Source organism: Allostella sp. (assembly GCF_041913585.1).
Classification (GTDB): Bacteria; Pseudomonadota; Alphaproteobacteria; order ATCC43930; family Allostellaceae; genus Allostella.
In genome coordinates this window covers 1-49,801 of the sequence record NZ_JAYSFE010000019.1, presented here as the reverse complement: position 1 = coordinate 49,801, position 49,801 = coordinate 1, and the positions used below count along the sequence as shown (strand labels likewise).

Sequence of the window (49,801 nt, the reverse complement as noted above, 5' to 3'; positions counted from 1 at the left end):
TGCACCATCTCGTCGGCGTGCGGGTGGTACATGAAGGTGCCGGGGCGGCGGGCGATGAATTCGTAGACGAAGGTCTTGCCCGGCGGGATCTGCGGCTGGTTGAGGCCGCCCACCCCGTCCATGCCGTTGGGCAGGCGCTGGCCGTGCCAGTGGATGGTGGTGTGCTCGGGCAGGCGGTTGGTGACGAAGATGCGCACGCGGTCGCCTTCCACCACCTCGATCGTCGGCCCCGGCGACTGGCCGTTGTAGCCCCACAGCCGCGCCACCATGCCGGGCGCGATCTCGCGCTCGACCGGCTCGGCGACGAGGTGGAACTCCTTCCAGCCGTCGCGCATCCGCCACGGCAGCGTCCAGCCGTTGAGGGTGGCGACCGGCTGGTAGGGACGGCCGTTCGGCGGCTGGAGCGGTGCCTGGGTGTCGGCCGAGGGTTGGATCACCGGGTCGGGCAGGGTGGCGACCGCGCCGCGGGGCAGGGCAGTGGCGGCGGCGACGGCGGCGGCACCGCCGGCGAGGAGGCTGCGGCGAGGGATCATGGGTTCGGCCTCGGGGTCAGTGGGCGCCGCCGGGGCGGCGTGCGGCCAGGGCGGGGGTGGATTCGCGGCCGCCGGCCACGGCACCGCCGAGGAGGGCCGCGTCGAGTGCCGCCTCGGCCTCCCACCAGTCGCGCTCGGCCTCGATCGTGGCGACCACGGCGGCGATCTGGTCGCGTGCATCGGCCAGCAATTCGAAGACCCCGACCAGCATCCCGTTGTAGCGCAGCAACTGCTCGTCCGAGATCGCCTTGCGGCCGGGAACGACGGTGCGGCGGTAGTGCTGCACGAGGTCCCAGGCGAGGCGGTACTCCTCGTAGCGCTCGCGCACCTCTGACCGCGCGGCGACCGCCGTCCCGGCGAGGTGGTGGACCGCCGCCATGTAGGTGTGCTCGGCCTGGGCGACCCGGGTGGTGCCGAAGTCGAAGATCGGCACCGTGACGGCGATCTCGTAGCCGCGCGCGATCGGCGACCCGGTCTCCCGCTTGTCCTGCCAGCCGGTTTCCAGCACGTTGACGAAGCGGGTCGCCTGGGTGAGGCCGTAGCTGCGGGCCAGGCCCTCGGCTTCCAGCCGGGCGATGCGGACGTCGATCCGCCCGGCCATGGCCTTCGCCTCCAGATCGCTGCGCTCCGGCAGCTTCGCCGGCGGCTCGGGCAGGCGGTCGGGCAGGCGGATCTCCGGGGCCGAGCCCCAGAGGCCGAGCGCGCGCGCGAGGCGCTCGCGGGCGGCGGTCCGCGCCCGCCGGGCGCGCGCGTACTGGACCAGCAGTTCGGCCCGGAAGACCTGCTCGCGCGCCTGCTGCAGCCGGCCGTAGGTGCCGGCGAGGCCGAGCCGCCGCGCCATCTCGGCGCTCGCCTCGGCGGATTCCTTCGCCTGCTCCATGTAGGCCAGGATCTGCTCGGCGGCGACCGCGCCGACGAAGGCGAGGCGGGCCTCGTTCGCCGTCCGCAGCACCGCGTCCAGCGCCTCCAGCTTCGCCTGCTCCCAGCGCCGGTCCTCGATCGCGGCGGCGATCGGCAGCGTCAGGAGCCCGAGGACATCGAGCGTCACCGCCCGCTCCAGTTCCAGGACCCCGCCGCCCCGGAGGCGCCCGAAGGAGAAGCCGGGGTTGGGCGGCGTCAGCGCCGCGACCATCGCCGCGGCCGAGAGGCCGAGGCGGTGATAGTCGGCCTGGAGGCCGCGGTTGTTGAGGAGCGCGACGGCGACGGCGCCGTCGGCGGTCAGGGGTTCGGACAGGATCGCCTCGACCCGCGCGCGGGCCGCCTTGCGCTCGTCCTCGGTGCGGATCCATTGGACGTTCTGGGCGATCTCCGGGCCGATCGCCTCCTGCGCTTCGGCCCGGACCGCGGCGAAGCCGCGTTCCTCGACGAGCCCGGCGCAGGCCGACAGCAGCAGCGGCAGTGCCGCGACGGCGGCGCGCTTCACGGCCGTGCCTGCCGGCTGCCGCCCGTCCCGTCGCCGTCGGGCGCCGGGGGCTCGCGGAGATGGCCCGCCGCGCCGCCGAGCCGGCGGACGAGGTCGTTGGTTTCCCGCCACGGCCGCGGCTCGGCGACGGCGAAGGCGGGTTGGCCGGCGAACGGCGACCGATAGGCAGGCGTGGCCGCCCGATGCGTCGGATCGGCGGGGTCGTCGGCGGCGAAGGGGGCTGCGGGCGCACAGGCGGCGAGCATGGATGCGGCCGCCGCCGCACACAGTAGCCCCGATCGCAGAAGCGCCGCCCGCATGCCCTTGCCTCCGCCGGACCATCCGGCATCGGCGAAAGTGGCGCGACGGCGTTGCGCGCGCGTATCGCGAATGTAACGGAGTATTGCGGGACGCCTATGCCGGAGCCGGGGCGCCGGCGATCGCGGCCAGCCCCGACCAGCCGTGGAACCCGACATAGAGGCCGACCGCGATCATCAGCAGGGCCGAAAGGTATGGCGCGCGGCGCGCCAGCGTGCCGAACCAGGTCCAGCGCCGCGCCGCGCCGCGCACGCTGAGCGCGGCCGCCGCGCCGACCGCGACCAGCGTGAGCGCGAGCCCGATCGAGAAGCACAGCACGAGCGCGAACCCGACCGTCAGTTCCCGCAACTGGAGGCAGAGCACCAGCACGGTGATCGCGGCCGGGCACGGGATCAGGCCGCCCGTCAGCCCGAACAGGACGATCTGCCAGTTGGTCACGGCACGATCGGCGAAGCGGCGGCGGATGTCGTTGGCGTGGGCCAGTTCGTGCGCGTCCTGGTAGCCGTCCGTCGCAATCCGGAGCCCGCGGACTTCCTCGTGCAGGTGATCGTGGGCCGGGGAATCGGCCGCCACGAAGGAGAGATCGTAGTCGTGCGTGTGGTTGCCGTGGCCGAGGCTGATCCGTGCCATGAACTCGTGGGGCTCGGGGATTGGGTCGACCGATTCCAGGCAATCGCCCCGCGCGACGAGCGCAAAGGCCTGGCGGTCGGCGCTCGGGCGCTCGGTCACGATCGCCACGTCGTCGGCCGGCCACGGCCGGCCGCTCTCGCTGCGGATGCGCCACCGCGGGCGCCCGTCGTCCTCGAAGATCTCGACCGCGATCACGCCGTGGCCGGTGTCGATCCGGCGCGTCGCGGCTCCGTGGCCATGGTGGTCATGACCGTGCACCTGGTGCGCGTGGCCGTGGTGCGCGTGGCCGTCGGTCGTGCCATGGCCGTCGGGCGGGTCGGCCAGTTCCGCCCGCGCGCGGTCCTGCCACACCCGCCAGAACATCCAGAGGGCGATGGCGATGATGATCGCGGCCGAGGCGAGCTGGAAATAGGGCTCGAACGTCTCCGCCTGGACGTCCCGCCACAGGTAGAGACCGCCCAGCGCGATCACCCAGACGACCAGCGTGTGCGAGACCGTCGCGGCGATCCCGAGCATCGCCGCCTGTCGCACGGTGCCGCGGATGGCGACGATGAAGGCGGCCATCATGGTCTTGGAGTGGCCGGGCTCGAGCCCGTGCAGCGCCCCCAGAAGAATGGCGCTCGGGACGAACAGCCAGGCCTGCAGCGACCCCTGCCGGATCAGTTCGGCGAACCCGGACATCTCGGCCTCAGAGATACTTCGTGATTTCCTTGAACTCCTCGACCGACCGGCGCTGCTCGCGCGGCATCGCGCCGGAGACATGCTCCAGGCAATGGTCGAGGTGGTCCTGGATCAGCGTCCTCTTGGCCTGCCCGATCGCCTTCTCGACGGCGTGCAGTTGCTGCGCGACGTCGAGGCAGGGGCGCTGTGCGTCGATCATCCCGACGATCGCGCGGAGATGCCCTTCGGCGCGCTTCAGCCGCTTGACGATCTCCGGATGGCTCTGGTGGACGTGCGTGTCTGACATGCGCACATCCTATCCCCCCCCATAGGATATGGCAAGGGGCCACGGAGCGCGGCCGGCCGGTCGCCACCGGCCGCGCCCCGCCGGCCCGGATGGCGTCAGCCGCCGATCGGCTGGCCGAACGCGTCCCAGGTCTTGCCGTTGAAACGCATCAGCTGCATCTGCTCGATCGGATAGAAGTCGTCGGGCCCGGTGTTGATGGTGATGCCCGGCAGCAGCATCGGATGGCTGACGTTCTTCAGGTTGGCGGCCTGGCGCATGACGTTGTCGCGCGTCAGGTCGTCGCCGCACTGCTTCAGGACCTGCACCAGCGTCTGGGCGACGGTGTAGCCGTAGACGTTGAAGGTGTCGGTGAGGTTGGCGTCGGGATTGTACTTCTTCATCCATGCCAGCCAGTCGAGATAGCCCGGGTCCTTGACCCATTGCGGGTCGGTCGGGTCCTTGAGGTAGTAGGAGCTGACGAGGCCGACCGACTTCTCCAGTCCGGCCGGCGTCAGCACCGAGCCGACCGAGTTCGAGACGTTGTTGAGGAAGTGCAGCGGCTTCCAGTCGATGTCGTAGGCCTTGCGGATCGCCTGCGCCGCGAACTTCGGCGTGGTGATGTTGAAGAAGGTGTCGGCGCCGGACGCCTTCAGGGTCACCATCTGGGAGTCGACGGTCGGGTCGGTGACCTCGTAGGAGGCTTCGGCGACGATCATCGACGCCTTGGCGCCGAGCCCGTCCTTGAAGCCCTTGAGGTAATCCTTGCCGTAGTCGTCGTTCTGGTAGAGCACGGCGATCTTGGCGGCCGGCTTGTTCTCCAGGATATGGCGGGCGTAGATGCGGCCCTCGGTCTGGTAGTTGGGCTGCCAGCCCATCGTCCACGGATAGTGCTTGGGGTCGCCCCACTTGGTGGCGCCGGTGGCGACGAAGAGCTGCGGCACCTTCTTGGCGTTCATGTACTTGTGGATCGCCGTGTTCGACGGCGTGCCGAGCGGCTGGAAGACCAGAAGGACCTGGTCCTGCTCGACGAGACGGCGGGTCTGCTCGACCGCCTTGGGCGGGCTGTAGCCGTCGTCGAGCGTGATGTAGGTGATCTTGCGCCCGTTGATGCCGCCCTCGTCGTTGACCTTGGCGAAATAGGCGCCGATCGCCTTGCCGATCGCGCCATAGGCCGAGGCCGGGCCGCTGTAGGGGTTGACGTTGCCGACCTTGATCTCGGTGTCGGTGGCGCCGGGACTGTACTTCTTCTGGGCCGCCGCCGGATGGGCGGCGAGCGCCGTGGCGAGGGCCAGCGGCAGGGCGAGGGTCCGGATACGCATGGTACGTCTCCTCTCGGGCGCGGTCGTCGTTCAGGGGCCGGGCGGCGCCCTGCCGAGGCGGGCGGCTGCCGCGCGCAGCAGGCCCGCCACTCCGGTCGGCATCAGGTACATGCAGGCGATGAGGAAGAGGCCGTAGATGGCCCACGGCGCCGCCTTGGAGATCTGGTCGGCGACGTTGGGGATGAACTGGATGAAGAGGGCGCCCCAGATCGCGCCCGACAGCGAGGCGAGCCCGCCGACCACGATCCCGACCAGGAGGGTGATCGACAGGAAGAGGGTGAAGCTGTCGGGGGCGACGAACTGCACGACGATGGCGCCGAGGGCGCCGGCGACGCCGGTGAACATGGCGCTGACGCCGAAGGTCATCGACTTGCAGAAGGCGATGTCGACGCCCATCGCCTCGGCCGCCGTCGGATGCTCGCGGATGGCGACCAGCGCGCGCCCGATGCGGCCCGCCAGCAGGTTGCGGGCGAGCCAGAACATCGCCAGCGCCACCGCCAGGGTGAAGAAGTAGAGCCACTGGTCCTGGTCGAGCGGCAGGCCGAAGGGCGCGTCGGGCTTGAGGATGACGATGCCCTGGACGCCGCCCGTCCATTGCTCCAGATGCTTGGATTTTAGGAGCTGCGGCGTCGCCAGCGCCAGCGCGAAGGTGGCGAGCGCCAGGTAGAGCCCCTCCAGGCGGAGCGCCGGCAGGCCGAAGAGGAAGCCGGCGCCGAGGCAGACGAGGCCGGCCGCCGGGATCGTCGCCCAGTAGGGCACGTCCCAGCGGTCCATCAGGATGGCCGCGACATAGGCGCCGATGGCGTAGAAGGCACCGTGGCCGAGCGAGATCTGGCCGTTCCAGCCGGTCAGGATGTTGAGGCCGACGAGCGCGATCGCATAGGTCAGCGCCGAGGTGAGCTGGAAGATGCGGTAGCTGGAGACGAGGAACGGCAGCAGGCAGGCGAGGAGCAGCAGCAGCAGCGCCAGTCCGACGCGGCGGCCCTGCGGTCCGAGGAGGCGGTCCATCGCCCTAGACCCGGTGCACCAGGACCCGGCCGAAGAGGCCGGAGGGGCGGACCACGAGGACGCCGACGATCAGCACCAGGGCCACCGTCAGCTTGAGCTCGGTGCCGACGAGATAGGCGCCCGAGAGGTTCTCCAGCACCCCCACCGCGAAGCCGCCGGCGACGGCGCCGGCCGGGTTGTCGATGCCGCCGAGCAGCGCCCCGGCGAAGCCGTAGAGCAGGATGCCGGCCATCATGTTGGGGTCGAGGAAGACGATCGGCGCCACCATCATCCCGGCGACGGCGCCGATCGCGGCCGCGAGCCCCCAGCCGAGCGCCAGCATCCAGCCGACGCGGATGCCGACGAGCCGGCTCGAGACCGGGTTCTGGGCGGCCGCCCGCATGGCGAGGCCGAGCGGGGTGAAACGGAAGAAGAGGAAGAGCGCCAGCAGCACCCCCATCGTCACCGCCATGACGCCCAGCTCGTGGGCCGAGACGTAGCCGCCGAGGATGGTCCGCGCCGGGAACGGGCTGGGGAAGCTCTTGATCGTGTAGGTGTAGATCCAGCCGGCGACGCTGTTGAGGATCACCAGCAGGCCGATGAAGACGATGACGACCGCCAGCACCGGCGCCTTCTCCACCGGCCGGATGACGATGCGCTCGATGGCGATGCCGAGGACGAAGGAGAGGGCGACGGTGCCGCCGAAGGCGACCCAGTAGGGCAGGCCGGCGCCGATCATGGTCCAGGCGAGATAGGTCGAGAACATCGCCATCTCGCCCTGGGCGAAGTTCACGAGGTGCGTCGCCTGGTAGATCATCACCAGCGCCAGCGCGACGATGGCGTAGATGCCGCCCGTCGCCAGCCCGGACAGGACCTGATGCAGGAAGGCTTCCATCCGCGGGCCTCGCCTCTCTCAGTAGCCGAGATAGGAGCGGCGGACGGCGTCGTCGGCACGGAGCTCCTCGGCCGAGCCGCCGACGACGAGCCGCCCGGTCTCCAGGAGATAGGCGCGGCTCGCGAGTTCGAGCGCGAGGTTGGCGTTCTGCTCGACCAGCAGGATCGCCACCCCCTCCTCGCGGTTCACCATGCGCATGATGCGGAAGATCTCGCGCACGACGAGCGGCGCCAGGCCGAAGGACGGCTCGTCCATCAGCATCAGCTTCGGCCGCAGCATCAGCGCGCGGGAGATCGCCAGCATCTGCTGCTCGCCGCCGGACAGCGTGCCCGCCTGCTGCCGGCGGCGCTCGCGCAGCACGGGGAAGAGGTCGAAGACGCGGTCGAAGTCGCGCGCCACGCCGGCCGGGTCGCGCCGCGAATAGGCGCCGAGGCGGAGATTCTCCTCGACCGACAGGTGGACGAAGGTGCCGCGGCCGTCCGGGACGTGGGCGATGCCGCGCCGGGCGATGTCCTCGGCGGCCAGCCGGTCGATGCGCTCGCCGGCGAACCGCACCTCCCCCTGCGGCCGGATCAGGCCCGAGACGGCGCGCAGGGTGGTCGTCTTGCCGGCGCCGTTGGCCCCGAGGATGGTGGCGACGCCGCCCGCCGGCACCGCGAAGTCGAGCCCGTGCAGCACCGGGGAGGCGCCGTAGCCCGCCGTCAGGCCCGTCGCCTCCAGGATCGCCGTCACGCGGCGTGCTCGCCGAGATAGGCGCGGACGACGCCGGGGTCGGCGCGGACCATGGCCGGCGGGCCGTCGGCGATGATGCGGCCGAAGTTCAGCGCGACCACCTGGTCCGACACGGTCATCACCAGGTTCATGTGGTGCTCGACCAGCAGCACGGTGACGCCGAGCCGGTCGCGGATGTCGCGGATGCGGGTGCGGAGCTGGTCGACCTCCTCGTGGTTGAGGCCGCCCGCCGGCTCGTCGAGCAGCAGCAGCTTCGGCCGCGTCACCAGCGCGCGGGCGAGCTCGACCCGCTTCTGGGTGCCGAAGGGCAGGGCGGCGACCGGGTGGTGGGCGACCGGTCCCAGGTCCAGCAGGTCGATCAGGCGCTCCGCCTCCGCCCGCAGGTCGGCCTCCTCGCGCGCGACTGGCCGCAGGCCCAGCGCATGGGCGAGGAAGCCCGCCCGCATCCGGCAATGGCCGCCGACCCGGACGTTGTCGAGCACCGACATGGCGCGGAAGAGGGCGAGGTTCTGGAAGGTGCGGCCGATCCCGAGCTGGGCGATGCGGTGGCGCGGCACGTCCAGGAGCGGCCGTCCCTCGAAGGCAATGGTGCCGGAGCTCGGGCGGTAGAGCCGGCTCAGGCAGTTGAAGAGGGTGGTCTTGCCGGCCCCGTTCGGCCCGATCAGGCCGGTGATGGCACCGGCGCGCACGTCGAACCCGACGCCGTCGAGGGCGACGATGCCCCCGAAACGGATCGACAGGTCGCGCACGCTGAGAAGGGGTGTCCCCTCCGCCGCCATGTGCCGTTCCCCCCGCTCGCCCGCCGGTTGTCCCGGCGGTCCGGCCGCGATTCGTCGCGTGCCTTATGGGGCGATAGTGCCCGACCCGGCGGCGGCCGGCAACCGGCCTGCCGGCGCGGCGCTATTTCGCCAGCCGCGTCGCCACGACGGGCCGGCCCTCGAGGGTGCGATGCACCGGGCACTTGTCGGCGATCTCCAGGATCTTCGCCTCCAGGTCCGGGGCGATGCCGCCGTCGATCGCGATCACCCGCTCGATCCGGTCCACCATGCCCTGGCGGGCCTCGCATTCCGCGCAGTCGCGCGCATGGAGCTTCGCATGGTCGAGCGCCACCGAGATCCGGCCGAGCGACAGCCCCTTGCGCTCGGCATACATGCGCAGCGTCATGGCCGTGCAGGCGCCGAGCGCCGACAGCAGGAGGTCGTAGGGATTGGGCCCGGCATCCTCGCCGCCGACGGCGACGGGCTCGTCGGCCGTCAGCCGGTGGCGCCCCGCCCGGACCTCCTGCACGAACCGACCGGTGCCGCGCTCCGTGACCGTGACGCGGGCGGTCGCGGCCACGTCGGCGGCGGCCGGGGCGGGGTCGAGATAGCGCGTCGCCCATTCGGCGATCATCCGCCCGGCGAAGATGCCGTCCTCGCGCCGGGTCAGCAGGTGGTCGGCGCCGTCGAGGCCGAGGAAGCTCTTGGGATGGCGGGCGGCGACGAAGATGCGGGTCGCCTCGGCGATCCCGACCACCGCGTCGAGCGGCGCGTGGCAGACGAGGAGCGCGCGGTGCAGGCGGGCGATCCGCTCGCCGAGGTCGTGGCGCTCGAGGTCGGCCAGGAACGCCGCCGACAGCCGGAACGGCCGGTCGCCGACGACCACCTCGACCGTCCCGTCCGTCCCGGCCGACGGCCGACCCAGGCCCTCCCACAGATGGGCGGGCGAGAAGGGGGCGCCGATGGTGGCGACGGCACGCACCTCGGGGAGCAGTTCGGCCGCGGCGAGCACGGCGGTGCCGCCGAGGCTGTGGCCGACCAGCAGGGCGGGCGGCAGTCCGATGCCGCGGAGGTGCCGCGCGGCGGCCGCGATGTCCTCGACATTGCCGGCGAAGCCCGAGTTGGCGAAGTCGCCGTCGCTGCCGCCGAGGCCGGTGAAATCGAAGCGCAGGACGGCGAAGCCGCGCTCGGTCAGGCCGGCGGCGACGCGCGCGGCGGCCAGGGAATCCTTGGAGCAGGTGAAGCAGTGGGCGAAGAGCGCCGTCGCCCGCGGCGTCCCGACCGGCCGGTCGAGACGCGCGGCCAGCGCGGCGCCGCCCGATCCGGGAAAGGTGAAGCGTTCGCCCGCCATATCGCCCTCCGACCATCCTCGGTCCCGGCTCTCATGTGGCCCGGCTCTCATGTGGCCCGGCTCTGATGTGGCCCGGCGCGGCGGCCGGGGCAATGGCGAAGCCGCCGAAGCCGGCCCGGTGCGAAGATTGCATGCCGTACCGCAGGGGCGAGCGGGCCCCGGCTTCGGAGCCAGACCGTCCATGGACCTGCTGCCCGTCCTCCTGCACCTCTCGGCCATCCACATCCTGATGGCGATGATCCCGGGGCCGAACACGGTCGTCGTCAGCTACTGCTCGGCAGCGATGTCGCGGGGAGCCGGGCTGCGCGCGGCCGCGGGGATCGGCGTCGCCACCTTCGTCTGGGTCGGCCTCAGTCTCGCCGGGATCGGCCTCCTGCTGGCGGCGGCGGGCGACCTCTACCTTGCACTGCGGCTCGCCGGCGCCGCCTACCTCGTCCATGTCGGCTGGCGCATGCTGCGCGCGGCCCGGCGGGCCGCGCCGGACGCGACCGGGCCCCGTGCCGGGCGGGCGGTGCCGGGGGCGCGCTCGCCCTTCCTGGCCGGGCTTGCGACGACGCTGAGCAACCCCAAGTCTGCGGTGTTCTGGACCAGCGTCTTCGCCCTGCTGGTGCCGGCGGATGCGCCCGCCTGGTTCCTGGCGGCGGCCGTGGCGCTGGTCACGGTGCAGTCGCTCGTCTGGTACGCGGCGGTCGCGCTGGCGCTGTCGACCCCGCTCGCCCGCAGCCACTATCGCCGGCTCACGGCCTGGCTCGACCGGGTGGCGGGGGTGGTGATGATCGCACTGGGTCTTCGGTTGGCCGACGAGGTCCGGGTCGAACTGGTCGCGCGGATGCCGTAGCGCGGCGGCGCGGCAGCGTCCCGCGACCTGTTGCACGCGGGCCGCGGGTCGGCCTGCGATTCGGCGCGGGTGCTGGCGCGCCGGCGCCATGCGCTGTAAGAGGAACGGTTGGATCATTGCTGGAGAAATGGGCCGGCCGCCCGTGCGCGGGCGCCGACGGCCCGTCCCGAGGAAACGAACATGCCGCAGAAATGGACCCCGGACGGCTGGCGTTCGAAGCCGGCGAAGCACCTGCCCCAGTATCCCGACCAGGTCGCGCTCGCCCGGGTCGAGGACACGCTTCGCAGCTACCCGCCGCTGGTCTTCGCCGGCGAGGCGCGGCGGCTGAAGGCGGCGCTCGGCAAGGTCGCCGAGGGCAAGTCCTTCCTGCTGCAGGGCGGCGACTGCGCCGAGAGCTTCGCCGAGTTCCATCCGAACAACATCCGCGACACGTTCCGGGTCCTGCTGCAGATGGCGGTCGTGCTGACCTACGGCGCCGCCTGCCCGGTGGTGAAGGTCGGCCGCCTCGCCGGCCAGTTCGCCAAGCCGCGCTCGTCGCCGGTCGAGGAAATCGGCGGCGTGACGCTGCCGAGCTATCTCGGCGACAACATCAACGGCATCGAGTTCACGCCGGAGGCCCGGACCCCCGATCCGGAGCGCATGGTGCGCGCCTACAGCCAGTCGGCGGCGACCCTCAACCTGCTGCGGGCCTTCGCCCAGGGCGGCTATGCCGACCTGCACCAGGTGCATCGCTGGAACCTCGGCTTCGTCGACCGCAGCCCGCTCGGCGAGCGCTATCGCGAACTGGCCAACCGGCTGACCGAGACGCTGGAGTTCATGGCCGCCTGCGGCCTGACCTCGGAGACGACGCCGCAGATCCGCGAGACGGACTTCTTCACCTCGCACGAGGCGCTGCTGCTGCCCTACGAGCAGGCGATGACGCGGATCGATTCGACGACCGGTGACTGGTACGGCGTCTCGGCGCACATGCTGTGGGTCGGCGACCGCACCCGCCAGCCGGACGGCGCCCACATCGAGTTCCTGCGCGGGGTCAAGAACCCGATCGGCATGAAGGTCGGTCCGTCCATGGACACCGACGAACTGATCCGGCTCTGCGACATCCTCAACCCCGAGAACGAGGCGGGCCGCCTGACGCTCATCGTCCGCATGGGCCACGACAAGGTCGCGCAAAAGCTGCCCCCCATCCTGCGCGCGGTGAAGCGCGAGGGCCGCAAGGTGGTGTGGAGCTGTGACCCCATGCACGGCAACACCATCAAGTCCCCCACCGGCTTCAAGACCCGTCCCTTCGACCGCGTGCTGGCCGAGGTGCGGACCTTCTTCGCCGTCAACCAGGCCGAGGGCACCCATCCGGGCGGCGTCCATTTCGAGATGACCGGCCAGGACGTCACCGAATGCACGGGCGGCGCGCAGGCGATCAGCGACAGCGACCTGTCGGACCGCTACCACACCCATTGCGATCCCCGCCTCAACGCCAGCCAGGCCCTCGAACTCGCCTTCCTGCTCGCCGAGCAGCTCAAGGCCGAGCGGCTCGGGCTGGCCCGCCAGCCGGCGGCGGCCAGCGCCTGAGCCGGCGCGACTTCGAACGATGCCCGCAGACGGGGTCGGGGCCGCGCCGGCTGGCGCGGTCCCCTCGCCGGCCGCCGACCAGGTCGCGCGGCTGGCCGACAAGTACTTCCTCAAGACCAAGGAGACGGTGGGCCGCTTCGGCGACACGGCCGTGACCTACGCCGTCTTCATGCGGCGGCCGGTCATCTGCACGCCGCGGCTGGCGGTGCAGTGGCTGGAGGCGATGGCGGCCGCCCGTGGCGTCGCCTTCGACATCCGCCTGCCGCATGCCGAGGGCGCCTGGGTCGGCGCCGGCGAGCCGCTGATGATGCTGTCCGGGCCGCTCTACCATCTGGTCGACCTGGAGACGATCTACCTGCAGAAGCTGGGTCCGGCGTGCGTCGCCGCCTACAACGCCTACCAGATGTGCGTCGACCTGCCGAACGTCGCGTTCCTCGCCATGGATGCCCGGCACTGCGCCGGTTCGGAGATGGCGGACATGATGGCCTACGCCGCCAGCGTCGGCTCGTCGGCGGCCCGGCGCGACGCCGGCGCCCGCGGCTTCATCGGCAACGCCACCGACGCGACCGCCCACCATTTCGGCAACGAGCGTGGCATGGGGACGATGCCGCACGCGCTCATCGGCTATGCCGGATCGACGGTGCGCGCCGCGGAGATGTACCACGAGGCCTTCCCCGACGAGGCGATGACGGTGCTCGTCGACTATTTCGGGCAGGAGGTGACGGACGCGATCGCCGTCTGCCGCCGCTTCCCCGAGATCGCGGCGTCCGGCCGGCTCGCCTTCCGGCTCGACACCCATGGCGGGCGCTATGTCGAGGGGCTCGACCTCAACAGTTCCTACGCCGTGCTCGACCGCCATGCGCCGCGCGCCATCAAGGGCTACCGCACCGAGACCGAACTGCGCCACCTGGTCGGTACCGGTGTCTCGGCGGCGGCGATCTGGCACCTGCGCGAGCGGCTCGACGAGGCGGGCTTCCGCGAGGCGCGCATCGTCGCCAGTTCCGGCTTCACGCCGGCCAAGTGCAAGGCGATGGCGATCGCCGAGACGCCGGTCGACGTCATCGGTACCGGGTCCTACCTGCCCGAGACCTGGACCGAGACCTATGCCACCGCCGACATCGTCTCCTATGGCGGCAAGCCGAGCGTGAAGGTGGGCCGCGAGTTCCTGCTGCGCTATCTCGATCGCTGACGGGCGGCCGTCGGCCGCCGGGAGGAGGGGGCATGGGGCGAGCCGGATGGTTGGGACTGGCGGTGGCGCTGCTGACGGCGGCGGCGCCGCACCTGCGGGCGGCGGAACTGCCGATCGTCGACGCGCATCTCCACTACAGCGCCGATGCCTGGGAGTTCCTGCCCCCCGAGGACGCCATCCGCATCCTGCGCGAGGCCGGCATCCGCCGCGCGCTGGTGTCGAGTTCGAGCGACGACGGCACCCAGAAGCTCCATGCCGTCGCGCCCGACCTGATCGTCCCGGAACTGCGACCCTACCGGCGGCGCGGCGAGCTCTCGACCTGGATGCACGATCCCTCGATCATCGCGCATCTGGAGGACCGGCTCGCCCGCTTCCGCTATGTCGGCATTGGCGAGTTCCACGTCTACGGTGCCGATGCCGACCTGCCGGTGGTGCGCCGGGTGGTGGAACTGGCGCGCCAGCACGGCCTCTTCCTCCACGCCCATTCCGACGCGGCGGCGGTCGAGCGCCTGTTCCGCCACGATCCGGCGGCACGCATCCTCTGGGCGCATGCCGGATTCGACGCACCGGCCAACGTCCGAGCCATGCTGGAACGCCACCCGAACCTGTGGTGCGACCTCGCCTTCCGCAGCGACCATGCCCGGGATGGCCGCGTCGACCCCGAATGGCTGGCCGTCTTCGAGGCCTTCCCGGACCGGTTCATGGTCGGCACCGACACGTTCGCGCCGGAGCGCTGGCACTATGTCGGCCGCCACGCCGCGTGGTCGCGGCAATGGCTGGCGACCCTGCCGGCCGGCCTCGCCGAGCGCATCGCCTGGCGCAACGCCGATGCGCTCTTCGGCGCCTTCCCGGCCGGGCGGGGGCAGTGAGGCTGGCGGCGGCCGTGCTCCTGGCGCTCGCGCCGACCGCGGCCGCCGCCTGCGGCGACGCCCCGGAACGGGACGGGACGCGCCGCATCGCGGCCGCCGGCTATGCGCTGAGCTTCCGGATGGAACCGCCGACCCCGGTGCCGGGCCGGCCGTTCCGGATGCGGGTGGCGACCTGCGCCGCGGGCGGCGCGCCGGCGCCGGCGCTGGTCCGGGTCGGGGCCTGGATGCCCGAGCACGGGCACGGCATGAACTACGCCCCGAGCCTCGTGCGCGAGGCGGACGGTGCCTGGCGGGTCGAGGGCATGATGTTCCACATGGCGGGCCGCTGGCAGATCGCCTTCGACCTCGGCAGTCCCGTCCGGACCGAGCGGCTGACCGCGGAGGAGACGGTCGAGTGACGCGGCCGGGCCGGCGGGCGCGGCTCGTCCCATGGCTGGCCGTTCTCGTCCTGATCGTCGTGGCGGCGGTCCGGCCGGCGGCCGCGGACGGGCTGGCAGCCGACGAGACCGCCCGCATCCTGCGCCACGGCCCGTGGCCCGAGCCGTGGCGGCGCGATGGCGGCAACCGCCTGTCGGGCGATGCCGCCGCGGCGGAACTGGGTCGGGCACTCTTTTTCGACCCGCGCCTGTCGGCGGGCGGCGGCGTCGCCTGCGCCACCTGCCACCGGCCCGAGCGGGCCTGGGCCGACGGCCTCGCGCGCAGCGTCGGCATTGCCCGGATGGATCGCAACGCGCCGTCGCTGCTCGATGCCCGCGGGCGGCGCTGGTTCGGCTGGGACGGGGCCGCCGACAGCCTGTGGGCGGCGAGCCTGCGCCCGATCCTCGAACCCGGCGAGATGGGCGGCTCGGTTGCGGGCGTAGCGGCACTGCTGCGCGCCGACCCGCACCTCTCGGAACTCCACCGGCGGCTGCCCGCGCCGACGGGCCCGACCGACGACCTCGCGCTCGCGGTCGATGCCGCCAAGGCGCTGGCCGCCTTCCAGGAGACGCTGACCAGCGGCCGCACGCCCTTCGACCGCTTCCGCGACGGCCTCGCCGCCGGCGACGCCGCGGCCGTCGCCCGCTATCCGGCCGATGCCCTCCGCGGCCTCCGGACCTTCGTCGGCCGCGGCAACTGCAGCCTCTGCCACGCCGGTCCGGCCTTCAGCCACGGCGAGTTCGAGGATGTCGGCGTCGGCTATTTCCTGGAGCGCGGCCGTGTCGATCCCGGCCGGGCGGGGGGCGTCGAGCGGCTGCGCGCCAGCCCGTTCACCCGCCTCGGCCGCTGGAACGACGGCGGCGATGCGACGGCGACGCGGCACCTCGACCCGCAGCACCGCGACTTCGGGCTGTTCCGGGTGCCGTCGCTGCGCAACGTCGCGGCGACGGCGCCCTACATGCATGACGGCCGCCTCGCCACCCTGGCCGACGTCGTCCGGCACTATTCGGAGGTCGACGAGGAGCGCCTGCATGCCGACGGCAGCCGCCTCGTCCGGCCGCTGCGCCTCGGTCCGACGGAGCAGGCGGACCTCGTCGCCTTCCTGCGGACGTTGTCGCCGGAGTGACTATCCGAGAGACGGTCGGGCCGGGCGCCGCCGTCGCGGCTGGCCGCGCAGGATGCGGTAGCCGATCCAGGCCGCGGCGAGGCTGGCGGCGACGATGGCGGCGCCGAGCAGGACCCAGCCGGAATCGTGGATGGCGCTGAGGTCGCCCAGTCCCTTGGCGGCGGCCCAGCCGGGCGCCAGCATCGCCGGTACCCAGACGATGGCCGAGGTGATGTTGGCGAACTGGAACTTGCGGTTGCTCATCAGCATCGTCCCCGCCACCAGCGGGATCGTCGACCGGATCGGGCCGAGGAAGCGTCCGAAGAAGATCGACGCGGTGCCGTAGCGGCGGAAGAAGAGGCGGGCGCGGGCGACCGACTGGCGGTGCCGGCTGAGCGGCCAGCGCCGCATGATGCTGGGACCCATGATCCGGCCGGCGAAGTAGGACACGGCGTCGCCGACGACCGCACCCGCGATCGACCAGGGCAGCACGATCCAGGGGTCGAGGGTCCCGGTCGCGATCAGCCCGCCCGTGACCAGCATCAGCGCCGTCGCCGGCACCAGCAGCCCGACCACGGCGAGGGATTCGCCGAAGACGATGAGGCCCAGGATCGGGCCGGCCCAGTGCTGATTGGCCGAGATGAAATCGCCGATGCCGGCGATCAGGCTTTCCAAGGCAGGGGTCCTCTCCGCAGCCGAAATCGGGCCTCAGACATAGGCAGCGCGCGCCGTCGCGTCACCGGCGGCGGCGATGTGCGGCACTTCGCGCCTCCTTCGGCCCCCGGGCTCACGCCGGATCGGGGCCGGCGCGGACCACGAGCTTGCCGAAGTTCCGGCCCTCGAGCAGGCCGACGAAGGCCTCGGGCATGCGCTCGAAGCCCTCGACCACGTCCTCGCGGTAGCGGATCCGGCCTTCGCGCAGCCATTTCGGCATGTCGGCCTCGAACTCGGCCTCCCGCGCGGCATAGTCGCCGACGAGGAAGCCCTGCATCCGGGCGCGCTTGACGAGGAGGGTGCGCAGGTGACGGCGGCCGGTGTCGGGCTGCTCGAGGCGGTTGTAGCCGGAGATCGTGCCGCAGATGATGACCCGGCCGCGGAGGTTGAGGTTGTCCATCGCGGCGTCGTGAATCACCCCGCCGACATTGTCGAAATAGACGTCGACGCCGTCGGGGCAGGTCTCGGCGACGGCCGCGACCAGGGCCTCGGCGTCCTTGCCCTTGTAGTCGAAGGCGGCGTCGAAGCCGATCTCGCGGCACCACGCGACCTTGTCCGGCCCGCCGGCGATGCCGACGGCGCGGGCGCCCTTGATCCGGGCGATCTGGCCGACGAGCTGGCCGACCGCGCCCGAGGCGGCAGAGACCAGCACGGTCTCCCCGGCCTTCGGCTGGCCGATGTCGAGCAGCGCGAAATAGGCCGTCCGCCCCGGCATCCCGAGGACGCCGAGATAGTAGGAGAGGGGGAAGCCCGCCGGCACGATGCGGCGCGCCTGGGCGGCGGGGAGGACGCCGTGGGTCTGCCAGCCGAGATGGCCGCGGACGAGATCGCCCGGCGAGAAGCCCTCGGCGCGGGAGAGGATGACCTCACCCACCGCCTCGCCGACCATGGTCTCGCCGGGCTCGACCGAGCGGGCATAGGACTTCACGGCGCTGATCCGTCCGCGCATGTAGGGGTCGAGCGACAGGAAGACCGTGCGCACCAGCACCTCGCCCGCCTTCGGCTCGGGCAGCGGCCCTTCCTCGAGCCGGAAGTCGGTCGGGCGCGGGGCCCGCATCGCCGGGCGCTCGGCGAGGACGAAACGGCGGTGCGTCGGCATCGGTCAGGCTCCTGTCGGAAGGGAAGCGGCGGCGCTTGCGCCTGCGGCGAGCCGGTCGAGCGCCTCGCGGTCGATCCGGCAGCGGAAATCCTTCATCACCTGGAACCCCATCGCCTCGTAGAACCGGCGGGCCGGGTTCCAGTCGACGACGTGCAGTTCCAACCGCTCGATGCCCTGGCCGCGGGCGAAGGCGGCAGCGGCCGCCATCAGCCGCCGGCCGAGCCCGGCGCCGCGGATCGCCGCGTCGACATAGAGGTTGTTGACCACGAGCGTCGGCCGGCCGAGCCAGGCGGCATAGCCCTGGCAGAGCTGGACGTAGCCGACGGCGCGCCCCGTGGCGCGCTCCTCGGCGAGCCAGAACCAGATCAGCGGCCGCTCGCCGAAGCCGTCGCGGAGCACGTCGGCGACGGTCACCGACGCGGCACCGGGCTTGCCGTGGAAGGCGGCCAGCGCCGCGGTGAGCGCGACCAGCGTGGCCGCGTCGGCGGCGACGGCCGGGCGGACGAGATAGGGGTCGGAATCGGCCATGCGTCGGTTCTAGCCCAAGGGACCGGCCGCGGTCAGCCGTGCCGGCGGAACCGGGTTGGGTCGCCGGCGTTCCAGGCGCGTGACGGCGGCAGCGGCCGCTCCGCTCCGCTCCGGCATCGCTTCCAGGAAGGACATCCGATGAAGACCTCCCACCTCGCCATGGCTCTCGTGGTCGCCGGCCTGCTTGCCGCCCCGGTCGCGGGCTGCGCGGGCAGTTCGTCCAGCCAGAGCACGGGCGAGTATATCGACGACACGGCGATCAGCACCAAGGTCCGCGCGCAGCTCATCGACGACCGCGAGCTCAACCTCTTCAAGATCGACGTCACCACCGACGACGGCATCGTGCAGCTGAGCGGCACCGTCAACACGGCCGCCGCCAAGGCGAAGGCGACCCAGGTCGCGCGCTCGGTCTCCGGCGTCAAGGGCGTGCGCAACAACCTGATGATCCGCTGACGCGACGCCCCGCCCGGCCCGGCCATGACGGATCGTGGCCGGGCGCCGAATTGACAGCCGGGCGGCCCGGCACCTAGCTTCCGCCGGCCCTTCCCGGAAAGCTTCATGTCGGACCGCCTCGCCATCGCGCTCGCCCAGATCAACCCGACCGTCGGCGACGTCGCGGGCAATCTGCGCCGGGTGCGGCAGGCCCGCGCCGAAGCGGCGGCGGCCGGCGCCGATCTCGTCGTCTGTCCGGAGCTCGTCCTGGCAGGCTACCCGCCCGAGGACCTGGTGCTGAACCCGGCCTTCCAGGACCGGGTCCGCGCCGCGGCCGAGGCGCTGGCGGCGGAGACGGCGGACGGCGGTCCGGCGCTCCTGGTCGGCGCCCCCTGGCGCGTCGACGGCCGGCTCTACAACGCCGCCCTCCTGCTCGATGCCGGCCGTGTCGCGGCGGTCCGGCGCAAGCACGATCTGCCCAACCACGGCGTCTTCGACGAGAAGCGGGTCTTCGCGGCAGGCGCGGTGCCGGGGCCGATCATGTTCCGCGGCGTGCGCCTCGGGGTCATGGTCTGCGAGGACATGTGGACGCCCGACGTCGCCGAGACGCTCCAGGAGTCGGGCGCCGAAATCCTGATCGTCCCCAACGGCTCGCCCTATGAGAGCGACAAGGCGGACGAGCGGCTCGGGCTGGCGGTGGCGCGGGTGCGCGAAACCGGCCTGCCGCTCGTCTATGTCAACCAGGTGGGCGGGCAGGACGAACTGGTTTTCGACGGTGCCTCCTTCGCGCTCGATGCCGACTGCACGCTCCGGGCGCAGCTGCCGGCCTTCGCCGAGCAGGTCGCGACCGGCGTCTGGACCCGCGGCGCCGACGGCTGGAGCTGCGCCGCGGCCCCGCTGGCGGCGCCGGCCGAGGGCATGGCGGCGACCTACGGCGCGCTGGTGCTGGGCCTGCGCGACTATGTCGACAAGAACGGGTTCCCCGGCGTCGTGCTCGGCCTCTCGGGCGGCATCGACAGCGCGCTGGCGGCGGCCGTCGCCGTCGACGCGCTCGGGCCGGAGCGGGTGCGGGCGGTGATGATGCCGTCGCCCTTCACCTCGCAGGACAGCCTCGACGATGCCGCGGACTGCGCCCGTCGGCTCGGCATCCCGCTGCGGACGATCGCGATCGCGCCCGCGATGCGCGCCTTCGCCGACATGCTGGCGGATGCGTTCGGCGATCGCGAGGCGGATGCGAGCGAGGAGAACATCCAGGCCCGGGCCCGCGGCGTCACCCTGATGGCGCTGTCGAACAAGTTCGGCGACATGGTGCTCTCGACCGGCAACAAGTCCGAGATGTCGGTCGGCTACGCGACGCTCTATGGCGACCTCTGCGGCGGCTACGCCGTGCTGAAGGACGTCTACAAGACGACCGTCTACGCGCTCGCCCGCTGGCGCAACGCGGTGGCACCGGCGGGCGGCCGCGGCCCCGCCGGGCCGGTCGTGCCCGACCGCGTCCTGACCAAGGCGCCGACGGCCGAACTGCGTCCGAACCAGACCGACCAGGACGCGCTGCCGCCCTACGCCGTGCTCGATGCCATCCTGAAGGGGCTGGTCGAGGAGGAGCGGGCGGTCGACGATCTCGTCGCCCGCGGCCATGACCGGGAGACGGTGCAGCGCGTGCGGCGGATGCTGGATCGCGCCGAGTACAAGCGGCGGCAGGCGCCGCCGGGGGCGAAGATCACCCGCCGCGCCTTCGGGCGCGAGCGCCGCTATCCGATCACCAACGGCTTCTGCGGCTGAAGACCGCGCCCGCCTTGTCCGTCGCCGTCCGCTTCGCACCGAGCCCGACCGGGTTCCTCCATGTCGGCAACGCCCGCGCCGCCCTGGTCAACTGGCTCCTCGCCCGCAGCCGGGGCGGCAGCCTCCTGCTGCGCCTCGACGACACCGACACCGAGCGCTCCGAGGAGCGCTATGCCGCGGCGATCCTGGAGGACCTCGCCTGGCTCGGCCTCGACTGGGACCGCTTCGCGCGCCAGTCGGACCGGCTCCCGTCCTATCGTGCGGCCTTCGACCGGCTGAAGGCCCGGGACCTTGTCTATCCCTGCTACGAGACGCCCGACGAACTGGCGCTGAAGCGCAAGTCGCAGCTCGCGCGCCACCGGCCCCCGGTCTACGACCGCGCCGCCCTCGCCCTGACGCCCGCGGAGCGCCGGGCGCTGGAGGCGGCGGGTCGGCCGCCGCACTGGCGCTTCCGGCTGGCGGACGAGGCCGTCGCCTGGGACGATCTCGTCCACGGCCGGCTGTCGTTCGCGGGCGGCCATGTCAGCGATCCCGTCGTGCTGCGTGCCGACGGCCAGCCGATCTACACCTTCGCCTCCGTCGTCGACGACCTCGAGCTCGGCATCACCCATGTCGTGCGCGGCGACGACCACATCGCCAACACCCCGGTCCACATCCAGATCTGGCGGGCACTCGGCGGCGACCCGGCCGGCCCCGCCTTCGCCCACCTGCCGCTGCTCGCGGGCGGGCAGGGGGAAAAGCTGTCGAAGCGCCAGGGCAGCCTGTCCCTGCGCTCGCTGCGCGAGGAGGGGGTGGAGGCGATGGCGGTCGCGAGCCTGCTCGCCCGGCTCGGCACCGCCGACCCGGTCGAGCCGGCGGCCGGCCTCGCGACGCTCGTCGCCGGCTTCGATCTGGCGCGGTTCGGCCGCTCGCCGCCGCATTTCGAGGTCGAGGAACTGTGGCAGGTGAACGCCCGGGTCCTGCACCTGCTGCCCTACGAAGCGGTGGCGGACCGTCTGACGGCGCTCGGGCTCGCGGGTGCGGGGGCGGACTTCTGGGAGGCGGTGCGGCCCAATCTGGCGCGGCTCGGCGACGCGGCCGACTGGTGGCGGGTGTGCCGCGGGCCGCTGGCCCCGGTCATCGACGAGCCCGGGTTCGCGGCGGCGGCCGCGGCGCTGCTGCCGCCCGAGCCCTGGACGCCGGAGACCTGGAAGGGGTGGACCCAGGCCGTCGCCGCGGCGACCGGACGCAAGGGCAAGCTGCTGTTCCAGCCGCTGCGGCAGGCGCTGACGGGCCGCGACCATGGACCGGAGATGCGCAATCTGCTACCGCTCCTCGGCCGCGAGCGGGCGCTGAGGCGTCTCGCCGGCGAGACGGCGTAGCCGCGGCACCCGAAATCCGCGCCACCCCACAGCCCGACAGGACAAGGGTCCCGTGACCATCCGCCTCCACGACACGTTGACGAGGGCGCTCGAGCCCTTCACCCCCCGCGATCCAGACCGGGTGGGGATGTATGTGTGCGGACCGACCGTCTACGACCGCGCCCATGTCGGCAACGCCCGGCCCGTCGTCGTCTTCGACGTGCTGTTCCGGCTGCTGCGGCACGTCTACGGCGCCGACCATGTCGTCTATGTCCGCAACGTCACCGACGTCGACGACAAGATCAACGCCGCGGCCAAGGCCAACGGCGAGCCGATCCGGGCGCTGACCGACCGCACGCTGGCGCAGTACCACGCCGACATGGACGCGCTGGGCGCGCTGCGCCCGACCCACGAGCCGCGCGCGACCGAGAGCATCGACGGCATGATCCGGATCATCGAGCGGCTGATCCGGGCCGGGAACGCCTATGTCGCCGAGGGGCATGTGCTGTTCGCCGTGCCGTCCTTCCCGGGGTATGGCCAGCTGTCCCGGCGCAACCGCGACGAGATGATCGCCGGCGCCCGCGTCGACGTCGCGCCCTACAAGCGCGATCCGGCCGATTTCGTGCTCTGGAAGCCGTCGCCCGAGGACATCCCCGGCTGGGACAGCCCCTGGGGACGGGGCCGGCCGGGCTGGCACATCGAGTGCTCGGCGATGAGCGAGGCGACGCTGGGGCCCGTCTTCGACATCCATGGCGGCGGCATCGACCTCATCTTCCCGCACCACGAGAACGAGATCGCCCAGAGCGTGTGCGCCCATGGCGGCCTGCGCACCGAGACGCATTTCGCCCGCCACTGGGTCCACAACGGCTTCGTCATGGTGAACGGCGAGAAGATGTCGAAGTCGCTCGGCAACTTCTGGACCGTGCGCGACCTGCTCGACCGCGGGATTCCGGGCGAGGCGATCCGGCTGGCGCTTCTGAAGACGCACTACCGCCAGCCCCTCGACCTGACCGACGAGCGCATCGCCGAGGCGCGCGCCGACCTCGACCGCTTCTATGGCGCGCTCCGCCGCAACCCGGCCGAGGGCGAGGGCGTGATCGATCCGGAGTTCCTGGCCGCGCTCGAGGACGACCTCAACACGCCGGCGGCGATCGACCTCCACCTCAAGCGCCAGCTCGGGCTGGTCAACGACGGGCGGCCGGGGGCCTCGGCGGCGCTCGTCGCCATGGGCGGCCTGCTCGGCCTGCTGCAGCAGCCGCCGGAGGCGTGGCTGAAGGGCGGGGCGGCGGCCGACGGCGAGATCGATGCGCTGGTGGCGGCCCGCGTCGCCGCCCGCAAGGCGCGCGACTTCGCGGCGGCCGACCGCATCCGCAAGGAACTCGCCGACCAGGGGATCGTGCTCGAGGACACCGCCCAGGGCACGCTCTGGCGGCGGGCGGGGTAGGGCCATGGGCGACCGCGTCCATCTCTTCGACACCACGCTGCGCGACGGCGCCCAGACCCAGGGCGTCGATTTCGGCGTCGCCGACAAGGTGGCGATCGCCCGCGCGCTCGATGCCGCCGGCATCGACTATGTCGAGGGCGGCTGGCCGGGGGCGAACCCGACCGACGAGCAGTTCTTCGCCGCCCCGCCGGCGCTCGCCCGGGCGAAGCTCGTCGCCTTCGGCATGACCCGGCGGCCGGGCCGCAGCGTCGACAACGACCCGGGCCTGGCGGCGGTGCTGGCCGGCCGCTCGGACGCGGCCTGCCTCGTCGGCAAGGCCTGGGACTTCCATGTCGACGTGGCGCTGGGCATCCCGCGCGACGAGAACCTCCAGCTCATCGCCGACAGCATCCGCCATGCCGCCCAGCGCAAGGGCGAGGCGATGTACGACGCCGAGCATTTCTTCGACGGCTACAAGGCCAATCCCGACTACGCGATGGCCTGCCTGGAGGCGGCCCACGGTGCCGGCGCGCGCTGGATGGTGCTGTGCGACACCAACGGCGGCACGCTGCCCGACGAGATCGAGGCGATCGTCCGCGAGGTGGCGAAGCGCATCCCCGGCGATCGGCTCGGCATCCACTGCCACAACGACACCGAGAACGCGGTCGCCAACTCGCTGGCGGCGGTGCGGGCCGGCGCCCGCCAGGTGCAGGGAACCCTGAACGGGCTGGGCGAGCGCTGCGGCAACGCCAACCTGATCTCGCTGATCCCGTCGCTGGTGCTGAAGATGGGCATGGAGACGGGGATCGACCGCGACGGGCTGAAGCGCCTGACCGGCCTCTCGCGCCTGCTCGACGAGCGGCTCAACCGGGCGCCCAACCGCCATGCCGCCTATGTCGGCGACGCCGCCTTCGCCCACAAGGGCGGTCTGCACGTCTCGGCGGTCGAGAAGGACCCGCGAACTTACGAGCATGTCGAGCCGTCGCTGGTCGGCAACCGGCGGCACATCATCGTCTCCGACCAGGCCGGGCGCTCGAACGTGCTGGCCCGGCTGCGCGACGCCGGCATCGAGATCGGCGCCGAAGATCCCAAGCTCTCCACCCTGGTCGACACGGTGAAGCGGCGGGAGTTCGACGGCTACGCCTATGACGGGGCGGAGGCGAGCTTCGAACTGCTGGCGCGCCGGGCGCTCGGGACGGTGCCCGACTTCTTCCGCCTCGACGGCTTCCGGGTCATCGACGAGCGGCGCTGGAACGCCCGCGGCGACCTCGTCACCCTGTCCGAGGCGACGATCAAGGTGACCGTCGACGGCCAGCGCCACATGACCGTCGCCGAGGGCAACGGGCCGGTCAACGCGCTCGACACGGCCCTGCGCAAGGTGCTGGTCCCGGCCTTCCCGGCGCTCGAAGCGATGCGCCTCGTCGACTACAAGGTCCGTATCCTGACGCCGGAGGACGCGACCAAGGCGGTCACCCGGGTGATGATCGAGAGCGACCATCCGGCGCTCGAGCGCTGGGCGACGGTGGGCGTCTCGACCAACGTCATCGACGCGTCCTACAACGCCCTTCACGACGCCATCACCTACTGCCTGATGCGGCTCGCGGGCGGGGCGGCGGCCTGATGTCGGGCACCGACCTCGCGCGGGTCGCGGTGCCGGCGGACGAAGGGGAGGCGGGGCCGGTCGTCGTCCTGGTGCAGCCGCAGCTCGCCGAGAATGTCGGCAGCGCGGCGCGTGCCATGCTGAACTGCGGCCTGACCCGCATGCGCCTCGTCGCCCCGCGCGAGAGCCGGCTGTCGCCGCGCGCCGTCGCGGCCGCGTCGGGCGCCGACATGGTTCTGGAGGCGGCCCAGGTCTTCGCGACACTGGAGGAGGCGATCGCCGACTGCCGGCACGTCTACGCGACCTCGGCCCGCCCGCGCGAGATGGTGAAGCGGGTGGTGACGCCGCGCCGGGCGGCGGCCGAACTGCGCCAGGCGGCGGCCCGGGGCGAGCGGGTGGCGCTGCTCTTCGGGCCGGAGCGCACCGGCCTCGTCAACGATCATATCTCGCTCGCCGACACGATCCTGACGGTGCCGCTCAACCCCGGCTTCTCGTCGCTCAACCTCGCCCAGGCGGTGCTGCTCGTCTGCCACGAGTGGTTCCAGTCCGGCGACGAGACCCCGGCCGAGGAACTGCCCTACAACGGCACGCGGCCGGCGACCCGGGAGGAACTCCTCAACTTCTTCGAGCGGCTCGAAGCGGGGCTGGACGCGGGCGGCTTCTTCCAGGCGCCCGACATGCGTCCGCACATGATGCGCTCGATCCGCAACGCCTTCGAGCGCGCCGGCCTGACCGAGCAGGAGATCCGCACGCTGCACGGCGTCGTCTACGCCCTGCGCAAGGCGCCACCGCTGCCGGGGCGGCCGCGCAAGGCCGATCGCGACGATCGCGACGGCGGCGCCTCGGCGGCATGACCGGCGGCATGACCGGCGGCTTTTGCTTGACCTGAGGCCGGTTCCGGCTATTTTGCGGCCCTCCATTCCCGGGAACGTGGGTGTCTCACCCCGCCAGCAGCGGCCGACGTCGGTCGCCTGCCGGACTACCGGGACACGAAACGGAAAGGATGGCGCATGACCAAGCGCGCCGAATCGAAGCACAAGATCGACCGCCGCCTCGGCGTGAACCTCTGGGGCCGCGCCAAGAGCCCGGTCAACAAGCGCGAGTACGGGCCCGGCCAGCACGGCCAGCGGCGCAAGAAGCCGTCGGACTTCGGCACCCAGCTGATGGCCAAGCAGCGGCTCAAGGGCTACTACGGCAATATCGGCGAGCGCCAGTTCCGCCGCATCTACGAGGAGGCGGTGCGCCGCCGCGGCGACACCGGCGAGAACCTGATCGAGCTGCTGGAGCGCCGTCTCGATGCGGTCGTCTACCGCATGAAGTACGTGCCGACCGTGTTCGCCGCCCGCCAGTTCGTCAGCCACGGCCATGTGACGGTGAACGGCAAGCGCGTCAACATCCCGTCCTACATGGTGAAGGACGGCGACGTGGTCGCGGTCAAGGAGAAGTCGCGGCAGCTGACGGTCGTCCTCGAGGCGGCGCAGCTGGCCGAGCGCGACATCCCCGACTACGTCTCGGTCGACCAGGGCAAGTTCTCCGGTACGTTCGTGCGCGCGCCCAAGCTGGCCGACGTGCCGTACCCGGTGCAGATGGAGCCGAACCAGGTCGTCGAGTTCTATTCGCGCTGATCCCCTACGGATCCGCCTGACGGGCCAAGGCCCACCCCGCGGCAGTGGGGTGGGCCTTTCTCGTTGCGGGTCGGCCTGCCGGGGTCCGGAAACGAGAAGGGGGCCGTTTCCGGCCCCCTTCCGTTTTCACGCGACGGTCGACCGGATCAGTTGTCGTAGTCGACGACGAACGTGCCGGAATTGACGACGTTCTTGAGGTCGTCGGCGCTGTTCACGTTGTCGATCACCGCCACCAGGACCGCGTTGTCGGTGCTGGTCATGTTGGTGTCGAACCAGATCTCGCCGCGGCCCGAGGACGAGTTGTAGAAGACATAGAACCCGGGCTTGTCGGTATCCGCGGCGCCGGCCGTCAGGAACTGGTCGAACTCGCTGACGCCGGAATAGCCGTGGTCGACTGCGACCAGGATGTTGTCCTTCTCGGTGACGCTCAGCGGATTGGTCGTGATCTCGGCGTCGAGCTTCTCCATGACGGGGAAGTCGTAGAGGTCGATCTTGTCGACCGCCTCGAGGTCGGCGATCGTGTCGACGCCGTCGGTGTCGTCGCCGTCGAGCCCGAACGTGTCGCTGCCGCCGTCGCCGTAGAGCAGGTCGTTGTCCTCGCCACCCTCGACATAGTCGTTGCCGTCGCCACCGGAGACGACATCGTCGCCGTCCTCGCCATAGACGTCGTCGTCGCCCTCGTCGCCGTAGAGGGTGTCGTTGCCCCAGTCGCCGTCGAGATCGTCGTCGTCGGCGCCGCCATAGGCGAGATCGTTGCCGTTGCCGCCCGAGATCCAGTCTTCGCCCTGGCCGCCGTGCATCGTGTCGTTGCCGTTGCCGCCATGGATCTCGTCGTCGTCATCCTCGCCGAGGATGCTGTCGCTGCCGCCGTTGCCGACGAGGTAGTCGTCGCCCTGGCCGCCGAGCATTGTGTCGTAGCCGTAGGAGCCGTAGGCCTCGTCGCCGCCGACGCCGCCGTCGAGATAGTCGCCGACGGAGTCCCGGCTGGCATAGAGATCGTCGTCGCCGTCGTCGCCGTAGAGCGTGTCGCTCCACGACCCGAACAGCGAATCGTCGCCGCGACCGCCACGGCCGCCATAGACCACGTCGTTGCCGCCCCCGCCATGGACGACGTCGGCGCCGTCGTCGCCATAGACGAGATCGGTGCCGCCGTTGCCGCCGATGAGGTCGTTGCCGGCGCCGCCATAGATGAGGTCGTTGCCGAGCTCACCGTACATGGTGTCGAAATTGCCGCCGCCGAACAGCGTGTCGTCGTTGTCGCCGGCCTCGAAGTAATTGGCGCCGTCCTGGGTCTCGGCGCCCGGCGCGTAGCCGATCAGGAGGTCCGAGCCCTCGCCGCCGCGGATCACGTCGCCGCCGTTGCCGCCCTCGATCGTGTCGGCGCCATGGTTGCCGAACAGCCAGTCGTTGCCGTTGCCGCCATAGACGATGTCGCTGTTCTTGCCGGCATCGATCGAATCGTTGTCGTCCTCGCCGAACAGCAGGTCGTTGCCGTTGCCGCCCAGCATCGTGTCGTTGCCGTTGCCGCCGAACAGGGTGTCGAGCCCGTCGTCGCCCGACATGCGGTCGTTCTGATCGCCGCCGAAGAGCAGGTCGTTGTTCTGGCCGCCGAAGATCGTGTCGGCGCCGTTGTCGCCGGAGATCGTGTCGAGGCCCTTGCCGCCGAGGATGCTGTCGTTGCCATTGCCGCCGGACAGGCTGTCGTTGCCGTCCTTGCCGTCGATGACGTCGTTGCCGCTCGTCCCGCCGAGGTTGTCGTTGCCGCTCTTGCCGTTGATCGTCGCCATGGTCTGCCCCCGCCAAAGCCGTCAGTCCGCGCACTCGCAGTTGCGCGCAACGCTCACGGACTCCACCTCACTCGCGGCAACGTAGCGCGTCCGAGGGGCTGGAGACAATCCATGCCGAGACGATTGGGGGCGGCGGCTGGCCGCACGGCCGGGCAGGGACCGCCACCGCTCGCCGGGCCGGACTGCCGGCGAGGAGGAAGACTCCTCGCCGGCGCCGTCGCGGTCAGTTCTCGAAGTCGACGACGAACGTGCCGGAATTGACCACGTCCTTGAGGTCGCTCACGCTGTTCACGTTCTCGATCACCGCCACCAGGACCGCGTTGTCGGTGCTGGTCATGTTGGTGTCGAACCAGATCTCGCCGCGGCCCGAGGACGAGTTGTAGAAGACATAGAACCCGGGCTTGTCGGTATCCGCGGCGCCGGCCGTCAGGAACTGGTCGAACTCGCTGACGCCGGAATAGCCGTGGTCGACTGCGACCAGGATGTTGTCCTTCTCGGTGACGCTCAGCGGATTGGTCGTGATCTCGGCGTCGAGCTTCTCCATGACGGGGAAGTCGTAGAGGTCGATCTTGTCGACCGCCTCGAGGTCGGCGATCGTGTCGACGCCGTCGGTGTCGTCGCCGTCGAGCCCGAACGTGTCGCTGCCGCCGTCGCCGTAGAGCAGGTCGTTGTCCTCGCCACCCTCGACATAGTCGTTGCCGTCGCCGCCGGAGACGACATCGTCGCCGTCCTCGCCGTAGACGATGTCGTGACCGCCGTCGCCGTAGAGGGTGTCGTTGCCCTGTTCGCCGTCGAGGTCGTCGTCGTCGTCGCCGCCATAGCCGAGGTCGTTGCCGTAGCCGCCGTCGATCCAGTCCTCGCCCTGGCCGCCGTGCATCGTGTCGTTGCCGTTGCCGCCGTAGATGTTGTCGTTGTCATCCTCGCCGAGGATGCTGTCGCTGCCGTTGTCGCCGACCAGGTTGTCATAGCCCTGGCCACCGAGGATGGTGTCGTAGCCGTAACCGCCATAGACATGATCGTCGTCGTCGCCGCCGTCGAGATAGTCGCCGACGGTGTCGCGGCTGCCCTCGATCAGGTCGTCGCCGTGATCGCCGTAGACCGTGTCGCTGGCGGGGGCGAGGGAGTCGAACCAGTTGCTGGCGTAGCCGGCCCGGATCGAATCGTCGTCGCCGCCGCCATGGATGACGTCGGCGCCGTTGCCGCCATAGATCAGGTCGCGGCCGGCATTGCCGTTGATGAAGTCGTTCTCGCCGCCGCCATAGACGAGATCGTTGCCGAGTTCGCCGTACATCGTGTCGCGATAGTCGCCGCCGAACAGCGAATCGTCGTTGTCGCCGGCCTCGAAGTAGTTGGCGCCGTCCATCGACTCCGAGCCCGGAGAATAGCCGACGAGGTAGTCGCTGCCCTCGCCGCCACGGATGATGTCGTCGCCGTTGCCGCCGATGATCGTGTCGGCGCCATGATTGCCGAACAGCCAGTCGTTGCCGTCGCCGCCCCAGACGGAATCGCTGTTCTTGCCCGCGTCGACGGAATCGTCGCCAGCCTCGCCGGACACGAAGTCGTTGCCGTTGCCGCCCGCCATCGTGTCGTTGCCGTAGCCGCCATAGAGCAGATCGAGCCCGTCATCGCCCGAGAGGCGGTCGTTCTGCTCGTCGCCGAACAGCAGGTCGTTGTTCTGGCCGCCGAACACCGTGTCCAGGCCATTGCCGCCGAAGATGGTGTCGTTGCCCTTGCCGCCGAGGATGCTGTCGTTGTCGTCGCCACCGTCGATGCTGTCGTGGCCTTCCTTGCCGTCGATGCGGTCGTTGCCGCCGAAGCCGGAAATGACGTCGTCGCCGCTCTTGCCCGTCAGCGTGTTGGGATTGCCGTTGCCGTTGATGACCGCCATTTCCGCCCCCCGAAACGACAAGAGTAGATCTAGAATTAGATAAGAAGCTGCGCCCACCGCAACTTTATAGTTTCAGAATACGGCAGAAAACCCCCATCGGCAATATTGCCCATGGGCATCTGCCGATGGCCGACGACGGTTGGTCAGCGCGGCCGGGCCGGCAGGTTTGCCAGGAGGATCGCGGCCCAGATCGCGGCGAAGGTGAGCCCGCGCTCCCAGCCGAACGGCTCGCCGTAGACGAGCACGCCGAGGAGGAACGAGATCGACGGGGCGATGTACTGCAGGAAGCCGATCGTCGTCAGGTCGAGGCGCCGCGACCCGATCGTGAACAGCAGCAGGGGAGTGGTGGTGACCGTGCCGCCGGCCAGGATCAGGAGGTCGAGCCGGACGCCGCCGGCACCGAGCCCTGCGCCGTCCTGGAGCAGGATCCAGGCCGCGGCGAGGGGCAGCAGGTAGAGCGTCTCGATCAGCAGCCCCGTCACCGCGTCGACGCGGATGCGCTTGCGGATCAGGGCGTAGACCGCGAAGCTGGCGCCGAGAAGGAGGGCCGCCGAAGGCCCGCCGGACACCCGGAGGGCCTCGTGGAGGACGGCGGCGCCGGCGAGCGCCACGGCGACCCAGCGCCGGGCGTCGAGCCGCTCGCCCAGCACCGCCACCCCGAGCGCGATCGAGGCGAGCGGCCCGAGGAAGTAGCCGAGCGCGGCCTCGACGATGCGGCCGCTGACGATCGCCCAGGTGAAGAGGAACCAGTTGCCGGCGATGATGAGGGTGGTCGCGCCGAGGATCGCCATGGTCCGCGGGCTGGCGAGCGCCTGGGCGACCGCGGGCCAGCCGCGCCCGAAAGTGACCACGGCCGCCAGGAACGGCACCGACCAGACGACCCGGTGCGCCACGAGGTCGAGCGGCGCGACCGTGTCGACCTGTTTGAAATAGACCGGGGTCAGGCCCCAGATGAGGAAGGCGCCGAGGACGGCGGCATAGCCCATGGCCCGATCAGGCCGCGGCCCCGGATCGGGCATGGCTGGACGAGGTCGGGCTGGATCAGGCGGGCCGGGGCCGCTTCCCAGAGGGGAACCGGCCCTGGCTGCCCTGGAGCGGTCAGGCGCGGACGTCGATGCCGCGGCTCGACAGCATCTCGCCCAGTTCGCCGGTCTCGAACATCTCGCGCACGATGTCGCAGCCGCCGACGAACTCGCCCTTGACGTAGAGCTGCGGGATCGTCGGCCAGCTCGAGAACTCCTTGATGCCCTGGCGGATCGCCGGGTCCTGGAGGACGTCGATGCCCTTGAACTTGACGCCGAGGTGGGTCAGGACCTGGACGACGGCGGCGGAGAAGCCGCACTGCGGGAAGACCGGCGTCCCCTTCATGTAGAGGACGACGGCATTGTCCTCGATGTCCTGGCGGATGCGCTCGAAGACGGCGCTGTCGGTGGTGGTGGTCATGGCAGGTGTCTCCCGGAAGGGGATCGGTTGCGGGCGATCTTAGGGAACGCCCGTCTGGAGCGCCAGCGCGTGCAGTTCGTTGCCCATGCGGCCGCGCAGCGCCGCATAGACCATCTGGTGCTGCTGCACCCGCGACTTGCCGGCGAAGGCGGCCGAGACGACGTGGGCGGCATAGTGGTCGCCGTCGCCGCGCAGATCCTCGATCGTGACCTGCGCGTCCGGCAGGGCATCCTTGATGAGCCGCTCGATGGTCGCCGCGTCCATGGCCATGGGGTCGGTGTCCTGCCGGTTCGGGGTTGGGGGGGGAGGCTCAGGCCTCGCCGGCCATCCAGGCCGGGAACCACCGTTCGTGAGCGGTCCGGAGGCGCTCGACCGATATGGCGCCCGCCCCTTCGACTGTCAATTCGCCGCCGCCGGTCATGCCGATGCGGGCGGCCGGGACGCCGGCGGCGGCCGCGCCGGCCAGCACCGCGTCGGCGTCGACGGCGGTCAGCAGGTAGCGGCCCTGGTCCTCGCCGAAGAGCCAGGCGTCGAGCCGTGGCGCGCCGTCCGGTGCGGCGATGCGGGCACCGATCCCGGACGCCATCGCCATCTCGGCCAGGGCGACGGCGAGGCCGCCGTCGGAACAGTCGTGGCAGGCGGTCGCCAGTCCCTCGGCGATGAGGTCGCGGACGAAATCGCCGTTGCGGCGTTCTGCCGCGAGGTCGACCGGCGGCGGCGCTCCGTCCTCGCGGCCGAAGGCCTCGCGCAGGTAGATGGAGGAACCGAGCCAGCCGGCGGTCCGGCCGATCAGGACGATCGCCTGGCCCGCGGCCGGGAAGGCGACCCGGGCCGTCCGCGCCACGTCGTCGACGAGGCCGACGCCGCCGATCGCCGGGGTCGGCAGGATCGCCCGGCCTTCGGTCTCGTTGTAGAGCGAGACATTGCCGGACACGACCGGGTAGTCGAGCGCCATGCAGGCCTCGGCCATGCCCTGGATGCAGCCGACGAACTGGCCCATGATCTCCGGTTTCTCGGGATTGCCGAAGTTCATGTTGTCGGTGATGGCGAGCGGCCGGGCGCCGACCGCGGTCAGGTTGCGCCAGGTTTCCGCCACCGCCTGCCTGCCGCCCTCGACCGGGTCCGCCAGGCAGTAGCGCGGCGTGCAGTCGGTGGCGATGGCGATGCCCTTCGTCTTGCCGTGGATGCGGACGACGGCGGCGTCGCCGCCCGGGCGCTGCACCGTGTCGGCCATCACCGTCGAATCGTACTGTTCCCATACCCAGCGCCGGCTGGCGAGGTCGGGGCAGCCGACCAGCCGCTCGAGCGCGGCCAGCGGCTCGGGATTGGGCGGCAATTCGTTCACGGCGAGCGCCCGGCGCGCCGGCGTCGGCACCCACGGGCGGTCGTACTGCGGCGCCTGGTCGACCAGCGGGCGCACCGGCAGGTCGGCCGCGACCTCGCCGTGCATCCGCAGGATCAGCCGGCCGGTGTCGGTCACCCGGCCGATGACGGCGAAGTTCAGCTCCCACTTCTCGAAGATGCGCCGGGCCGTCTCCTCGCTGCCCGGGCGCAGGATCATCAGCATCCGCTCCTGGCTCTCCGACAGCATGATCTCGTAGGGCGTCATGCCGGTCTCGCGCATCGGCACGCGGTCGAGGTCGAGGGTGATGCCGACCCCGCCCTTGTCCGCCATCTCCACCGACGAGGAGGTGAGGCCGGCCGCCCCCATGTCCTGGATGGCGACGATCGCGTCCTGGCTCATCAGTTCCAGGCAGGCCTCGATGAGCAGCTTCTCGGTGAAGGGGTCGCCGACCTGGACGGTCGGCCGCTTGGCCTCGGAATCCTCGGTGAACTCGGCCGACGCCATGGTCGCGCCGTGGATGCCGTCGCGCCCGGTCTTGGCGCCGACATAGACGACGTTGTTCCCGACGCCGGCCGCCGCCGAGTAGAAGATGCGGTCGGCGCGCGCCAGGCCGACGGTCATCGCGTTGACCAGGATGTTGCCGTCGTAGGCCGGGTGGAAGTTGACCTCGCCGCCGACCGTCGGCACCCCGACGCAGTTGCCGTAGCCGCCGATGCCGGCGACGACGCCCGAGACGAGGTAGCGGGTCTTGGGATGGTCGGGCCGGCCGAAGCGCAGCGCGTTCATGTTGGCGATCGGCCGCGCGCCCATGGTGAAGACATCGCGCAGGATGCCGCCGACCCCGGTCGCCGCGCCCTGGTAGGGCTCGATATAGGACGGGTGGTTGTGGCTCTCCATCTTGAAGATGGCGGCATCGCCGTCGCCGATGTCGATGACGCCGGCGTTCTCGCCGGGTCCGCAGATGACCCACGGCGCCGTCGTCGGCAGCGTCTTCAGCCACTTCTTCGACGACTTGTAGGAGCAGTGCTCGCTCCACATCACCGAGAAGATGCCGAGTTCGGTCATCGTCGGCTCGCGGTCGAGGATGGCGAGCAGGCGCCGGTACTCGTCGGGGGTGAGGCCGTGCTGGGCCACGGTCTCGGGCGAAATCGTCGCGTTCGGCAGGGTCAAGGCCGCTCTCTCCGGGCGGATGGGACTGGGGGCGCGGCCGGGAGCCTCAGGCGAGGGCTTCGGCCAGCCCCTCGAACATGGCGCGGCCGTCGGTGCCGCCGAGCAGCGGGTCGGCGGCGCGCTCCGGGTGCGGCATCAGGCCGAGCACCGTCTTGGTCTCGTTGAAGATTCCGGCGATGTTGCGCCGCGCCCCGTTCGGGTTGGCGTCGGCCGCGACCGCGCCGTCCGCCGTGCAGTAGCGGAAGGCGACCTGGCCGCGCTCCTCGAGGCGGTCGAGCGTCGCCTCGTCGGCGAAGTAGTTGCCGTCGCCGTGGGCGACCGGCATGCGCGCGACGGCGCCGGTGGCGTAGCGGCTGGTGAACAGGCTCTGGCTCGTCTCGACGCGGACATGGACGTCGCGGCCGACGAACTTGAGCGTGGCGTTGCGCATCAGCGCGCCCGGCAGGAGGCCGGCCTCGCAGAGGATCTGGAAGCCGTTGCAGATGCCGAGCACCGGGACGCCGCGGTTGGCGCGGGCCACCACCTCGCGCATCACCGGCGAGTGCGCGGCCATGGCGCCGGCCCGCAGATAGTCGCCGTAGGAGAAGCCGCCCGGCAGCAGGATCAGGTCGACCTCGGGGAAGGTGCCCTCGGCGTGCCACACCATGTGCGGCGCCCGGCCGGTGATGGCGGCCAGCGCCGTCTCGGCGTCGCGGTCGCAGTTGGAGGCGGGGAAGACGATGACCGCCGATCTCACGACACCACCTCGATCGCGTAGTTCTCGATCACCGTGTTGGCGAGGAGGCGGCGGCACATCTCTTCGACCACGGCGCGGCCGCGGACCGGGTCCTCCTCGGCCAGCTCGAGCTCGATGTACTTGCCCTGCCGGACCTCCTCGACTCCCGCGAAGCCGAGATGGGCGAGCGCGCCCTGGATGGCGGTGCCCTGCGGGTCGAGCACGCCCGGCTTGAGCGTGACGTGGACCAGCGCCTTCATGTCTCTCGTCCTCTCTCTCGCGTGGTGCGGCGGCTCTACTGCAGCGTCTTGGCGCCCTTGGGGTCGCCCTGGCTTTCCTGCGGCAGGATGCCGAGGCGGCGGGCGACCTCCTGGTAGCCGGCCTCGACATTGCCGAGGTCCTGCCGGAACCGGTCCTTGTCCATCTTCTCGTTGGTCTTGAGATCCCAGAGCCGGCAATTGTCGGGGCTGATCTCGTCGGCGACCACGATCTGCATGTCGTCGTCGGTGTAGAGGCGTCCGAACTCGAGCTTGAAGTCGACGAGGCGGATGCCGATGCCGAGGAAGAGCCCGGTCAGGAAGTCGTTGACCCGCAGCGCCAGCGCCATCATGTCGTCGAGGTCCTGGGTCGAGGCCCAGCCGAACGCGGTGATGTGCTCCTCCGAGACCATCGGGTTCTGCAGCTCGTCGCTCTTGTAGTAGTACTCGACGATCGAGCGCGGCAGGTGGGTGCCTTCCTTGATGCCGAGGCGCTTCGAGAGCGAGCCGGCGGCGACGTTGCGGACCACCAGTTCGATCGGGATGATCTCGACCTCGCGGATGAGCTGCTCGCGCATGTTGATGCGGCGGACGAAATGGGTCGGAATGCCGACCTCGCCCAGCCGCAGCATCAGGTACTCGCTGATCCGGTTGTTGAGGACGCCCTTGCCGGTGATGGTGCCCTTCTTCTGGTTGTGGAAGGCCGACGCGTCGTCCTTGAAATAGGTGATGAGCGTGCCCGGCTCCGGCCCTTCGAACAGGACCTTGGCCTTGCCTTCGTAAATCTGTCTGCGGCGGGACATGGGCGGCCACCAGGGGAGAGGAGGGGACGTCGCGCCGGGCGCCGGCCTTCTCCAGAAGAAAGGCAGCCCGGCGCTTGCGAGCCGGACATATAGCAACGGCAGGGCGTCGGCTCAACCGGCGGGGCCTCGTCACGATGCCCGGCCGACGCTATATGGAGGCCGCCCATTCTCCAAACCCGGACGAGGAGCTTCATGTCGACTTTCAACGAGCGCGAAAAGGGCTTCGAGAAGAAGTTCGAGCGCGACCAGGAGACCCTGTTCAAGGTGAACGCACGGCGGAACCGCCTGCTGGGCGCCTGGGCGGCGGAGAAGCTGGGGCTGACCGGCGAGGAGGCCGACGCCTACGCGAAGTCCGTCGTCGTCGCCGATTTCGAGAAGCCGGGCGACGACGACGTGCTGCAGAAGGTGCTGGGCGACCTGACCGCCAAGGGCGTCGCCGTCAGCGAGCACCAGGTGCGCAAGCAGATGGACGCGCTGCTCGCCGTCGCGCAGGAGCAGATCGCCAGTCAGGCGTAAGGGCGGCGGGCGCCGCGAGCGACGGCGCTCGCCCTTGCTTTCCGCGGGCCGGCCGCGCGATGCGTGGCCGGCCCGCTTGCTGCTTGCCTGCCCCTCATATTTGCGCAAAAATTTCGGCGCAACCGATGGAGGGCGGCCGATGGCGATGACGAGGACGGGGTATGCGGTGGCGGCGATCCATGCCGCCGCGGCAGTCTGGGCGGCGACCGCGAACGCCGCACCGCCGGCCGACACCATCGTCGTCGCCATGACCGAGGACCTGCGCGGCGTCGACCCGCAGCGCGAGCGCGACGCGATGGCGAGCGACCCCTACCGCCAGATCGTCGAGGGGCTGGTCGGGTTCCGCGACGACCTCGAGGTGGCGCCGGTGCTGGCGCAGGGCTGGGAGATCCGCGACGACGGCCGCACCTACGTCTTCCGCCTGCGCGAGGGCGTGACGTTCCACAACGGCGCGCCGCTGACCTCGGCCGAGGTCAAGTGGTCCTGGGACTACCTGATGGCGGCCGGCTCGCAGTGGCGCTGCCGCAGCAACTTCTCGGGCCAGGTCGGCTTCAAGGTCGAGGCGGTCGAGACGCCGGACCCGCTGACCGTGGTCTTCCGCGTCAACCAGCCGAACGGCTCGTTCCTCGCCACCATCGCCCGGGTCGACTGCGCGCTGACCCCGATCCTCCACCCATCGTCGCTCAACGCCGACGGCACCTGGAACAAGGCGATCGGCACCGGCCCCTTCATGCCGGGCGAGCGCAAGGTCGGACAGTCGATGGAGATCGTCCGCTTCCCCGGCTACGTCGCGCAGACCGCGCCGTGGTCCGGCATGACCGGGCGGCGCGAGGCCAAGGTCGAGAAGGTGCGCTATCTCGTCGTGCCCGACCCGGCGACGCGCAAGGCCGGCCTCGTCTCCGGCGACATCGACCTGACGGCGATGCAGGGCGATGCCGCCGCCGACATGCGCAAGCAGGCGAACGTCCAGGTCTTCGCGTCGGAGACCACGTCCTGGTATTCGCTCCTCCTCAACGACCAGGACCCGGCGCTGAAGGACAAGCGGGTGCGCCAGGGCATCGCCGCCGCGATCGACCGCGACGCCATCGCCGACGTCGTCTCCTTCGGCCAGGGCAAGGGCACGGCCTCGGTCATGCCGACCTTCAGCCGCTACCACTCGCCCCTGCACGCGACCGGCGCCAAACCCGACAAGGACAAGGCCCGGGCGCTGCTGAAGGCGGGCGGCTATGCCGGCCAGCCGATCACCATGACCACCAACAAGCGCTGGCCCCTGATGTACGACCAGGCGGTGCTCGCCCAGCAGATGCTGGAAGAGGTCGGGGTCAAGATCAACCTCGAGGTCGTCGAGTGGGGGCTGCAGCTCGCCAACTACAACAAGGGCGCCTATCAGATGCAGTCCTTCGGCTATTCGGCGCGCTACGAGCCGCTCGGCCACTGGGAACGCATCGTCGGGCCGGAGCCGCGGAAGATCTGGAAGAACCCGGAAGTCATCCAGATCCTGAAGAAGGCCGAGGCGAGCAGCGATCCTGCGGTCATCCAGGCCGGCGCGGACGAGCTCTTCCGCCGCTTCGTCGACGAGGTCCCGGGCGTCGCCCTCTACCATGTCGTCAACGAGGTCGTGGCGAGCCGGCGGCTCCAGGGCATAAAGTCCTCGCCGCTCGGCGGGCTCTACGTCTGGAACGTCTCGATCCGGAACTAGCCCACAAGGGGTCGGGAGCAGGAAAGGACACGACATGGACGCGCTGGCACGGCGGCTCGACGGACTCTGCGACGCGCTGCCCTTCACCACGAGCTGGTACGTCCGCGACCTCGTGACGGGGGCGTCGGCCGACCGCGCCGGCGCCGTCCCGACGCCGTCCGCCAGCACCCGCAAGACCTCGATCATGATGGCCGCCTTCAAGGCCGTCCACGAAGGCCGGCTCGACCTCGACGAGCCGGTGACGATCGAGGCCGAGTACCAGAAGGGCGTCGCGTCCGGCACCTTCCACCACCTGACGCCCGGCGTGCGCATGCCGCTGCGCGACGCCATCGTCCACATGATCATCACCAGCGACAACGTCTCGACGCGGATCGTCGTCGACCGCGTCGACCTCGACGAGCTCAACGCCTATTGCCGCGCGATCGGGCTCGAAGGGACGGTCCACCGCTTCAAGATCCCGCCGCTCGGCCTGCCCTGGGACCACCCGGCGGAGGCGGTGACCACGACCACGCCCGCCGACCAGGGCCACCTGCTGGAGCTGATCCTGGCCGGAGCGTCGGACGCCAGGGCCGCGGCCTTCCTCGGCTCGACGCCGGAACTCTGCCGCTACGCGCTCGACATCCTGTCCTGGCAGGTCCACCGCTCGATGATCCCGGCGCTGCTGCCCTTCGGCATCCGGATCTGCAACAAGACCGGCCGCGGCGTCCGCGGCCGCTCCGACGCCGGCCTCGTCTATCGCGGCGACCGGCCCCTCTACGTGCTCACGGCCTTCGTCGACCGCATCCCGGACGAACTGCCCGACGGCATGCCCGGCTGGTCGGCCGCCATCGGCCTCGTCGCGAAGCTGTCGCGGGCGTGCTGGGAGGAGATCGGGAAGTAGCGGACGCGGACCGCCGACGGCCGCTACCGGATCGCCGGCGGCACCACGGTCGCCACGATCGAGGCGTCCAGCGCCTCGTACCGGGCGAGGCCGATGGTGTCGTAGAGTTCGGCCCGGGTCTGCATGCGGTCGAGCATGGCGCGGGTGCCGTCGTCGCGGGCGATGGCGGCGTAGAGCTCGGACTGGGCCCTGTTGGCGACGCGCAGCGAGGAGACGGGCCAGATCACCATGCGGTAGCCCATGGCCTCGAACTCGGCGCCGGTGAAGAAGGGCGTGCGGCCGAACTCGGTCATGTTGGCGAGCAGCGGCACGCCGGGGAGCGCGGCGGCGAAGGCGCGGAACATCTCGGCGCTGGTCATCGCCTCGGGGAAGATCGCGTCGGCCCCGGCCTCGAGATAGAGGCGGGCGCGGGCGACGGCGCCGTCCAGGCCCTCCGACGCGGCGGCGTCGGTGCGGGCGACGACGTAGAGGTGGCGGCGGGCGCGCACGGCGGCGGCCACCTTGGCCGCCATGTCGCGGGCGTCGGCCAGCTTCTTGTCGTTGAGGTGGCCGCACTTCTTGGGCAGCAACTGGTCCTCGAGATGGACCGCGCCCGCCCCGGCATCCTCGAAGGCGCGGACCATGTTCATGACGTTGAGCGCCTCGCCATAGCCGGTGTCGCCGTCGACCAGCAGCGGCAGGCCGGCGGCGCGGGCGATCTGGCGGACGAAGAACGCCACCTCCTCGATGGTGATGATGCCGAGGTCGGGCAGGCCCATCTGGGCGCTCATGGCGGCGCCCGAGAGGTAGAGGGCCTCGAATCCCGCAGCCTTCGCCTGGAGGGCCGCCATGCCGTTGTGGGCGCCCGGGATGCGCAGGATGCCCGGCCGTTCCAGCAGCCGCCGGAACTGCACCCCGGCCGGTTCGCCCGGCAGGTCGGCGGCGACGAGATAGGGCATGGCGGCGCGCTCCTAGCCGACGACGACCGGGGGCACAGCCTGGGTGACCCAGCGGGCCATGGCGGTGATCCGCGCGTCCTCGTGCTGCTGGCCCATCAGCTGGACGCCGACCGGCATGCCGCCGACGCCCATCAGCGGCATGGTGAAGGCAGGGGCGAACAGCATCGAACTCGGCGCGTTGAAGACGAAGTCGCCGGTCGGGCGCGGCGCCAGCGGCTGGCCCGGCCGGTCGCCCGGCCACAGCGGCGCCGGGCCGGGGCAGGACAGCATGATGCAGGCGTCGGCCAGCGGCGCCAGGGTGGCGTGGCGCATCTGCGCCGCCTCGCGCTCGACGAGCAGGCGGCGATAGTCCTCGAAATCCATGGCCTCGGCACGGGCCAGCACCGCCTTCGCCCGCAAGCTGACCTTGTCCGGGTACTGGTCGACGAGGCTGCGGTGGGCCCAGTGGTTCTCCCAGGCGGTGATGCTGCCGCAGAGCGAGCGGCCGTCGGCGATGGCGCGCTCCAGCGCCTCGATCCAGGGATGGTCGGCGCGGCGAAGGAGCGTCACGCCCGCCGCCTCCAAGGCCGCCAGCACCTGCGCGAAACCCTCGCGCGTCGCCGCGTCGACGTCGGGCCAGCCCTCGGTCTCCAGCACGATCAGGCGGCCGGGCTTCACCGCGTCCGGCGTCGTCGCCGGCCCGAAGAGGCCGCGCTTGCCGGGATCGCCGCCGGCCCAGCGCACGATCGCCATCGAGGTCACCCAGACGTCCTCGATCGAGCCGGCATGGATGCCGTGCGTGCTCATGCTGGTCGACTGGCGCTCGCCGCGGTTGATGCCGCCCTGGGTCGGCTTCATGGCGAAATTGCCGCAGAAGGCGGCGGGACGGATGATCGAGCCGCCGACCTGCGAGCCCACGGCGGCCGGGATCATGCGGGCGCCGACCGCCGCGGCCGACCCGGAGGAGGAGCCGCCCGGCGTGCGGGCGGCGTCGAACGGGTTGGTGGTGGCCGGCGGGTGGGCGCCGCCGAGTTCGGCCGTCGTCGTCTTGCCGAGGACGACGGCGCCCGACCGCCGCAAGGCCGAGACCGCCGCATTGTCCCGCTTTGGGAAATTGCCGCGATAGGCCTCGCAGCCCATCTCGGTCGGCATGTCCCTGGTCTCCAGCAGGTCCTTGATGCCGATCGGCAGCCCGTCGATCGCCGACAGCGGCCGGCCGGTCTTCCAGCGCAGCGTGCTTTCGTCGGCCGCGGCCCGGGCGCCCTCGGCGTTGACGGTGACGAAGGCCCGGACGACCGGCTCGCGCTCGGCGATGGCGGCGAGGCAGCGCTCCAGGTAGGCGCGCGGGCTGTCGCTGCCGTCGCGGAAGGCGGGCACTGCGTCGTGGAAGGTCGCTGCGCGGAAGGTCCGCGGATCGTAGCTTCCGGCCATGGGCGGCTCCTGGCGAATCGGGAATTGGGGGACGGGGTCGGACGTCAGCCTAGCGCCTGGTTCACCAGTCCGAACAGCCGTGCCCCCGGCCGCGGCACCGGCGGGGCGCCGCGCGCCATCGTGATTGCCGGCGCGATCGCCGGCAGGCCGGCCGCGACCAGCCACGGGCCGAGCCCGGTCGGCTCGGGGATGTCGACGCGCAGGAAGGTGCCGTGGTGGCGCGCCATCCAGTGGGCGAGCAGCGCCTTCGCCGCGTCGGCATCCGCTGCGACGACCGGGCCGACGACGCGGCCGCGGCCGAACTGCCGGCAGACGGCAAAGCCGACGGGCCGGCCGTCGCATTCCAGGATGGCGGCTTCGGCGACGCCCAGCAGCGCCGACAGGACGAGCGGCCGTTCGAGCCCGGTCGCGGCGGCGTCGAGCGCCGTCATCGCTGGGAGGTCGGCCGCGGTCGCCGGCCGGATCCGGCAGCCGTCCGGCGGCGGTGCCTCCGGAACCGCGAAGGCGTCGCCCTGGTGCTGGTGGATGATGCCGGTCGCACGAAAGCCGAGTTTCTCGTAGAGCGGCGCGCCGGCGTCGGTGGCGTTGAGGAGGGTGGTGCGCGGCCCAATCGCCTCCAGCAGGCCGGTCATCAGCCGCCGGCCGATGCCGGCGCCCTGGCGGTCGGGCGCGACGATGACGAGGCCGAGGGTGGCGAACCCGCCGAAGGGCCAGAACATGCCGGTTCCGACCAGCCGCTCGCCCTCCGTGACCGCGAAGCCCTGCCCGAGCCGGTGGACGAAGCGCCAGTCGTCGAGCCGGTGCGCCCAGCCGACCGCCTGCGACAGCCCGTGCGCTGCGGCGAGGTCCGCTTCCACCAGCGCCCGCATCGTCTCCGTGCCTGTCGCCACCTGCCCCTCCTGTCGCTATCGTCCGGCGGCGCGGCTTGTACACCTCGCGACCGGCCGTCGCCATCGCTTCGCATCCGCCGCGGGGACGGGCAGCGCGTCATGATCGATTTCCGGCCGAAATACATCACCTTCGACTGCTACGGCACGCTCACCCGCTTCCGGATGCCCGAGATGTCGCGCGAACTCTTCGGCGACCGGGTCCCCGCGGACGCGATGGACCGCTTCATCCGCGACTTCGCCGCCTACCGCTTCGACGAGGTCCTGGGCGCCTGGAAGCCCTATGCCGACGTCCTCATGAACGCGGTCGAGCGCACCTGCCGGCTGTGGCGCATCCCGTTCCGGCCGGAGGACGGGCGCCGCATCTACGCGGCGGTGCCGACCTGGGGACCGCACGCGGACGTGCCGGCGGGGCTGGCGCGGCTGGCGAGGCGCTATCCGCTGGTCGTGCTCTCGAACGCGTCGGACGACCAGATCCAGTCGAACGTCGACCAGCTCGGCGCCCCCTTCCATCGCGTCTACACGGCCCAGCAGGCCCAGGCCTACAAGCCCCGGCTGCAGGCCTTCGAATACATGCTGGACCAGCTCGGCTGCGGGCCGGGCGACATCCTCCACGTCTCCTCCAGCCTGCGCTACGACCTGATGTCGGCCAACGACCTGCGGATCGAGAACAAGGTCTTCGTCGATCGCGGCCACGATCCGGCCTGTCCGGCCTACAACTATCACCCCGTCACCGGCATCGGCGGGGTCGCCGACCTGCTCGGCCTCTAGATGCGGCTCGAACCCTACTGGCTGGCGACCGCGCCGCCCTTCACCGCGGCGGCACCCGGCCCGGTCGGCGGCCGCGCCGACGTCGTCGTGATCGGCGGCGGCTTCACCGGCCTGTCGGCGGCGCTGGCGCTCGCCAAGGCCGGGGCCGAGGTCGTGGTGCTGGAGGCGGGCCGCGTCGCCGGCGAGGCGTCGGGGCGCAACGGCGGCCACTGCAACAACGGCCTCGCCCACGATTTCGCCGCCGCCGAGGCGATGCTGGGCGCGGAGCGCGCGCTCGCCCTCTACCGCGCCTTCGACGCAGCCGTCGACACGGTCGAGGCGATCGCGGCGGAGGAGGGGATCGCCTGCGACTTCCGGCGCTCGGGCAAGATCAAGCTGGCGGCCAAGCCCGAGCATGCCGCCAAGCTCGCGAAGAGCCACGCGGCGCTGGTCCGCGCCGCCGATCCGGAGGCGCGCCTGCTGTCGCGGGCCGACCTCGCCGCCGAGATCGGCTCGGACGCCTTCCACGGCGCCATCCTGCACCCGAAGAGCGCGATGCTGCATGTCGGCCGCTTCGCGGTCGGCCTGGCCGAGGCCGCGGCGCGCAACGGCGCCCGCATCCACGAGGACGCGCTGGTGACGGAACTGGCGCGCTCGGCCGGTCGCTGGCGGGTCGCGACCCGGCGCGGCACGGTCGAGGCGAAGCAGGTCCTGGCCGCGACCGGCGCCTCGCTGCGCGGGCCGCTCGGCTGGTTCCGGCGCCGCATCGTGCCGGTCGGCAGCTTCATCGTCGCGACGGAGCCGCTGCCGCGCGCGCTCGCCGACCGGATCATGCCCGGCCGGCGCACCGCGACCACGACCCGCACCATCGGCAACTATTTCCGCATGTCGCCGGACGACCGGCTGATCTTCGGCGGCCGGGCGCGCTTCGCCATGTCGAACCCGCAGTCCGACCAGCGCAGCGGCCGCATCCTCGAGGCCGGGATGCGGTCGATCTTCCCCGAGCTGGCGGCGACCCGCATCGACTATTGCTGGGGCGGCCTCGTCGACATGACTGCCGATCGCTTTCCACGCGCCGGCGAGCGCGACGGGCTTCACTACGCCATGGGCTACAGCGGCCACGGGGTCCAGATGTCGGTCCACATGGGGCGCATGATGGCGCGGACGATGGCCGGTGACCGCGACGCCAATCCGCTCGCCGGCCTCGACTGGCCGGCGATCCGCGGGCACTACGGCCGGCCCTGGTTCCTGCCGCTGGTCGGGCTCTGGTACCGGCTCCAGGACCGGCTGCACTGACCGCGTGGCCGGTCAGTGGCCGGCACCGCCGAAGCGTTCCGCGGCGAGGCGGTCGGCGAACTCGACGATGCCGAGCGGCGTCGCCAGGAGCATGCGGACGATGCAGGCGATGTCCTCGACGACCGGTGGCGGGGCGGCGCCCCCGATGCGCTGCAACTGGTCGACATGGGCAGCGACCGTGCGCGCGAGTGCGATGGCGACCGCCCGTCCCTCCGCCGCCTGCCGATCCTCCCAGGCGACATGGGCCGACCATGCGAGTCCGGCCGCGCGGACCGCGTCCGGAAGCCGTGCGCGCGCTTCCGCCGCGCGGGACCGGATCGCATACCGGACGAGCGACGCCAGCATCCAGCCGCAGTCGAAGGCGGGGTCGCCGTACCAGGCCTTTTCGAAGTCGACTATGGTGACCGCGTCGGGCCCGACGAGGAGGTTCGATAGATTGGCATCGCCGTGGGCGAGCGCCGTCCGCCGCGCGAACGTCGTGAAGGCGTCGCGTACCGCCCTTGCCGTGGCCGGCACGTGCTGTACGCAGTTCCAGAGGAGCGAACGGCGCATGTCGGCGATCCGGTCCCGGTTGGGTTCGGCCGCCGCTTCGATCGCCCGGTTGCCGGCCGTGCGCGCGTGGAAGTGGCCCAGGCGGTCGCCGACGCGGGCGGCGAGCGTGGCGGCGTCGCAGCCGAGCCCCCGCTGGGCGGCGCGCCACGGGCGGGCCCGTTCGGCGGCGACGAACGGCATGGCGAAGCCGTGGATTTCCGGCAGGGTCGCGAGGACCGGCAGGGCCAGCTCCGGCACCACCGGGGCGAGGGCCTGCTGGATCCCGGCCTCTACCTGCGACCAGTGCGGCACGCCGCGCTTGACGAAGATGCCGTCGCCAGCCCAATCGACGCGATAGGACGATTTTCCGTCGACATCGTGCACAAGCTCGATGCGCGGTGCCGTACCCGGCGGGAGCAGGTGCCGGCGCGTCAGAGCGTCCAGGATGGCTTGCTGCGGTTCGCCGGTCACGCGGGATCGTTCCGTCGAATGGAAACAAAACTGTAATATTGGATTCTGCCGATGCCCATCCCTCTGCTCGCCTGGCTGGCCGGTGCCGGCCTCGTTGCGGCCGCGGGCGGCGCCTGGGCGTGGCTCGTCCGGCGCGGCGGGGAGGTACCCGAGGCGTGCCGGGATCGCGTGCGGGTGTGGGTGGCCGGACCGACCGGCGCCGGCAAGACGAGCCTCGTGGCGGCCGTGCTCGGCCGCTCCGTTCCCGAGGGAACGCCGGCGACGCCGGCGCTGTCGTGGCACTGGGAGGCGGCCCTGCCGCTGGCACTGGCCGACACCGTCGGGCTCGAACTGGCGACGGGGGCGGAGCAGGTGCGGGCGGTGGCCCGGCTGCTGCGCCGGATGCCGGACGGTGCGCGGCCGCACGCCGCCTGGATCTGCCTCCGGGCGGACGCCCACCGCGTGTCCGGCGGGGAGGGCGGCCGCGAGTCGGGGCTGGCGGAAGCGCTGCGCGCGGCCGGCGTGCCCTGCGTCGGCGTCCTGACCCAGGCCGAACCGGAGACCGAGCAGGCGATGGCGGACGCCCTGCGGCGGGCCGTTCCGGACCTCGCGGCGGTCGTGCCGGTGTGCGTGCGGCCGCGGACGACGGCGGACGGCACGGTGCTGGTGCCGCGCCACGGGCTCGACCGGCTGCGGCGGGCGACCATCGGGGCCGTCGCGCCCGAGGCGGCGGCCCGGCTCGAGCGCGATTGGCCGCCCTACGGCTGGTGAGCCGGGATCAGCCGCCCTTCAGCCAGTCGCGGATGCCGGTGCCGGCGACCAGGTCGATCACCGCCGCCAGCGGGTAGATCGCGGCCTCGAAGGGGCCGAGATGGGCGGTGCGGTCGAGCAGCCCGCCATAGACGACGACCCAGCGGAAGGACCAGAACATCAGGAGGATCGGCGCCAGGGCCAGCAGGCCGGCGCGGACGGCATGGCGGACGATGCGCGGCTCGAGCCGCTCCGCCAGCTGCCAGGCGACGCGGTCGGTCGGGGTCGCCGCCCACCATTGCGCGAGCGCCATCCCGCCGCGCGCCGCGGTGCCCTGCCGCTCGGCCCAGGCGGTCATCGCGGCCTCGATCTCGTGCAGCATCCGGGAGAACGACCGGAACAGCAGCAGGCGCACCAGCCGGCGCGGGCCGGCGCGCAGGCGCCAGACGAGCGGCAGCGCCGCCGCGGCCGGCCAGAGCGACCACAGGACATGGGCGAAGAAGGCGAGGATGATGGCGCAGGCGGGAACGACGCCCCATTCCTCGGACGGCAGGAACGGCACCGCCAGGAGCACGCCCCAGAGCCCGACGGCGGCGGCCAGCGCCACCAGCGCCTCGTGCCCGGCCCAGCGCAGCAGCCGGTCCGAGACGAGCGCGTTGGCGACGTCGGCGATCGGGTCCTCGACCGAATCCTGGAGTTTGGCGAGGATGCGGGCGGCGAGGCTGGTGGTCATGGCGGCTCCCCGCCATCTCTAGCACGTGCCGGACGGGAGGGGAGGAAGCGACATGGTGGCGACGCTCCGGGCCGACATCGACCGGGCGACCGGCGAGGGCGACCTGACCGGGCTCTTCGCCTTCGCGCGTGACGCCGACCTGAAGCCGCTCGCCGACCTGCTGCGCCGCGTCGCGCCGGAGGCGCTGGCGGACGACCCGCGCGTCGCCCGGGCGCCGGACCGCCCGAGCCGCTGGCCCGACCGGCTGGCCGACGCCGTCGACCGGGTCGCCGCGACGGCGCTGCGCGGGTTCCTCGGCATCGGCGACCGCGACCATGCCGCGGCGCTGGCCGACTCCGCGCGGCGCCTCGGCGTCGCGATCGCGGCCGGGACGCCGCCGCTCGCCGTCGAGCAGGCGATCCTCGCGCATTTCGGGCTGGGCGGCGACGTCGCGGCCGACGCGGCGGTGCCGGCGGAGGTGGTGGCGGCCGGGAACCTGGCGGCGGTGGTGTTCCGGGTCGCGGCACTCCGCGCCCGCAGCCGCACCCGCCTCGGCCTCGACCCGTTCGGCGTCGCGCGCCCGCCGCCGGAGGCCGGCGCCGACCCGGCGGTCGCGGCGATCGCCGCCAGCGTCCGCGGCCGCAGGCTGCGCGGCTGGGATGCCCTGATCGACCGCCTCACCGGCAGCAGCGAGCGCTTGGCCTTCGCCCGGCTGGCGCCGTGCAACGTCCTGGTCTGCGGCAAGTCGGGGGTCGGCAAGAGCACGCTGGTCAACGCCGTCTTCGGTCGCGACCTGGCGAGGACGGGCATCGGCGATCCCGTCACGGAGCGGGCGCAATGGTACGGCGAGGAGGGGTTCCCGGTGCGCCTGCTGGACACACGCGGGCTGGAGCCGGGCGACTATGCCGGCAGCCGCGCCGCGCTCGAGGCGGCGATCCTCGCCGCCCGGCGGGACCCGGCGGCCAAACGGCAACTCCACCTCGCCTGGCTCTGCATCGACAATGGCGCCGGCCGCATCGAGGAGGCGGACCGGGCGACGGCCCGGATGCTGGCCGACCAGGGCGTGCCGACCGTCCTCGTCCTCACCAAGGGGTGGGAGGATCGCGGCATGGAGGCGCTGGCCGCGGAGCGCCTGCCCGGCCTTCCCGTCGTCCGCGTCGTCGCCCAGCCCCGCCGGTTCGCGTCGGGCGCCACGGTGCCGGCGGCCGGCCTCGCGCGCCTCGTCGAGGAGAGCGAGCGGCGGGTGCCCGACGGGCACCGGAGCGCCTTCGCGGCGGCGCAGTCGGTCGCACTCGAGCCCAAGGTGCGGGCGGCCCGGCGGGTCATCGACGGCGCCACCGCGTCAGCGGCGACGCTGGCCGCGACCCCGATCCCGTTCGTCGGCTGGGCGGCGCTGGCCCCGGTGATGATCGGCATGATCGCCGGCATCTCGCGTGCCGCCGGCGTCGCCGTGGCCGAGGACCGGCTGGGCGGCGTCGCCGTCGCGATCGTCGGAGCGCTCGCCGCGGGGCTCGGGGTGCGCTCCCTGGCGGCCTTCGCCGGCAACCTCGCGAAGCTGGTGCCGGGCGTCGGCACGCTGGTCGGCGGCGCCATCACGGCCGCCGTGGCCGGCGCCATGACCAAGGCGGCGGGCGAGGCCTATCTCGACTATCTCCTCGGCCACATCCGCCGGCACGGGCAATGGCCGACGGCGGACGAGATCGTGGAGTTCCTGCGGGCGCGCTGGCTGCCCTTCTAGCCCTGCGCCGCGGCGTGGGTCGCAAGGATGCGCTCGAGACTGCGGAGCACGGGCTTCTCGATGAGCTTGCCCTCGAAGACGAGGAGCCCGGACGCATGCTGCGCCCAGGCCGCCAGTACCCGGCGGGCATAGTCCACGGCTGCGGCGTCGGGGGCGAAGATGGTGTTGAGGTCGGGGATCTGGCGAGGATGGATGGCGCCCTTGCCGGAGAAGCCGAGTTCCGCCGACAGCCGCGCCTCGACCAGCATGCCCTCGCGGTCGTTGAGGTCGAGCCAGGGCACGTCGATGGCGTCGACGCCCGCGCCGGCGGCGGCGTGCACGACGCGCGAGCGGGCGTATTGCAGGGCGCCCCAGGTCGGCTTGCAGCGCAGGTCGGCCGCCATGTCGACGCCGCCGAAGAAGAGCGCCTCGATGCGCGGGCTGGCGGCGGCAATGGCGTGGGCGGCCTCCAGCGCCTGGTTGGTCTCGATGATGACGTGGAGGCGGGTCGGCAGCTTGTACTCGTCGAGGAGGTCGGCGAGGTTGCGCACCTCCTCCGGCCCCTTGACCTTCGGCAGCATTACGGCGGGCGCCGGGTCGGCCGCGGCGAGCAGCGCCTGAACGTCCTGCATCCCGTCCAGCGTGCGCAGGCAGTTGAGGCGGATGATGCGCTCGACCCGCGCCGGGCCGTCCGCACCCGGCAGGTGGGCGAAGGCGAGGCGCCGCGCCTCGGCCTTGTCCTGCGGTGCGATCGCGTCCTCCAGATCGACGCAGACGATGTCGGTGCCGCAGGCCAGTGCCTTGGGGAACATGTCGGGCCGGTTGCCGGGGGCGAAGATGAAGCTGCGGCGGGCGCGGATCGCGGGGGTGGGGGCTTCGGCGGTCACGGCCGTTCTCCTTGTCTGGACGGGGGGGCTGGCTATGCGGATGCCAGTCGCGGCGGTCGCCGCGACAGCAGCCAGAGCGCGATCGCCACGTTCACGAGATTCCAGGCGAGGCCGTTGGCGAAGGCCGCCTGGTAGGACCCGGTCAGGTCGAAGATGACGCCCGACATCCAGCCGCCGATCGCCATGCCGACGATGGTCGCCATCAGCACGACGCCGACGCGGGTGCCGGCCTCGGCCGCCGGCATGTATTCGCGCACGATGATGGCGTAGCTCGGCACGATGCCGCCCTGCGACAGGCCGAAGAGGGCGGAGACGACGTAGAGCGAGGTCAACCCGTCGAACGGCAGGTAGAAGGAGAGCGTCAGCCCCTGCAGGGCCGAGCCGAGCAGCAGGGTGCGGACGCCGCCGATGCGGTCGGAGATCCAGCCCGACGCCAGCCGGCTGACGATCCCGAAGCCCAGCATCAGCGACAGCATCTCCGCCCCGCGGGCGACGCCGTAGCCGAGGTCGCCGCAATAGGCGACGATGTGGACCTGCGGCATCGACATGGCGATGCAGCAGGCGATGCCGGC

The 49,801-nt window shown here is 71.8% G+C and carries 50 protein-coding genes; 20 read left to right on the top strand and 30 right to left on the bottom strand.

The features are described 5' to 3' along the window. The 11 genes from ACE3Q3_RS05855 to ACE3Q3_RS05805 form a co-directional block, all read right to left on the bottom strand. Nucleotides 1-533 (bottom strand): multicopper oxidase domain-containing protein (locus ACE3Q3_RS05855; RefSeq protein WP_374443356.1); only part of this gene is annotated, 533 nt, incomplete at its 3' end. A 16-nt stretch (nt 534-549) separates the two neighbouring features. Further along, on the bottom strand, nt 550-1,956 hold the full coding sequence (locus tag ACE3Q3_RS05850; protein ID WP_374443350.1) for a TolC family protein: 1,407 nt from the start codon (nt 1,954-1,956) through the stop codon (nt 550-552). Next, nucleotides 1,953-2,201, bottom strand: a complete 249-nt coding sequence (locus ACE3Q3_RS05845; RefSeq protein ID WP_374443347.1) for a hypothetical protein — start codon at nt 2,199-2,201, stop codon at nt 1,953-1,955. The genes ACE3Q3_RS05850 and ACE3Q3_RS05845 overlap by 4 nt, the downstream gene beginning before the upstream one ends. Before the next feature lie 148 nt (nt 2,202-2,349). Then, nucleotides 2,350-3,564 carry a nickel/cobalt efflux transporter gene (locus tag ACE3Q3_RS05840; protein WP_374443344.1) on the bottom strand — a complete coding sequence of 405 codons (1,215 nt, stop codon included), beginning with the start codon at nt 3,562-3,564 and terminating at the stop codon, nt 2,350-2,352. Nucleotides 3,565-3,571: 7 nt separating this feature from the next. Beyond that, nucleotides 3,572-3,850, bottom strand: coding sequence for a metal-sensing transcriptional repressor (locus ACE3Q3_RS05835; RefSeq protein WP_374443341.1), 279 nt, complete (start codon nt 3,848-3,850; stop codon nt 3,572-3,574). A gap of 95 nt (nt 3,851-3,945) precedes the next feature. Continuing rightward, on the bottom strand, nt 3,946-5,148 hold the full coding sequence (locus ACE3Q3_RS05830; RefSeq protein ID WP_374443338.1) for an ABC transporter substrate-binding protein: 1,203 nt from the start codon (nt 5,146-5,148) through the stop codon (nt 3,946-3,948). A gap of 30 nt (nt 5,149-5,178) precedes the next feature. Further along, entirely contained in the window at nt 5,179-6,156 is a 978-nt protein-coding gene (locus ACE3Q3_RS05825) for a branched-chain amino acid ABC transporter permease (RefSeq protein ID WP_374443336.1), read from the bottom strand. Nucleotides 6,157-6,160: 4 nt separating this feature from the next. Further along, nucleotides 6,161-7,030, bottom strand: a complete 870-nt coding sequence (locus ACE3Q3_RS05820; protein ID WP_374443334.1) for a branched-chain amino acid ABC transporter permease — start codon at nt 7,028-7,030, stop codon at nt 6,161-6,163. Nucleotides 7,031-7,048: 18 nt separating this feature from the next. Next, nucleotides 7,049-7,762, bottom strand: coding sequence for an ABC transporter ATP-binding protein (locus ACE3Q3_RS05815; RefSeq protein ID WP_374443332.1), 714 nt, complete (start codon nt 7,760-7,762; stop codon nt 7,049-7,051). Further along, nucleotides 7,759-8,541, bottom strand: coding sequence for an ABC transporter ATP-binding protein (locus ACE3Q3_RS05810; protein ID WP_374443330.1), 783 nt, complete (start codon nt 8,539-8,541; stop codon nt 7,759-7,761). Before ACE3Q3_RS05810 ends, ACE3Q3_RS05815 begins: the two co-directional genes overlap by 4 nt. Before the next feature lie 121 nt (nt 8,542-8,662). After that, on the bottom strand, nt 8,663-9,871 hold the full coding sequence (locus tag ACE3Q3_RS05805) for an alpha/beta fold hydrolase (protein ID WP_374443328.1): 1,209 nt from the start codon (nt 9,869-9,871) through the stop codon (nt 8,663-8,665). 181 nt (nt 9,872-10,052) lie between these two features. On the opposite strand from ACE3Q3_RS05805, the gene ACE3Q3_RS05800 reads away from it, so the two are divergent. The 6 genes from ACE3Q3_RS05800 (at nt 10,053) to ACE3Q3_RS05775 (ending at nt 15,876) form a co-directional block, all read left to right on the top strand. Further along, the gene (locus ACE3Q3_RS05800) at nt 10,053-10,709 is read left to right on the top strand and encodes a LysE family translocator (protein WP_374443326.1); all 657 of its coding nucleotides are present in this window, start codon (nt 10,053-10,055) and stop codon (nt 10,707-10,709) included. Between the two features lie 180 nt (nt 10,710-10,889). Continuing rightward, entirely contained in the window at nt 10,890-12,275 is a 1,386-nt protein-coding gene (locus tag ACE3Q3_RS05795) for a class II 3-deoxy-7-phosphoheptulonate synthase (RefSeq protein WP_374443323.1), read from the top strand. Between the two features lie 19 nt (nt 12,276-12,294). Continuing rightward, nucleotides 12,295-13,464, top strand: coding sequence for a nicotinate phosphoribosyltransferase (locus ACE3Q3_RS05790; RefSeq protein WP_374443320.1), 1,170 nt, complete (start codon nt 12,295-12,297; stop codon nt 13,462-13,464). A 32-nt stretch (nt 13,465-13,496) separates the two neighbouring features. Continuing rightward, nucleotides 13,497-14,333, top strand: a complete 837-nt coding sequence (locus ACE3Q3_RS05785) for an amidohydrolase family protein (protein ID WP_374443317.1) — start codon at nt 13,497-13,499, stop codon at nt 14,331-14,333. Next, on the top strand, nt 14,330-14,731 hold the full coding sequence (locus ACE3Q3_RS05780; RefSeq protein ID WP_374443315.1) for a FixH family protein: 402 nt from the start codon (nt 14,330-14,332) through the stop codon (nt 14,729-14,731). The genes ACE3Q3_RS05785 and ACE3Q3_RS05780 overlap by 4 nt, the downstream gene beginning before the upstream one ends. Next, on the top strand, nt 14,728-15,876 hold the full coding sequence (locus ACE3Q3_RS05775; RefSeq protein WP_374443312.1) for a cytochrome-c peroxidase: 1,149 nt from the start codon (nt 14,728-14,730) through the stop codon (nt 15,874-15,876). Before ACE3Q3_RS05780 ends, ACE3Q3_RS05775 begins: the two co-directional genes overlap by 4 nt. On the opposite strand, the gene ACE3Q3_RS05770 is transcribed toward ACE3Q3_RS05775, so the two are convergent. The 3 genes from ACE3Q3_RS05770 to ACE3Q3_RS05760 form a co-directional block, all read right to left on the bottom strand. Next, nucleotides 15,877-16,530 carry a DedA family protein gene (locus tag ACE3Q3_RS05770; RefSeq protein WP_374443309.1) on the bottom strand — a complete coding sequence of 218 codons (654 nt, stop codon included), beginning with the start codon at nt 16,528-16,530 and terminating at the stop codon, nt 15,877-15,879. A gap of 112 nt (nt 16,531-16,642) precedes the next feature. Next, nucleotides 16,643-17,668 (bottom strand): NADP-dependent oxidoreductase, encoded by a 1,026-nt coding sequence (locus ACE3Q3_RS05765; protein WP_374443307.1) that lies wholly within the window; start codon nt 17,666-17,668, stop codon nt 16,643-16,645. A 3-nt stretch (nt 17,669-17,671) separates the two neighbouring features. Continuing rightward, a complete protein-coding gene (locus ACE3Q3_RS05760; protein WP_374443305.1) occupies nt 17,672-18,196 on the bottom strand; it encodes an N-acetyltransferase family protein in 525 nt (174 codons plus the stop codon). 138 nt (nt 18,197-18,334) lie between these two features. On the opposite strand from ACE3Q3_RS05760, the gene ACE3Q3_RS05755 reads away from it, so the two are divergent. From ACE3Q3_RS05755 to rpsD, 7 genes are all read left to right on the top strand, one after another. Beyond that, nucleotides 18,335-18,649, top strand: coding sequence for a BON domain-containing protein (locus ACE3Q3_RS05755; RefSeq protein ID WP_374443302.1), 315 nt, complete (start codon nt 18,335-18,337; stop codon nt 18,647-18,649). A 105-nt stretch (nt 18,650-18,754) separates the two neighbouring features. After that, nucleotides 18,755-20,410, top strand: a complete 1,656-nt coding sequence (locus ACE3Q3_RS05750) for an NAD+ synthase (RefSeq protein WP_374443299.1) — start codon at nt 18,755-18,757, stop codon at nt 20,408-20,410. A 14-nt stretch (nt 20,411-20,424) separates the two neighbouring features. Continuing rightward, nucleotides 20,425-21,771, top strand: coding sequence for a glutamate--tRNA ligase (gene gltX / locus ACE3Q3_RS05745; RefSeq protein ID WP_374443295.1), 1,347 nt, complete (start codon nt 20,425-20,427; stop codon nt 21,769-21,771). Nucleotides 21,772-21,823: 52 nt separating this feature from the next. Next, on the top strand, nt 21,824-23,194 hold the full coding sequence (gene cysS / locus ACE3Q3_RS05740) for a cysteine--tRNA ligase (RefSeq protein WP_374443292.1): 1,371 nt from the start codon (nt 21,824-21,826) through the stop codon (nt 23,192-23,194). Between the two features lie 4 nt (nt 23,195-23,198). Beyond that, nucleotides 23,199-24,794: a citramalate synthase gene (cimA, locus tag ACE3Q3_RS05735; protein WP_374443290.1), complete on the top strand. Its 1,596-nt coding sequence runs from the start codon at nt 23,199-23,201 to the stop codon at nt 24,792-24,794. Further along, nucleotides 24,794-25,627 carry an RNA methyltransferase gene (locus tag ACE3Q3_RS05730; protein ID WP_374443287.1) on the top strand — a complete coding sequence of 278 codons (834 nt, stop codon included), beginning with the start codon at nt 24,794-24,796 and terminating at the stop codon, nt 25,625-25,627. The genes cimA and ACE3Q3_RS05730 overlap by 1 nt, the downstream gene beginning before the upstream one ends. A gap of 156 nt (nt 25,628-25,783) precedes the next feature. Beyond that, a complete protein-coding gene (rpsD, locus tag ACE3Q3_RS05725) occupies nt 25,784-26,398 on the top strand; it encodes a 30S ribosomal protein S4 (RefSeq protein WP_374443285.1) in 615 nt (204 codons plus the stop codon). 146 nt (nt 26,399-26,544) lie between these two features. Here the strand turns inward: rpsD and ACE3Q3_RS05720 are convergent, their stop codons facing one another. The 9 genes from ACE3Q3_RS05720 to purC all read right to left on the bottom strand — a co-directional run bounded on the left by ACE3Q3_RS05720 (nt 26,545) and on the right by purC (nt 35,806). Beyond that, on the bottom strand, nt 26,545-28,185 hold the full coding sequence (locus ACE3Q3_RS05720) for a calcium-binding protein (RefSeq protein ID WP_374443281.1): 1,641 nt from the start codon (nt 28,183-28,185) through the stop codon (nt 26,545-26,547). 223 nt (nt 28,186-28,408) lie between these two features. Beyond that, on the bottom strand, nt 28,409-30,073 hold the full coding sequence (locus ACE3Q3_RS05715) for a calcium-binding protein (RefSeq protein ID WP_374443278.1): 1,665 nt from the start codon (nt 30,071-30,073) through the stop codon (nt 28,409-28,411). A gap of 143 nt (nt 30,074-30,216) precedes the next feature. Next, nucleotides 30,217-31,059: an EamA family transporter RarD gene (rarD, locus tag ACE3Q3_RS05710; RefSeq protein WP_374443275.1), complete on the bottom strand. Its 843-nt coding sequence runs from the start codon at nt 31,057-31,059 to the stop codon at nt 30,217-30,219. 112 nt (nt 31,060-31,171) lie between these two features. Then, nucleotides 31,172-31,516: a Grx4 family monothiol glutaredoxin gene (gene grxD / locus ACE3Q3_RS05705; RefSeq protein WP_374443273.1), complete on the bottom strand. Its 345-nt coding sequence runs from the start codon at nt 31,514-31,516 to the stop codon at nt 31,172-31,174. A gap of 39 nt (nt 31,517-31,555) precedes the next feature. Next, nucleotides 31,556-31,786 carry a BolA family protein gene (locus tag ACE3Q3_RS05700; RefSeq protein ID WP_374443270.1) on the bottom strand — a complete coding sequence of 77 codons (231 nt, stop codon included), beginning with the start codon at nt 31,784-31,786 and terminating at the stop codon, nt 31,556-31,558. A 40-nt stretch (nt 31,787-31,826) separates the two neighbouring features. Further along, complete coding sequence (gene purL / locus ACE3Q3_RS05695; RefSeq protein WP_374443268.1) at nt 31,827-34,031, bottom strand: phosphoribosylformylglycinamidine synthase subunit PurL; 2,205 nt, start codon at nt 34,029-34,031, stop codon at nt 31,827-31,829. Between the two features lie 46 nt (nt 34,032-34,077). Then, nucleotides 34,078-34,767: a phosphoribosylformylglycinamidine synthase subunit PurQ gene (gene purQ / locus ACE3Q3_RS05690; RefSeq protein ID WP_374443265.1), complete on the bottom strand. Its 690-nt coding sequence runs from the start codon at nt 34,765-34,767 to the stop codon at nt 34,078-34,080. Next, on the bottom strand, nt 34,764-35,006 hold the full coding sequence (gene purS, locus ACE3Q3_RS05685) for a phosphoribosylformylglycinamidine synthase subunit PurS (protein WP_374443262.1): 243 nt from the start codon (nt 35,004-35,006) through the stop codon (nt 34,764-34,766). Before purS ends, purQ begins: the two co-directional genes overlap by 4 nt. 35 nt (nt 35,007-35,041) lie before the next feature. Then, nucleotides 35,042-35,806 (bottom strand): phosphoribosylaminoimidazolesuccinocarboxamide synthase, encoded by a 765-nt coding sequence (gene purC, locus ACE3Q3_RS05680; RefSeq protein ID WP_374443259.1) that lies wholly within the window; start codon nt 35,804-35,806, stop codon nt 35,042-35,044. Nucleotides 35,807-35,998: 192 nt separating this feature from the next. On the opposite strand from purC, the gene ACE3Q3_RS05675 reads away from it, so the two are divergent. The 3 genes from ACE3Q3_RS05675 to ACE3Q3_RS05665 all read left to right on the top strand — a co-directional run bounded on the left by ACE3Q3_RS05675 (nt 35,999) and on the right by ACE3Q3_RS05665 (nt 38,901). After that, entirely contained in the window at nt 35,999-36,322 is a 324-nt protein-coding gene (locus ACE3Q3_RS05675) for a DUF1476 domain-containing protein (RefSeq protein ID WP_374443257.1), read from the top strand. Between the two features lie 139 nt (nt 36,323-36,461). Continuing rightward, entirely contained in the window at nt 36,462-38,021 is a 1,560-nt protein-coding gene (locus ACE3Q3_RS05670) for an ABC transporter substrate-binding protein (RefSeq protein WP_374443253.1), read from the top strand. A gap of 34 nt (nt 38,022-38,055) precedes the next feature. Continuing rightward, nucleotides 38,056-38,901, top strand: coding sequence for a serine hydrolase (locus ACE3Q3_RS05665; protein ID WP_374443250.1), 846 nt, complete (start codon nt 38,056-38,058; stop codon nt 38,899-38,901). 23 nt (nt 38,902-38,924) lie between these two features. Here ACE3Q3_RS05665 and prpB read toward each other — a convergent pair whose 3' ends face one another. From prpB to ACE3Q3_RS05650, 3 genes are read right to left on the bottom strand one after another with little or no spacing between them, the layout of a single operon-like run. Further along, nucleotides 38,925-39,839 carry a methylisocitrate lyase gene (gene prpB / locus ACE3Q3_RS05660; protein ID WP_374443246.1) on the bottom strand — a complete coding sequence of 305 codons (915 nt, stop codon included), beginning with the start codon at nt 39,837-39,839 and terminating at the stop codon, nt 38,925-38,927. Nucleotides 39,840-39,851: 12 nt separating this feature from the next. Next, complete coding sequence (locus ACE3Q3_RS05655; protein WP_374443244.1) at nt 39,852-41,249, bottom strand: amidase; 1,398 nt, start codon at nt 41,247-41,249, stop codon at nt 39,852-39,854. Between the two features lie 44 nt (nt 41,250-41,293). Continuing rightward, nucleotides 41,294-42,139: a GNAT family N-acetyltransferase gene (locus tag ACE3Q3_RS05650; RefSeq protein WP_374443241.1), complete on the bottom strand. Its 846-nt coding sequence runs from the start codon at nt 42,137-42,139 to the stop codon at nt 41,294-41,296. A 99-nt stretch (nt 42,140-42,238) separates the two neighbouring features. Between ACE3Q3_RS05650 and ACE3Q3_RS05645 the strand changes: the two genes are divergently transcribed. Next, nucleotides 42,239-42,907, top strand: coding sequence for a haloacid dehalogenase type II (locus ACE3Q3_RS05645; protein WP_374443236.1), 669 nt, complete (start codon nt 42,239-42,241; stop codon nt 42,905-42,907). After that, nucleotides 42,908-44,182 (top strand): NAD(P)/FAD-dependent oxidoreductase, encoded by a 1,275-nt coding sequence (locus tag ACE3Q3_RS05640; RefSeq protein ID WP_374443233.1) that lies wholly within the window; start codon nt 42,908-42,910, stop codon nt 44,180-44,182. A gap of 12 nt (nt 44,183-44,194) precedes the next feature. Here the strand turns inward: ACE3Q3_RS05640 and ACE3Q3_RS05635 are convergent, their stop codons facing one another. Next, the gene (locus ACE3Q3_RS05635; RefSeq protein ID WP_374443231.1) at nt 44,195-45,184 is read right to left on the bottom strand and encodes a phosphotransferase family protein; all 990 of its coding nucleotides are present in this window, start codon (nt 45,182-45,184) and stop codon (nt 44,195-44,197) included. Nucleotides 45,185-45,235: 51 nt separating this feature from the next. Here ACE3Q3_RS05635 and ACE3Q3_RS05630 point away from each other — a divergent pair, with 51 nt between their 5' ends. After that, nucleotides 45,236-45,934, top strand: a complete 699-nt coding sequence (locus tag ACE3Q3_RS05630; RefSeq protein WP_374443229.1) for a hypothetical protein — start codon at nt 45,236-45,238, stop codon at nt 45,932-45,934. Nucleotides 45,935-45,941: 7 nt separating this feature from the next. Here ACE3Q3_RS05630 and ACE3Q3_RS05625 read toward each other — a convergent pair whose 3' ends face one another. Next, a complete protein-coding gene (locus tag ACE3Q3_RS05625; protein WP_374443226.1) occupies nt 45,942-46,646 on the bottom strand; it encodes a hypothetical protein in 705 nt (234 codons plus the stop codon). 52 nt (nt 46,647-46,698) lie between these two features. On the opposite strand from ACE3Q3_RS05625, the gene ACE3Q3_RS05620 reads away from it, so the two are divergent. Continuing rightward, complete coding sequence (locus tag ACE3Q3_RS05620) at nt 46,699-48,363, top strand: GTPase (protein WP_374443223.1); 1,665 nt, start codon at nt 46,699-46,701, stop codon at nt 48,361-48,363. On the opposite strand, the gene ACE3Q3_RS05615 is transcribed toward ACE3Q3_RS05620, so the two are convergent. Continuing rightward, the gene (locus tag ACE3Q3_RS05615; protein WP_374443220.1) at nt 48,360-49,229 is read right to left on the bottom strand and encodes a CoA ester lyase; all 870 of its coding nucleotides are present in this window, start codon (nt 49,227-49,229) and stop codon (nt 48,360-48,362) included. The genes ACE3Q3_RS05620 and ACE3Q3_RS05615 overlap by 4 nt on opposite strands. A 32-nt stretch (nt 49,230-49,261) precedes the next feature. Beyond that, a partial coding sequence (locus ACE3Q3_RS05610) for an MFS transporter (protein ID WP_374443215.1) occupies nt 49,262-49,801 on the bottom strand: 540 nt, incomplete at its 5' end.

Coding starts and splice junctions, on each gene's coding strand:
- ACE3Q3_RS05845 (WP_374443347.1), bottom strand. CDS start 2,201: ATGCTCGCCGCCTGTGCGCCCGCAGCCCCCTTCGCCGCCGACGACCCC.
- ACE3Q3_RS05840 (WP_374443344.1), bottom strand. CDS start 3,564: ATGTCCGGGTTCGCCGAACTGATCCGGCAGGGGTCGCTGCAGGCCTGG.
- ACE3Q3_RS05835 (WP_374443341.1), bottom strand. CDS start 3,850: ATGTCAGACACGCACGTCCACCAGAGCCATCCGGAGATCGTCAAGCGG.
- ACE3Q3_RS05830 (WP_374443338.1), bottom strand. CDS start 5,148: ATGCGTATCCGGACCCTCGCCCTGCCGCTGGCCCTCGCCACGGCGCTC.
- ACE3Q3_RS05825 (WP_374443336.1), bottom strand. CDS start 6,156: ATGGACCGCCTCCTCGGACCGCAGGGCCGCCGCGTCGGACTGGCGCTG.
- ACE3Q3_RS05820 (WP_374443334.1), bottom strand. CDS start 7,030: ATGGAAGCCTTCCTGCATCAGGTCCTGTCCGGGCTGGCGACGGGCGGC.
- ACE3Q3_RS05810 (WP_374443330.1), bottom strand. CDS start 8,541: ATGGCGGCGGAGGGGACACCCCTTCTCAGCGTGCGCGACCTGTCGATC.
- ACE3Q3_RS05805 (WP_374443328.1), bottom strand. CDS start 9,871: ATGGCGGGCGAACGCTTCACCTTTCCCGGATCGGGCGGCGCCGCGCTG.
- ACE3Q3_RS05800 (WP_374443326.1), top strand. CDS start 10,053: ATGGACCTGCTGCCCGTCCTCCTGCACCTCTCGGCCATCCACATCCTG.
- ACE3Q3_RS05795 (WP_374443323.1), top strand. CDS start 10,890: ATGCCGCAGAAATGGACCCCGGACGGCTGGCGTTCGAAGCCGGCGAAG.
- ACE3Q3_RS05790 (WP_374443320.1), top strand. CDS start 12,295: ATGCCCGCAGACGGGGTCGGGGCCGCGCCGGCTGGCGCGGTCCCCTCG.
- ACE3Q3_RS05785 (WP_374443317.1), top strand. CDS start 13,497: ATGGGGCGAGCCGGATGGTTGGGACTGGCGGTGGCGCTGCTGACGGCG.
- ACE3Q3_RS05765 (WP_374443307.1), bottom strand. CDS start 17,668: ATGCCGACGCACCGCCGTTTCGTCCTCGCCGAGCGCCCGGCGATGCGG.
- ACE3Q3_RS05760 (WP_374443305.1), bottom strand. CDS start 18,196: ATGGCCGATTCCGACCCCTATCTCGTCCGCCCGGCCGTCGCCGCCGAC.
- ACE3Q3_RS05755 (WP_374443302.1), top strand. CDS start 18,335: ATGAAGACCTCCCACCTCGCCATGGCTCTCGTGGTCGCCGGCCTGCTT.
- ACE3Q3_RS05750 (WP_374443299.1), top strand. CDS start 18,755: ATGTCGGACCGCCTCGCCATCGCGCTCGCCCAGATCAACCCGACCGTC.
- cimA (WP_374443290.1), top strand. CDS start 23,199: ATGGGCGACCGCGTCCATCTCTTCGACACCACGCTGCGCGACGGCGCC.
- ACE3Q3_RS05730 (WP_374443287.1), top strand. CDS start 24,794: ATGTCGGGCACCGACCTCGCGCGGGTCGCGGTGCCGGCGGACGAAGGG.
- rpsD (WP_374443285.1), top strand. CDS start 25,784: ATGACCAAGCGCGCCGAATCGAAGCACAAGATCGACCGCCGCCTCGGC.
- ACE3Q3_RS05720 (WP_374443281.1), bottom strand. CDS start 28,185: ATGGCGACGATCAACGGCAAGAGCGGCAACGACAACCTCGGCGGGACG.
- ACE3Q3_RS05715 (WP_374443278.1), bottom strand. CDS start 30,073: ATGGCGGTCATCAACGGCAACGGCAATCCCAACACGCTGACGGGCAAG.
- rarD (WP_374443275.1), bottom strand. CDS start 31,059: ATGGGCTATGCCGCCGTCCTCGGCGCCTTCCTCATCTGGGGCCTGACC.
- grxD (WP_374443273.1), bottom strand. CDS start 31,516: ATGACCACCACCACCGACAGCGCCGTCTTCGAGCGCATCCGCCAGGAC.
- ACE3Q3_RS05700 (WP_374443270.1), bottom strand. CDS start 31,786: ATGGCCATGGACGCGGCGACCATCGAGCGGCTCATCAAGGATGCCCTG.
- purS (WP_374443262.1), bottom strand. CDS start 35,006: ATGAAGGCGCTGGTCCACGTCACGCTCAAGCCGGGCGTGCTCGACCCG.
- purC (WP_374443259.1), bottom strand. CDS start 35,806: ATGTCCCGCCGCAGACAGATTTACGAAGGCAAGGCCAAGGTCCTGTTC.
- ACE3Q3_RS05675 (WP_374443257.1), top strand. CDS start 35,999: ATGTCGACTTTCAACGAGCGCGAAAAGGGCTTCGAGAAGAAGTTCGAG.
- ACE3Q3_RS05670 (WP_374443253.1), top strand. CDS start 36,462: ATGGCGATGACGAGGACGGGGTATGCGGTGGCGGCGATCCATGCCGCC.
- ACE3Q3_RS05665 (WP_374443250.1), top strand. CDS start 38,056: ATGGACGCGCTGGCACGGCGGCTCGACGGACTCTGCGACGCGCTGCCC.
- prpB (WP_374443246.1), bottom strand. CDS start 39,839: ATGCCCTATCTCGTCGCCGCCGACCTGCCGGGCGAACCGGCCGGGGTG.
- ACE3Q3_RS05655 (WP_374443244.1), bottom strand. CDS start 41,249: ATGGCCGGAAGCTACGATCCGCGGACCTTCCGCGCAGCGACCTTCCAC.
- ACE3Q3_RS05645 (WP_374443236.1), top strand. CDS start 42,239: ATGATCGATTTCCGGCCGAAATACATCACCTTCGACTGCTACGGCACG.
- ACE3Q3_RS05640 (WP_374443233.1), top strand. CDS start 42,908: ATGCGGCTCGAACCCTACTGGCTGGCGACCGCGCCGCCCTTCACCGCG.
- ACE3Q3_RS05630 (WP_374443229.1), top strand. CDS start 45,236: ATGCCCATCCCTCTGCTCGCCTGGCTGGCCGGTGCCGGCCTCGTTGCG.
- ACE3Q3_RS05625 (WP_374443226.1), bottom strand. CDS start 46,646: ATGACCACCAGCCTCGCCGCCCGCATCCTCGCCAAACTCCAGGATTCG.
- ACE3Q3_RS05620 (WP_374443223.1), top strand. CDS start 46,699: ATGGTGGCGACGCTCCGGGCCGACATCGACCGGGCGACCGGCGAGGGC.